Origin of the sequence: Lactiplantibacillus daoliensis (assembly GCF_005405005.1) — a bacterium.
GTDB classification, from domain to species: domain Bacteria; phylum Bacillota; class Bacilli; order Lactobacillales; family Lactobacillaceae; genus Lactiplantibacillus; species Lactiplantibacillus daoliensis.
In genome coordinates this window covers 1-57,671 of sequence record NZ_BJDH01000008.1, presented here as the reverse complement: position 1 = coordinate 57,671, position 57,671 = coordinate 1, and the positions used below count along the sequence as shown (strand labels likewise).

General features: G+C 45.1%; 47 protein-coding genes and 2 other annotated features (1 of these 49 running past the window's edge). Of the genes, 36 read left to right on the top strand and 11 right to left on the bottom strand.

What is annotated here, in order from left to right:
- Together FFM64_RS09920 and FFM64_RS09915 are read right to left on the bottom strand one after the other, a co-directional pair.
- A protein-coding gene (locus tag FFM64_RS09920; RefSeq protein ID WP_137607865.1) for a Cof-type HAD-IIB family hydrolase crosses the window boundary here: on the bottom strand, window positions 1-317 show its 5' end (the start). The gene continues 475 nt to the left of window position 1, outside the view; the window shows 317 of its 792 coding nt (coding positions 1-317); it begins with the start codon at window positions 315-317; its stop codon lies off the left edge, out of view.
- Between the two features lie 73 nt (window positions 318-390).
- Window positions 391-1,263 (bottom strand): helix-turn-helix domain-containing protein, encoded by an 873-nt coding sequence (locus FFM64_RS09915; RefSeq protein WP_137607864.1) that lies wholly within the window; start codon window positions 1,261-1,263, stop codon window positions 391-393.
- Between the two features lie 180 nt (window positions 1,264-1,443).
- Between FFM64_RS09915 and FFM64_RS09910 the strand changes: the two genes are divergently transcribed.
- The 4 genes from FFM64_RS09910 (at window position 1,444) to FFM64_RS09895 (ending at window position 5,950) form a co-directional block, all read left to right on the top strand.
- Complete coding sequence (locus FFM64_RS09910) at window positions 1,444-2,256, top strand: Cof-type HAD-IIB family hydrolase (protein WP_137607863.1); 813 nt, start codon at window positions 1,444-1,446, stop codon at window positions 2,254-2,256.
- A 128-nt stretch (window positions 2,257-2,384) separates the two neighbouring features.
- Window positions 2,385-2,687, top strand: a binding site (T-box leader).
- A gap of 147 nt (window positions 2,688-2,834) precedes the next feature.
- Window positions 2,835-4,211: a branched-chain amino acid transport system II carrier protein gene (gene brnQ / locus FFM64_RS09905; protein ID WP_137607862.1), complete on the top strand. Its 1,377-nt coding sequence runs from the start codon at window positions 2,835-2,837 to the stop codon at window positions 4,209-4,211.
- A 41-nt stretch (window positions 4,212-4,252) separates the two neighbouring features.
- Window positions 4,253-5,416 carry a cation:proton antiporter gene (locus FFM64_RS09900; protein WP_137607861.1) on the top strand — a complete coding sequence of 388 codons (1,164 nt, stop codon included), beginning with the start codon at window positions 4,253-4,255 and terminating at the stop codon, window positions 5,414-5,416.
- A 186-nt stretch (window positions 5,417-5,602) separates the two neighbouring features.
- Entirely contained in the window at window positions 5,603-5,950 is a 348-nt protein-coding gene (locus FFM64_RS09895; RefSeq protein ID WP_137607860.1) for a hypothetical protein, read from the top strand.
- 54 nt (window positions 5,951-6,004) lie between these two features.
- Here FFM64_RS09895 and helD read toward each other — a convergent pair whose 3' ends face one another.
- Complete coding sequence (gene helD, locus FFM64_RS09890; protein ID WP_137607859.1) at window positions 6,005-8,314, bottom strand: RNA polymerase recycling motor HelD; 2,310 nt, start codon at window positions 8,312-8,314, stop codon at window positions 6,005-6,007.
- Between the two features lie 177 nt (window positions 8,315-8,491).
- On the opposite strand from helD, the gene FFM64_RS09885 reads away from it, so the two are divergent.
- From FFM64_RS09885 to trpS, 3 genes are all read left to right on the top strand, one after another.
- Entirely contained in the window at window positions 8,492-9,271 is a 780-nt protein-coding gene (locus FFM64_RS09885; protein ID WP_137607858.1) for a carbon-nitrogen family hydrolase, read from the top strand.
- Between the two features lie 18 nt (window positions 9,272-9,289).
- Entirely contained in the window at window positions 9,290-10,459 is a 1,170-nt protein-coding gene (locus tag FFM64_RS09880) for a pyridoxal phosphate-dependent aminotransferase (protein ID WP_137607857.1), read from the top strand.
- Window positions 10,460-10,490: 31 nt separating this feature from the next.
- Window positions 10,491-10,681, top strand: a binding site (T-box leader).
- A 244-nt stretch (window positions 10,682-10,925) separates the two neighbouring features.
- Window positions 10,926-11,948, top strand: a complete 1,023-nt coding sequence (trpS, locus tag FFM64_RS09875; protein ID WP_137607856.1) for a tryptophan--tRNA ligase — start codon at window positions 10,926-10,928, stop codon at window positions 11,946-11,948.
- Window positions 11,949-12,006: 58 nt separating this feature from the next.
- Here trpS and FFM64_RS09870 read toward each other — a convergent pair whose 3' ends face one another.
- Window positions 12,007-12,348 carry a hypothetical protein gene (locus FFM64_RS09870; protein ID WP_137607855.1) on the bottom strand — a complete coding sequence of 114 codons (342 nt, stop codon included), beginning with the start codon at window positions 12,346-12,348 and terminating at the stop codon, window positions 12,007-12,009.
- Window positions 12,349-12,496: 148 nt separating this feature from the next.
- On the opposite strand from FFM64_RS09870, the gene FFM64_RS09865 reads away from it, so the two are divergent.
- The 20 genes from FFM64_RS09865 to glmU all read left to right on the top strand — a co-directional run bounded on the left by FFM64_RS09865 (window position 12,497) and on the right by glmU (window position 32,220).
- Window positions 12,497-13,492 carry a tRNA dihydrouridine synthase gene (locus FFM64_RS09865; protein WP_137607854.1) on the top strand — a complete coding sequence of 332 codons (996 nt, stop codon included), beginning with the start codon at window positions 12,497-12,499 and terminating at the stop codon, window positions 13,490-13,492.
- 119 nt (window positions 13,493-13,611) lie between these two features.
- Entirely contained in the window at window positions 13,612-14,535 is a 924-nt protein-coding gene (locus FFM64_RS09860; RefSeq protein ID WP_137607853.1) for a Ppx/GppA family phosphatase, read from the top strand.
- 22 nt (window positions 14,536-14,557) lie between these two features.
- A complete protein-coding gene (locus tag FFM64_RS09855; protein ID WP_137607852.1) occupies window positions 14,558-15,832 on the top strand; it encodes a hydroxymethylglutaryl-CoA reductase, degradative in 1,275 nt (424 codons plus the stop codon).
- Window positions 15,825-16,784, top strand: coding sequence for an IpaB/EvcA family protein (locus FFM64_RS09850; protein WP_137607851.1), 960 nt, complete (start codon window positions 15,825-15,827; stop codon window positions 16,782-16,784). The genes FFM64_RS09855 and FFM64_RS09850 overlap by 8 nt, the downstream gene beginning before the upstream one ends.
- Before the next feature lie 24 nt (window positions 16,785-16,808).
- Window positions 16,809-17,504, top strand: a complete 696-nt coding sequence (locus FFM64_RS09845; RefSeq protein ID WP_137607850.1) for an NAD-dependent protein deacylase — start codon at window positions 16,809-16,811, stop codon at window positions 17,502-17,504.
- A gap of 1 nt (window position 17,505) precedes the next feature.
- Complete coding sequence (locus FFM64_RS09840) at window positions 17,506-18,348, top strand: DUF72 domain-containing protein (RefSeq protein ID WP_137607849.1); 843 nt, start codon at window positions 17,506-17,508, stop codon at window positions 18,346-18,348.
- A gap of 516 nt (window positions 18,349-18,864) precedes the next feature.
- Window positions 18,865-20,934 carry a methionine--tRNA ligase gene (gene metG, locus FFM64_RS09830; RefSeq protein ID WP_137607847.1) on the top strand — a complete coding sequence of 690 codons (2,070 nt, stop codon included), beginning with the start codon at window positions 18,865-18,867 and terminating at the stop codon, window positions 20,932-20,934.
- A gap of 220 nt (window positions 20,935-21,154) precedes the next feature.
- Complete coding sequence (locus FFM64_RS09825; protein WP_137607846.1) at window positions 21,155-21,418, top strand: AbrB/MazE/SpoVT family DNA-binding domain-containing protein; 264 nt, start codon at window positions 21,155-21,157, stop codon at window positions 21,416-21,418.
- 50 nt (window positions 21,419-21,468) lie between these two features.
- Window positions 21,469-21,801, top strand: coding sequence for a type II toxin-antitoxin system PemK/MazF family toxin (locus tag FFM64_RS09820; RefSeq protein ID WP_137607845.1), 333 nt, complete (start codon window positions 21,469-21,471; stop codon window positions 21,799-21,801).
- A gap of 654 nt (window positions 21,802-22,455) precedes the next feature.
- Window positions 22,456-23,232 (top strand): TatD family hydrolase, encoded by a 777-nt coding sequence (locus FFM64_RS09815; RefSeq protein WP_137607844.1) that lies wholly within the window; start codon window positions 22,456-22,458, stop codon window positions 23,230-23,232.
- A complete protein-coding gene (gene rnmV / locus FFM64_RS09810; protein ID WP_137607843.1) occupies window positions 23,219-23,782 on the top strand; it encodes a ribonuclease M5 in 564 nt (187 codons plus the stop codon). The genes FFM64_RS09815 and rnmV overlap by 14 nt, the downstream gene beginning before the upstream one ends.
- Window positions 23,782-24,669, top strand: coding sequence for a 16S rRNA (adenine(1518)-N(6)/adenine(1519)-N(6))-dimethyltransferase RsmA (gene rsmA / locus FFM64_RS09805; RefSeq protein ID WP_137607842.1), 888 nt, complete (start codon window positions 23,782-23,784; stop codon window positions 24,667-24,669). The genes rnmV and rsmA overlap by 1 nt, the downstream gene beginning before the upstream one ends.
- 105 nt (window positions 24,670-24,774) lie before the next feature.
- Window positions 24,775-25,026, top strand: coding sequence for a Veg family protein (locus FFM64_RS09800; RefSeq protein WP_137607841.1), 252 nt, complete (start codon window positions 24,775-24,777; stop codon window positions 25,024-25,026).
- Window positions 25,027-25,156: 130 nt separating this feature from the next.
- Window positions 25,157-26,023 (top strand): 4-(cytidine 5'-diphospho)-2-C-methyl-D-erythritol kinase, encoded by an 867-nt coding sequence (gene ispE, locus FFM64_RS09795; protein WP_137607840.1) that lies wholly within the window; start codon window positions 25,157-25,159, stop codon window positions 26,021-26,023.
- 262 nt (window positions 26,024-26,285) lie between these two features.
- Window positions 26,286-27,230, top strand: a complete 945-nt coding sequence (locus FFM64_RS09790) for an alpha/beta hydrolase (protein ID WP_137607839.1) — start codon at window positions 26,286-26,288, stop codon at window positions 27,228-27,230.
- A gap of 19 nt (window positions 27,231-27,249) precedes the next feature.
- Window positions 27,250-28,098 (top strand): glycosyltransferase family 8 protein, encoded by an 849-nt coding sequence (locus FFM64_RS09785; protein WP_137607838.1) that lies wholly within the window; start codon window positions 27,250-27,252, stop codon window positions 28,096-28,098.
- Window positions 28,099-28,225: 127 nt separating this feature from the next.
- Window positions 28,226-28,918, top strand: coding sequence for a metal ABC transporter ATP-binding protein (locus FFM64_RS09780; RefSeq protein ID WP_137607837.1), 693 nt, complete (start codon window positions 28,226-28,228; stop codon window positions 28,916-28,918).
- A complete protein-coding gene (locus tag FFM64_RS09775; protein WP_137607836.1) occupies window positions 28,911-29,708 on the top strand; it encodes a metal ABC transporter permease in 798 nt (265 codons plus the stop codon). The genes FFM64_RS09780 and FFM64_RS09775 overlap by 8 nt, the downstream gene beginning before the upstream one ends.
- Before the next feature lie 223 nt (window positions 29,709-29,931).
- A complete protein-coding gene (gene purR, locus FFM64_RS09770) occupies window positions 29,932-30,768 on the top strand; it encodes a pur operon repressor (RefSeq protein ID WP_137607835.1) in 837 nt (278 codons plus the stop codon).
- A gap of 69 nt (window positions 30,769-30,837) precedes the next feature.
- The gene (gene glmU / locus FFM64_RS09765; RefSeq protein ID WP_137607834.1) at window positions 30,838-32,220 is read left to right on the top strand and encodes a bifunctional UDP-N-acetylglucosamine diphosphorylase/glucosamine-1-phosphate N-acetyltransferase GlmU; all 1,383 of its coding nucleotides are present in this window, start codon (window positions 30,838-30,840) and stop codon (window positions 32,218-32,220) included.
- A 57-nt stretch (window positions 32,221-32,277) separates the two neighbouring features.
- Here the strand turns inward: glmU and FFM64_RS09760 are convergent, their stop codons facing one another.
- A complete protein-coding gene (locus tag FFM64_RS09760; RefSeq protein WP_137607833.1) occupies window positions 32,278-33,231 on the bottom strand; it encodes a LysR family transcriptional regulator in 954 nt (317 codons plus the stop codon).
- A 195-nt stretch (window positions 33,232-33,426) separates the two neighbouring features.
- Here FFM64_RS09760 and FFM64_RS09755 point away from each other — a divergent pair, with 195 nt between their 5' ends.
- Window positions 33,427-34,047 (top strand): NADPH-dependent FMN reductase, encoded by a 621-nt coding sequence (locus tag FFM64_RS09755; protein ID WP_137607832.1) that lies wholly within the window; start codon window positions 33,427-33,429, stop codon window positions 34,045-34,047.
- Complete coding sequence (locus FFM64_RS09750; RefSeq protein ID WP_137607831.1) at window positions 34,047-36,485, top strand: flavocytochrome c; 2,439 nt, start codon at window positions 34,047-34,049, stop codon at window positions 36,483-36,485. The genes FFM64_RS09755 and FFM64_RS09750 overlap by 1 nt, the downstream gene beginning before the upstream one ends.
- Window positions 36,486-37,128: 643 nt before the next feature.
- Here the strand turns inward: FFM64_RS09750 and FFM64_RS09745 are convergent.
- The 3 genes from FFM64_RS09745 to FFM64_RS09735 form a co-directional block, all read right to left on the bottom strand.
- Complete coding sequence (locus FFM64_RS09745) at window positions 37,129-38,943, bottom strand: UvrD-helicase domain-containing protein (protein WP_137607830.1); 1,815 nt, start codon at window positions 38,941-38,943, stop codon at window positions 37,129-37,131.
- A gap of 198 nt (window positions 38,944-39,141) precedes the next feature.
- Complete coding sequence (locus FFM64_RS09740) at window positions 39,142-39,570, bottom strand: nuclear transport factor 2 family protein (protein WP_137607829.1); 429 nt, start codon at window positions 39,568-39,570, stop codon at window positions 39,142-39,144.
- A gap of 89 nt (window positions 39,571-39,659) precedes the next feature.
- Entirely contained in the window at window positions 39,660-40,307 is a 648-nt protein-coding gene (locus FFM64_RS09735; RefSeq protein WP_137607828.1) for a LysM peptidoglycan-binding domain-containing protein, read from the bottom strand.
- 613 nt (window positions 40,308-40,920) lie between these two features.
- Between FFM64_RS09735 and FFM64_RS09730 the strand changes: the two genes are divergently transcribed.
- From FFM64_RS09730 to FFM64_RS09720, 3 genes are all read left to right on the top strand, one after another.
- Window positions 40,921-41,901: a ribose-phosphate diphosphokinase gene (locus FFM64_RS09730; RefSeq protein ID WP_137607827.1), complete on the top strand. Its 981-nt coding sequence runs from the start codon at window positions 40,921-40,923 to the stop codon at window positions 41,899-41,901.
- Window positions 41,902-42,482: 581 nt separating this feature from the next.
- Window positions 42,483-43,505 (top strand): YdcF family protein, encoded by a 1,023-nt coding sequence (locus FFM64_RS09725; protein ID WP_137607826.1) that lies wholly within the window; start codon window positions 42,483-42,485, stop codon window positions 43,503-43,505.
- An 84-nt stretch (window positions 43,506-43,589) separates the two neighbouring features.
- Window positions 43,590-44,552: a hypothetical protein gene (locus tag FFM64_RS09720; RefSeq protein WP_223876946.1), complete on the top strand. Its 963-nt coding sequence runs from the start codon at window positions 43,590-43,592 to the stop codon at window positions 44,550-44,552.
- A 105-nt stretch (window positions 44,553-44,657) separates the two neighbouring features.
- Here the strand turns inward: FFM64_RS09720 and yidA are convergent, their stop codons facing one another.
- The 3 genes from yidA to FFM64_RS09705 are packed head-to-tail and all read right to left on the bottom strand — an operon-like array spanning window position 44,658 to window position 47,666.
- On the bottom strand, window positions 44,658-45,467 hold the full coding sequence (gene yidA / locus FFM64_RS09715) for a sugar-phosphatase (RefSeq protein ID WP_137607825.1): 810 nt from the start codon (window positions 45,465-45,467) through the stop codon (window positions 44,658-44,660).
- A 20-nt stretch (window positions 45,468-45,487) separates the two neighbouring features.
- Window positions 45,488-46,834: an HD domain-containing protein gene (locus FFM64_RS09710; RefSeq protein ID WP_137607824.1), complete on the bottom strand. Its 1,347-nt coding sequence runs from the start codon at window positions 46,832-46,834 to the stop codon at window positions 45,488-45,490.
- Between the two features lie 22 nt (window positions 46,835-46,856).
- Complete coding sequence (locus FFM64_RS09705) at window positions 46,857-47,666, bottom strand: lipoate--protein ligase family protein (RefSeq protein ID WP_223876945.1); 810 nt, start codon at window positions 47,664-47,666, stop codon at window positions 46,857-46,859.
- A gap of 584 nt (window positions 47,667-48,250) precedes the next feature.
- On the opposite strand from FFM64_RS09705, the gene FFM64_RS09700 reads away from it, so the two are divergent.
- The 4 genes from FFM64_RS09700 to FFM64_RS09685 all read left to right on the top strand — a co-directional run.
- Window positions 48,251-48,691, top strand: a complete 441-nt coding sequence (locus FFM64_RS09700; protein ID WP_137607823.1) for a YwiB family protein — start codon at window positions 48,251-48,253, stop codon at window positions 48,689-48,691.
- Between the two features lie 44 nt (window positions 48,692-48,735).
- Window positions 48,736-49,350, top strand: a complete 615-nt coding sequence (rpoE, locus tag FFM64_RS09695) for a DNA-directed RNA polymerase subunit delta (protein WP_137607822.1) — start codon at window positions 48,736-48,738, stop codon at window positions 49,348-49,350.
- Window positions 49,351-49,524: 174 nt separating this feature from the next.
- Window positions 49,525-51,135 carry a CTP synthase gene (locus FFM64_RS09690; RefSeq protein ID WP_137607821.1) on the top strand — a complete coding sequence of 537 codons (1,611 nt, stop codon included), beginning with the start codon at window positions 49,525-49,527 and terminating at the stop codon, window positions 51,133-51,135.
- 759 nt (window positions 51,136-51,894) lie between these two features.
- Window positions 51,895-57,671 (top strand): MBG domain-containing protein (locus FFM64_RS09685; protein ID WP_137607820.1); only part of this gene is annotated, 5,777 nt, incomplete at its 3' end.

Genomic DNA, 57,671 nt, shown 5'->3' with positions numbered 1-57,671 from the left:
CCACAAACTAAAATTTGTAATTCCGGCATAGCCGTAATAACGGCTAAGATTTGGTTAACGACGGCAGGCTTAAAAGTATGCATGGCATAGGTACGTCGCTCATCACGAATTAAAGCGCCATTTTCTGCGACATAGATCGTGTCAGGGTAGGCTTTAAAGAACGATTTTAGTTGGTAATATTGATTGCCACTGGCGACGACCCACTGAATGCCAACCCGTGCCATAGCGGCGTGTAGCGTTTTGAATTTGGCTTCATCATAAGTCATATCATCTCGTAAAAACGAACCATCCATATCGGTTGCGATTAATTTAATCATTATAAGTTGCTCCCTTGTTTTTTTAGTTGATGCCGATAGTTTAGCATGGGATTAATCGTGACAAGGGACATTTTTAGAGGCAACTGGTATCAATTTTGTGATATTTCGCAAAAGTTTGCCGATATTCCGTGGGTGTTAGACCTTTCCAAGCCTTGAAATTGCGATTTAGGGTTTTGCGATTGGTAAAGCCGCAACTAGTCGCAATATAGTCAATCTTACGATCAGTTTCTAGGAGTAAGCGACGCGCGTTTAATAACCGGACTTGGCGTAAATAGCGGTTTACGGATAGCTGCAAATTGGCATTAAACTGTTGATTCAGTGTCGTCAACGAGACGTGGAACCGCTCGGCCAAAGTTGTGCCACTTATCGGTTCGGTATACGCCTGATTGATATAGTCCATCACGGTGTCAGTTAGATTTTGGTTGGGACTAACGTCAGTCGTCGCTAATGGGACAGTGAAGGCTTGACCGAGCGTGGCGACCAGGGCATAAAAGTGACTCAAGATTTCAAGCCGGGCCAAATCGTTGGCACCATTAGCTAAGCTGTCATGAATCGCAATCAGGTGATTGCGAATCGCTGCGTACGCCGTCGGATTTTTCAGCTCAGCCCGTGGCTCAGTTAAGGTTAATTGCCAACTCGCGCTGGAAGGTACTTCTGTTTGTAAAAAGTCATCGTCAATAATGAGCCCGAATTCGGCCCAATTGGCTTGGGCGGGCCCCGTTGCACTGTGGACAACCCGCCGATTAACTGCCCAGACATCGCCGGGGTGAAATTCAGTCGTTTGCCCATCGGTGACAAATTTTAAAGTATCACCGGCTGCGAGGTAGTTCAACTCGATTCCTTGATGCCAATGAGGCGCCACGTCAATCGAAGCTAAAGGATTATGTTCGTAATATTTAAAGGGAAGATGGGGAATTGTTTGTACGGTTTCATGTAAAATTTTCACTGATTATCACCACGATTGTTTAAATTGTGCCATCTAGGTTTCAAAAATCGGCCTTATGATGACGAGCGTTATGCTATATTGAAATTATCAAAAAAAGACGAAATCGGAATTATTAGTTGTCGGTGTTAACCGACATACTTCAATTGTAACCGTATTCGTGGCTGAAAGGAACTCATGAAAATGTCAATCAAATTAATTGCTTTGGATATTGATGATACGTTACTAAATTCAAAGGGTGAATTGCTCGATAGCACGAAAGGCGCTGTTCAAAAGGCACTCGCGCAAGGGATTAAAGTCGTGTTATGTACCGGTCGACCATTGGCCGGTGTTCAGCCTTATTTGGACTCCTTAAAGATTACTGGTGACGAGCAATATGTCATCACTTATAACGGGGCAGTCACGGAATCCGTTAGTGGCAAAGTTGTGGCGAAACACTTAGTGGCTAACGCGATGTATCGCCAACTAACGGCTTTTGGTCAAGCCCATCACGTGCCATTTAATGTCCTAGACGATGAAAGTAATATTTATACCGCTGATCGTGATGTCAACTGGGTCACCGTGATCCAGGCTTGGGAAAATAAAGCGGGGTTATTTGTCCGAGATCCTGAAGAATTGCCGGCTGATTTTGAAATTACCAAAGGGTTATTCGTGGGCAATCCGGAACAGTTGGACACGGTTGAACCATTGGTGGAAACAACGTTTGGTGACCGATTATACGTCGTGCGCGCGAGCGGAAACTTCTTAGAGTTAATGCACCCCGAAGTGAACAAAGGCGCGGCATTACGTGAATTAGCAGGCATCCTAAAGCTTGATACGAGTGAAGTCATGGCGTGTGGTGATGAAAAAAATGATATTACGATGTTTGATTTTGCCGGCACGGCGGTCGCAATGGGAAATGGTAGCGATGAAGCCAAGGCCCATGCGAGTTATGTGACCGGAACTAATGATGCAGGCGGCCTCGCCGACGCGATTGAAAAATTAGCATTGGCTTAAATCAGACCTGTGGAAAAGTAAGCTGGCCCGAAAATGTTATGCACAGTGGATAACTTTTTTGAAAAGTCACGGTTGACAATTTTTAATAATGAGTTTATGATTGCAAATATTAAAAATAAATGAGAAAAACAATCGTGACGATCAGGAGAGTAGGCACTGTGCCAAGTTCAGCGAGTCGACGGATGGTGAAAGTCGATCTTGGGTCAGTGATGAAAGTAACCTGTGAACGGCTAATACGAACAAAAGTCAGTGTTAGCTGGGGGCACCCATTATCGTGCTAGCGTATCACTTGAATAGTGTCTGTGATTGTCACTGATGACAGTCACACGTTTCAATGAAGCCTATGCTATCAACGAGCCGTACGCGATAAGTGGATAACTGTTGTTGAAAAGTTATCACAAGAGGTGGTACCGCGCGTCAGCGTCCTCTGAAAACCAAATTTTGGTTTTCAGAGGACGCTTTTTTCGTTTATTGAAGGAGGTTATTAACATGTGTGTAAAAACTAGTCATGGTGGGTTGTATCGAGTGCTTGATGATTTTTGTTGATCGGCACTTAGGTTTGAAGGAGGAAACAGCCAATGCAAACGCAAAAATTATCACTTAAACATTATTTAATTATCGGTTCGATGTTATTCGGAATGTTCTTTGGCGCTGGTAATTTAATTTTTCCCATTCATTTGGGCCAATTGGCGGGCGCCCACTGGTTGACTGCCGGTCTTGGCTTTTTATTAACTGGGACGTTGTTGCCATTATTAGGAATTATTGCGATTAGTGTGACTCGCAGCAGTGGCATTTATGAGTTGGCGCGCCCAATCGGCAAACGTTATGCAACGTTGTTCATGATTCTGACTTGTGCGACGTTAGGACCGTTATTCGCAACGCCGCGGACGGCGACCACGCCTTTTCAGATTGGGATTGCGGGTCACGTCAGTGCAAGCCAAGCACCATTATATTTAGGCATTTATTCATTAATCTTTTTCGGAATTACTTATTGGGCTTCACGCAAGCCATCTGGCATTATGGACGCGATTGGTAAGCTGTTAAATCCAGCCTTCTTGATTTTGTTAGCCTTAATTTTTGGCTTTGCCTTTATCAAACCGCTTGGTACGGCGCATACGGCCAAAGTAACCGCAGCTTATCAAGGGGGCGCCTTTCTGAATGGCTTTTTGCAAGGCTATAATACGATGGATGCCCTAGCGGCGCTGCTATTTGGGATTGTGGTCGTTAATGCCATTCGGGGATTAGGCCAGCATAATCCAACGGCCATCGCGAAAACTGCGGCTAAATCCAGTTTGCTGAGTATTACCCTCGAAGCCTTGATCTATTTAGGCTTAATTTGGATTGGGGCGACTTCTTTAACCGTCTTTAAGCTATCGGCAGATGGCGGATTGGCTTTTTCACAAATTGCAAAGGCTTTTCTGGGAATTTCCGGTGAAATCATTCTAGCCGTAATGGCGACTTTGACTTGTTTGACGACGGCGGTAGGCTTGTCTTCATCCTTTTCGGAAGCGTTACATGCGAAGTTTCCACGAATTGCGTACCGAACTTGGAACCGACTCGCCTGTGGTGCCTCGTTCTTGATTGCTAACATTGGCCTAGATCAGATTATTGCTTGGTCGACTCCCATGTTAATGTTCCTCTATCCATTAGCAATCACATTGATTATGTTGTCAATTGCGTCACCGTTATTCCGACACGACCCCATCGTTTATCGATGGACCACGGCATTTACGTTGATTCCAGCGGGTCTCGATGCGTTAAATGCGGCTCCAGCCGTTATTTCGCGCCAAACTTGGGTGCAACAACTCTTGGCCTTAGATGATAAGTACTTACCATTTGCTAAATATGGAATGGACTGGATTGCGCCAGCACTCATTGGCTTGGCAATCGGTTTGAGTGTGACAGCGATTCGGTGGGCGATCACTGCTCATACAGTCAAAACGGATCAGGAATAAGGTGTATCATGGAAACTAAGTTTTAATGAAGGATGGCGACTATGAGTTTTTTAGGCACGTTATGTATTTTGTTGTTGGCAACGACTTTGGCTGGTCACTTTTCACATCGGATTGGGATTCCGGCCGTCATTGGTGAAATCTTAGTGGGGGTCATTTTAGGCCCGGCGATCTTTAATCTCGTTCACTTGACGAACCTGGTTCAGACTTTTTCAGACTTGGGAGTCATTGTGCTGATGTTTATTGGTGGACTAGAGAGTAATTTAGCATTATTGAAGAAATATTTACGGCCAGCGATTGTGGTGGCAGTGATTGGGGTCATTTTTCCAGTTTTGATTATGGGTGGTGCCAGTCACTTTTTCCACTTTACTTGGTTTGAGTCATTATTTATTGGCGTGATTTTTTCTGCGACCTCAGTGTCGATTTCGGTGGAAGTACTAAAAGAGTTTAAAGCCTTGGATACGAAGGAAGGCGCTACGATTCTTGGCGCGGCCGTGGCGGATGATATTATTGGCGTAATTCTACTCAGTATTATGATTTCAATGATGGGTGATCAAGGTGGTCATTCTCAGACTGCTTTGTGGTTAGTATTACTTGAACAAGTGGCGTTCTTTGTGGGTGTCTTCTTGTTGACTCGGTGGATTGCACCATTTTTAATGAGTTTAAGCAATCATTTGTTGATGGCCGTTAGTCCGACAATTATGTCAGTGATTATTTGTTTAGCCATGGCTTGGCTGGCAGAAACGGTGGGCTTGAGTGGGGCAATCGGCGCGTTTTTTGCCGGGACGGCAATTGCGCAGACCGACTATCAACATCAAGTCGACGTCAGCATTGAGCCAGTCGGTTACACGATTTTTATTCCAATCTTCTTTGTTAGTGTTGGTCTAAATATGACGTTTGATGGTTTTTGGCAGTCGCTACCATTTGTTGTAGTGATGACAGTTCTCGGCGTATTCACCAAGCTAATTGGTTGTGGCTTAGGCGCTAAATTGAATGGTTTCAGTGGTCACAGCAATTATTTGGTGGGTGCAGGGATGATTTCTCGCGGCGAGATGGCCCTAATTACGGCTCAGATTGGTTTTTCAGCTCATTTATTATCAAGTAACTACTACTCTGATATTATTTTAGTGATTATTCTAGTGACGATGATTGCACCATTCGTTTTGAAGGATGCGATTCATCGGGCACCGGCGGCAGCGGCTTCGTAAGTAGGTGTGTTTAGATGGTGACGTGCGTTACGGGTTATTGGCCGTGATGCTAATTTAGCAACGATCTTAATGTCATTTCCGTAAAGTTTGTTGAGTTTGTGTAAAGTCAACCTAATGGTGCTAAATAGCGCGTACAATTAAGTTAACAAAGTTAGTTGATTCCTCAAATTTAAGGAGTGACTGAAAGTGAACTTGTTGACGATGGTATTAATCCGGGTTGTCATGTTTGGCTTTGCAGCAGTCTTAATTGAACGTAATTTCGGTTTGTCTGAATTAATTCGCGGGTACGTTGGTCAAAGCCCCGCGGCACAGAATGCCTTTCAGGCACGACCGCCAATTCGACAGACTTTAATTGTCATCATGGGAATCGCCAGTATGATTTTGATGGTTGGGGCTTTGGGTGGAATTGTTGATCTAATCATGCGGCCAGAGATTGTGGGGACGAATCCATTCGGGCTCCGATTACTACAAATCGCGCTGGGATTAGGCCTTGCCGGTGAAATTATGCATCAATTTAAAAACAGTTTAAACTAAAAAAAAGATCTGAATGGCCGATTCTGTAGAATCAGTCATTCAGGTCTTTTTCAGTTAAACACGAACTTGATGTTCAATTGTAAATAGCGTGGGATCTAAATGAGCGATGAGAGGCGAAACGTCATCAACACTCAATAAAGTTAGATGGTGCATTGCGCGTGAGGCAATCGTGTAAAGTAGCCCGACTGATTTCTGATCTGGGTAATTTTTGGCCGAAACGTCATAAGCAATGACGGCGTCGAATTCCAGTCCCTTGGCTAAGTAAATTGGCATGACGATTACACCTTGTGGCATGGTGCGATCACTGTCAGCCATCAAGGTTGCAATCGTCTGATGTTTCAGGTATTGATAGACTTGCTTAGCTTCGGCGAGGTCTTTAGTGAGCACTGCGACCGTCTTAGTGTTTTCTAATTGTTGATTGACTTCGGTGAGTAGGCCTTTTAAGGCGTTATCTTCACCGTAACGAATCATGACTTTGGGAAGCTCACCTTCCCGAGTAAAGGCTTGAATCTGGTCGCCATCTGGTAATAATCCTTTGGCAAAGTTAGTGATCTGCAAGGTTGAACGATAACTTTTATTTAAAGTAATCAGATTAGCATGACGGACATTAAAGGCGTCACGTAGGCGTTCCAGTAATTGTTGTGGTAATTCGATATCATTAAATAAAGCTTGTTCACTGTCGCCAAGTAAAGTGAATTTGGCGAGAGGAAAGGCGTGTTTAATATACAGCAACTGGGCTAAGGAATAATCCTGCATCTCATCGACGAAGATGTATTGCATTCGTCGGTTTTGCCCACTGCCTGTTAAAATGTCGCGCAACAATAATAGTGGCGCACAGTCGAGTAAGGCGATTTTGTGGTACTCGATGCCGGTTTGGAACTGTTTCATCCGGGCTCGCCATTGGGCAGGTTCGATGGTGCTTGGTCGCTCAATTTGGCCAAGAAAATCGTTATATTGTTCATAAGTATCTAAAAAGTAGCCATTATAAATCGCATCATAGACTTGTCGCAAACGTTTGGTAACAATTTGTTTTCCAATATAGAAGACTTCATCGTCCAATGACTGAAAATCGCCGCGGCGTTTGTCGCCAAGCCAATCGTGGTAATCTTCGTCATTTAATTGGTCAATAATGTCGTTGACCCAGTCAGCTTGGGCTTCGTGGTCAATGCGGTGTTTAAGACGTTTGATCAGGGTATTCTTGATGCTTAAGAAACGATCAGCTGGTTGCATGGCGGTTGGTAGGGCGTTCGCAATTGCGGTAATTTCAGCACGTGAGAAGAAGACCTCGCCATTGAACACGATATTGGTAAAGCGCAATTGGTTAGCCGGCAAATGATGGCAGTAGGTGTCGACTTGTTGCATAAAGGCGGCACTTTCTTGGAATTGGCGAATGGCTGGGACTTGCGTGGTCGCTTGCCGGTCACTTTCGTAACGCTCAAAGAGGCTTTCAACGGTCAATCCCTGGAAACGGGCACTCAGAAATTCGGCTAAGGTGACTTGCCGCATATTGCGTTCACCTAAACTGGGTAGGACTTCAGAAATATAATGACTGAATAGTCGGTTTGGAGAAAACAGTACCATTTGATCTGCTTCCAGTGAGGCTCTTGAATGGTAAAGCAGAAAGGCGATTCGTTGCAGAATGGCGGACGTTTTGCCGGAACCAGCCACCCCTTGTACCACTAATAAATCGCTATAAGTATCGCGAATAATATCATTTTGTTCTTTTTGAATCGTTGCGACGATATTTTGCATGTAAGCGTCGTTCTGTTCGCCGAGGACACTCTGCAAAATTTCATCCCCAACGGTTTCGTTGGTATCAAACATATTTTTGATTTGACCGTGGTCAATTTGAAATTGACGTTTTTTTTGTAATTCGGTCGTTTGGTCGCCGGCAGGGGTCTGGTAATGAACTTTACCAAGGGTCCCATTATAGTAGACGGACGAAATTGGCGCGCGCCAATCATAAACGAGAAAGTTTTGTTGCTCGTCAACGAATGATGCCGTCCCGATATAAAGCTTTTCGGCAGCCTCGTCTGGGCTATCTTGAATATCAATTCGGCCAAAATACGGCGAATTGCTGAGATCCTGTAAAACACCGACTTGGCGATTGAGGATTGCTTCGGATTCAACGGCTCGTTCGACCATTTGCTTTTGTTGTTGTAATTCCGCGTTGGTTTCGATTCGGTCATCGACTTCAAACGTGTTGACGGAGTTATTATCACCGTAGTTTTTCTGAATCACATCGGTTTCACGGTGGGCCTTGGCAACTAAACGGTCGGTTTCCTTGGCGCGGGCTTTGACCTGCTTAATGACGGCGTCCACACGCTGTTGTTCTTGCTGCTGTTCTTGGTCTGATGTTGTCACTGTGATAACAGCCTCCAGTCTTAATCTCGGTAAATTGCTTGAACAATTCTAGGCGGAAATGCCCAGACTGTCAATCAAATCGCCTGCAGGGTGAAAATTAATTATCACAAGGCTTGCAACTGATTTTAGTTTATTCTAATATTATTTTAATAATTCTAATTGAAAGTTAGTGATGAGATGCGAGTAGCGTTAGCACAATTGGATGTTCAGTTTGGCAATCCTGATGAAAATTACCGACAAGTTGAAACGGCCGTGACCCGAGCAGCTGAGCAGGCTGTTGACGTGATCGTGTTACCAGAAATGTGGAATACCGGCTATGCGTTGACACGATTAGCCGCATTCGCTGATTTTGAAGGGGAACGGACGCAAAAATTATTGAGCCAACACGCGCGTCAATTTCACGTGAATTTGGTGGGTGGTTCCGTCGCGGTTGAACGCGATGGCCATTACTACAATGAAATGCTAGTTATTAATCGCCAAGGTGAATTACTGAGTCGCTATGATAAAGTCCATCGCTTTGGGTTGATGGCAGAAGATCGCTATATTACGGCTGGCGCAAGTGAAAATGTGTTCTCAATTGATGATGTTCCAGCCATGGCTGTGATTTGTTATGATATTCGGTTCCCAGAATGGTTGCGTAAACAGGCGGCACAAGGCCCACAAGTCATTTTTGTGGCTGCGGAATGGCCGACGGTGCGGTTACCACAGTGGCGGCTGTTGTTACAAGCCCGCGCAATTGAAAATCAGGCCTTTGTAGTGGCGGTTAACCGGGTTGGAAGTGATCCTGATAATGATTTCGGTGGGCAATCGTTGGTCGTTGATCCCTTAGGTCAAATTGTTACTGAAGCTGGTGCGCATCCAGAAATTCTAACTGCTAACTTGGATTTAGCCCAGGTTAAACAAGTTCGCGGGAGTATGCCAGTCTTTGCCGACCGTCGTCCCGAGTTGTATTCGTAGAAAGTCGAAGGTGTTTGAATGAAATTTCCAGAATCAAAAGTGATGGGGCAGTTGCCAAAGCAATTTTTCGCGAGTCTAGTTCAAAATGTCAACGCTAAAGTTGCCAGTGGGGCGGATGTCATCAACTTGGGTCAAGGTAATCCAGATCAGCCAACGCCGGACTTCATTGTGCAGGCTTTGGCAGAAGCAGCGAAAGATCCGGCGACGCATAAGTATGCCCAATTTCGTGGACAACCAGCGTTCAAACAAGCCTGTGCTGATTTTTATGAACGTGAATATGGCGTCAAGTTAGACCCAGAAACCGAGATTGCGGTATTGGGTGGCACTAAGATTGGGTTAGTTGAATTACCCTTTGCGTTGATGAACCCGGGTGAAACGATTTTAATGCCGGACCCTGGCTATCCCGATTATTTTTCAGGCGTCGCACTCGCTCAAGTGAAACTAGCAACCTATCCGTTACTAGAAAAGAATGGCTTTTTACCAGATTATGCTAGTTTTGATCCAGCGGTTGCTGCCGCTGCCAAATTAATGTATCTCAATTATCCGAATAATCCAACCGGTGCTGTCGCTAATCCTGAATTTTATGATCAGACGGTTGCGTACGCCAAAACCCATCAAATTGGGGTCGTTAGCGACTTTGCCTACGGGGCCATTGGCTTCGATGGTCAAAAGCCGGTCAGTTTTTTACAAAGTGCCGGTGCGAAGGACGTGGGCGTTGAGTTCTACTCGTTTTCAAAAACGTATAACATGGCTGGTTGGCGGTTAGGATTTGCGGCTGGTAATGCGGATATGATTGAAGCAATCAATTTGATTCAGGATCATTTATTCGTGAGTGTCTTTCCGGCTATTCAGCGTGCCGGAATCGCAGCGCTACAGAGTGATCAAAGTGCAGCACGGGAAATTAGTGATCGCTATGAGTCTCGCCGAAATGCCGTATTAAAGGCAGCTGCTAAGATTAATTGGTCGGCCTACAAGCCGGGTGGGGCATTTTATACCTTGATGAAAGTACCAGCCGGTCAGACGAGTGAACAATTTGCGGCGTTGTTACTGGATAAAGCGAGTGTGGCTGTTGCGCCATGTAATGGGTTTGGCCCACATGGCGAAGGTTATGTTCGAATTGGGTTATTGGTTTCTGAGGAACGGCTGGTGGAAGCAGTCGAGCGAGTTGGTGCACTGAATTTGTTTTGACAGTGGCGCGCGTAACGCTTACACTGAACATAATTAATCGTTGAAGAAAAGAAGAGTAAGGCGTCCAATAACAGAGACCTAGTCATCGCTGAAAGCTAGGAAGGACAATTGAATTGGCTTTTTGGAGATTTGGTGTCAACCGGGAACCCACCCTTATCGGTGTAATGAGTGGCAGAAAAATTTTCTGCAATTTAGGTGGTACCACGGTAATGCGTCCTAATTGACTAGGTTTAGTCAATGGGGCGCTTTTTTGTTAAGAGTGTGAGCCAAGTCGGGTTGCTTCCGAGCATAGCCTAGCCAGTCAATTACTCGGTGGTTGCCGAGTGGTTGACTGGCGTAGCTAAGCGGAGAACGCAGGCTTGGTGAGCACGTTTCGAATGAACATGTTTTGGCAATTAAGTCCAACCCATCAAAAACTAGTCTTAACGATAAATAACGCGTCAATAATGAAAGGATGTTCTAAAAGATGACAAAAAAAGTACTATTAACAGGTGACCGTCCAACCGGTCAATTGCATATCGGCCATTTTGTTGGCTCATTGCGTAACCGGGTCGCTTTGCAAAATACGGGTGATTACGATTCATACATCATGATTGCGGATAACCAGGCGTTGACTGACAACGCTCATGATCCAGAAAAAATTCGGAAGAGTTTATTACAAGTAGCGATGGATTATTTGGCTGTCGGAATTGATCCTGAAAAGTCAACGATTTTAGTTCAATCACAAATTCCAGCTTTAACGGATATGATGAATCAATTCTTGAACTTGGTGACAGTTGCGCGTTTGAATCGGAATCCAACTGTTAAAACGGAAATTAAGCAAAAGGCTTTTGGTGAAAGCGTCCCAGCGGGGTTCTTTGTTTATCCAGTTAGCCAAGCCGCTGATATTACAGCCTTCAAAGCCACTACGGTGCCAGTTGGTGATGATCAAGAACCAATGTTGGAACAAACGCGTGAAATCGTGCGGAGTTTCAATCGGACTTATCAACAAGACGTGTTGGTTGAACCAGAAGGGTACTTCCCACCAAAAGGCTTAGGCCGGATTCCTGGTTTGGATGGCAACGCTAAGATGAGTAAATCGCTTGGTAATGCGATTTACTTGGCAGATGACGCGGACACCGTCCAAAAGAAAGTCATGTCGATGTACACCGACCCTGACCACATTCACGTTGAGGATCCTGGTAAAATTGAAGGCAATACGGTTTTCACTTACTTGGATATCTTCGGCGAAGACACCGACAAGATTGCGGACTTAAAGGCGCAATATCAACATGGCGGTTTGGGTGATGTTAAAATCAAACGTTACTTAATTGAAGTGTTAGATGGTGTCTTGCGGCCAATCCGAGAACGGCGTGCTATTTATGAAGCAGATCCCGCTCAAGTGATGGCAATCTTGAAGGCTGGAACGGCCAAAGCTAACGTGGTAGCAGACCAGACTTGGCGTGAAATGCAAGCTGCGATTGGGATTAACTATTTTGATAAAAAATAATTTGTAAAATAAAATGCTCAGCATCTGATAAAAGAGATGTTGAGCATTTTTATTATGGTTACGGGTATTTAACGGTACTACCAAATTTGAGTGGCACGAAGCCGTAGTGGGTATACTTATCGACAGTTTGCGTGTCAACCGCTTTGAGTTCGGGTGCAATAAAGTCATAGATTGCACGATACTCAACCGGTAATCCAGCAATCCGATTTTTGAGTTTAAGTGATAAATCAGCTTGTAATAAAGCTTTTCGCAAAGCAATCATGACTTGAGTGGTCTCAGCGCCATGTGTTAAGTCCATAGAAAATTGTCCTAATTGCGCCCGAAACGTCTCAAATTGCGGCAGTTGGACTTGAACAAAAGCCGTATCTACTAGTTGGATGAGTTCTTGTCGTTGTGTCATGTTTTAGTCCCCCCATAAATCATGTTTGGTTAGGTCTAAATCGGCTTAGCCTACTTAAAGTATACACCGGATAAGGCCAATCACTGCAGCTTCACCTAAATCATGATAAAATTAATAACATTATTTCTATACAGAGGAGCGTTTCAGCGTGACAGAATCTACTTTTTGGTCGGAGATTGCGGCGAAAGCCCGCGCAGAACACCGACCGTTCTTTACGATGGCACCAATGGAAGCCGTCAGTAATACTGTTTTCCGGCAAGTTGTTGCCAAAGCGGCGGCACCGGATGCTTTCTTTACTGAATTCGTCTATGCCAAGGGGATTACGAATTCGAATACCAAGTTTCCAGTTCATGGTCGACTATACGTTGCACCAGCAGAAGCGCAGCGACCAGTTGTGCAGTTGTGGGGCAATGAGGCCGCTGATTTTGTGACGGCCGCGGCGGCTTTAAAAGAAAAAGGTTTTGAAGCCGTTGATATTAACATGGGTTGTCCAGATGGGACGGTCATCAAAAATCATGGTGGGAGTGACCTTATTCGAAATCCACAGTGGGCCATTGATGTAATCGCGGCGGCTAAAACGGCGGGCCTGGCTGTCAGTGTTAAAACCCGGCTCGGTTATAGTAAATTGGCTGAATTTCGTGATTGGATCCCAACGCTGTTACGTCAAAATGTTGATGTCTTAACGGTGCATTTGCGGACGAAACAAGAAATGAGCAAAGTTGGCGCTCACTTTGAAGTTATCGATGAGTTGATTCAGCTGCGTGATGAAATTGCGCCGGACACTTTGTTACAAATTAATGGCGACATTCCTGATTATCAGGCTGGGTTAGCCTTAGCCAAACAACATCCTGGACTGGATGGCATCATGATTGGTCGCGGGGTCTTTGCGAGTCCGTTTGCTTTTGAAACGACACCGCAATCACATTCATTGGCGGAGTTGTTGGACTTGCTCCGCTATCAACTTGAGCTGTTTGATGATTTTGCGACTCGGTATGATGTGCCACGCTTTCCCTCATTAAAACGGTTCTTCAAAATTTATGCGCGTCCAGAACTCGGGGCGACGGATTTACGGAATGCGATGATGGATGCAAAATCAACTGCTGAGGTCCGTCAAATCTTGAATGAGTCACCTGATACAAATTAAAAAGCTCACGGCAAACTTGTCGCGAGCTTTTTTATCGGTCGCGGCCTTCGTTGCCCAGTCTGGGGGCTTTAATGTTAAAATAAGAACAAATAACCTCAAGAAAAGTGAGCGTGGTGTTTATGAGAAATTTAGCGATTGTCGATCTCGGATCAAATTCGGCCCGGATGGCGGTCAGCCGGTTACATCCGAATGGGACGGCTACCGAAATTAAACGAGTCAAGGAAGATACGCGGTTGTCTGAAAGTATGGGGTCAGAACATGTCCTCCAACCAGCCGCGATTGATCGGACGATTCGAGCGTTGTTAGATTTCAAAAAAATATACACGCGGATGCCCAATACGGATGTGATTGGCATCACTACAGCCGCAGTACGAATGGCCCAGAACCAAAAAGCCTTTTTAGCTCGTGTGAAAAAAGAAGTTGGTTTAGAGCTCAAGGTGTTATCTGGTGACGATGAAGCCTATTACGACTATCTAGGGGTAGCCAATTCGCTAGTCGTCAATGATTGCTTGATCTTGGATACTGGCGGCGCAAGTTGTGAGTTGATTCTAGTTAAAGGTGGTCGGGAACAACAACTGATCAGTGTGCCATTTGGTGCGGTCACGCTCTCTGAACAGTTTGAACTTGATGACCTCGTTCCAGCCGCAAATCTATTTCGGGCACAGATGTTTTTGCGGAATCGTTTGGCAGATATTTGGTGGTTGACTGAAGCAATGCACTTTCCAATCATCTTGCTCGGTGGGGCAAATCGGACACTGGCACGAGTCAATCGGCGACGCCAACAGAAGTTAAAAGTCGAAGATATTCACGGTTACCGCTTGAAAACGGAGACCGTTTATCAGACGTTCTTGGACTTGCTAACCCGTTCTAAGGCTGGTCGGCAGGATATCTCGGGCATGGAATACGATCGGGCTGATATTATCGTAGGTGGCATGCTACCGTTAGTGACCTTGTTACAAATGCTTGATAGCGATCGCGTGATTTTTTCCGAAAGCGGTGTGCGTGAAGGCATTATCTCGGAACATCTAAATTCAGAAAACTGAACAGAAAGGCTGGATTGATTATATGACTGCTGATTTTCGCCATTTTTATCAAAAATCGTGGGCTGAACGGACGGCAATCGTTGCGGCGCAGACACAACTATCACCCGCTGAAACGGCGTTATTCAAAAAATACTACGCCCCTCAGCACAGTGAAATTATTGAAAATTACCTAACGGATTATCCATTACCTATGGGATTGGCAGTCAATTTCGTGATTGATGGGCAACCGGTGGTAATCCCAATGGTTACGGAAGAACCATCGGTCATTGCGGCAGCCAGCAATGGGGCTAAGATTGTCAAACGTGCGGGTGGGTTTAAAACAACCCTGACTAAGCGTGAGATGGTCGGTCAAATTGTTTTAGAACAACTGACGGATACCGCTAAAACAGCCGCAGTAATTATGGCCAATCGCGACGATTTATTAGCAGTTGCTGATGATGCCCACCCGAGTTTGAAAAAACGAGGCGGCGGGGCGCGCCAATTGCGGACACGTGATTTAGGCCAAGGCTATTTGTCGATTGATTTATTTGTTGATGTGCAAGCAGCCATGGGGGCAAATATGCTCAATAGTATGCTCGAAGCTGTTGCGAAATCAATCGGGGTCTTGACTAAAACCAATGCTTTAATGAGCATTCTGTCGAACTATGCGACGGCAAGTCTGGTCAAAGCCACTTGTGAGTTACCTGTAAGCCTATTACAGGCTGGCCGTTATTCCGGCAAGCTAGTCGCGCAGAAAATTGCCTCTGCCAGCACAGTCGCCCAACTTGATCCATATCGGGCAGCAACACACAATAAAGGCATTATGAACGGAATCGATGCGTTGGCGATTGCGACCGGTAATGATTGGCGTGCCCTTGAAAGTGGCAGTCACGCGTATGCGGCGAAGGACGGGCAATACCGTGGGATGAGCACGTGGACGACGGATGGTCAGACCTTAACTGGGACCATTGAGCTACCATTGCCAGTTGGCGTCGTTGGTGGCTCCATTAAAATCAATGAGCTTGCCCAATTAAACCAGCGAATTTTGGGAATTAGTACCGCTCCCGAACTCGCAAAGATTATGGCGGCCTTAGGGCTTGCCCAAAATTTGGCCGCTTTACGGGCGTTAGTAACAACTGGAATTCAACAAGGTCACATGCATTTGCAATTGAAATCTTTAGCTTTGGCTGCTGGGGCGACAGCGGTAGAATTACCAACGATTTTGCAGCAGTTAGAGCAGGCGCCGCAGCAAGATCTTGCGACGACGCAACACTTAATCACTAAACTACGACAATCAAAGGAAGAAAATGATGACTGAACCTAAATTAAATCAAACTTTAACGGACTTACTTAGCACGACTAATTCACTTTATCCAGGCAACGTGACCGTGATGTTTGGTCAAGACCAAGCGGGCTATGTCCGTCATGACCAAGCGCATCAACTCATGCACGCCGGTGATATTGAAATTCAGGTCGCTGATATAACGGCGCCAAACTATACTGCATCACATGAGATGTTGCACCTATTGTTGTTGCTACAGGGCTTTCCGCAGGTGACATTCAATTTGACAACGCGAAATGCGCAATTGGATGAACAGTTGATGGCAATTGCGATGGAACTGTACGACGCGGTGGCACATGTTCTGGTTGTGAAAAAACAACGTGAACATGACCTGATTGATGACAATATTGAAGAACTGTATTTTAAAGGCATTTACGCAACGATTGATCCCGAAAATCCGGTGAAAACTGACGCCATGATGACGTTACGGTTATTGACGTTGACCGATTTACTAGTCTTCTTTGGTGGTGAGTTGAGCGCTGAACGGCTAGCAAAAGTGACTGCTGATTTTCCAAAAGCTTGGGCCGCGGCACAGAAGCTGTATACGGTGATTGCGACCAAGCCGGTTGATACGCCATTTGCTATGCGTCGCGCTGTTGTTAAGTTGTTCAAAGCGTTTGATGAACAAATGGAATTGTGGGATTTACCGTTATTGCATGGTAGTGAATTTGTGACGATGCAATCGGTCTTTAGTGAACACCAATTACGGTTAGAAGTTCGCCAATTATTCGATGTTTATCATTCTGATATGTTGGATAAAAACAAGAATACCCGTGCTTATATTGGGTTAAACAAGGGTGACCGGCAAAATGCCTTTGTCATTCCAGCGCCAGCACAAAAGAAGAGCGACGAGTTTTTCAAGGAATTATATGGCAAAACGGTCAAGGAATTATTCACGGACTTAGACTTACCTTTTACATTGCGGTAAGTCGACTCAAGGGAGGCCTTGAAAATGACGACTGCACAAGAAATGGTACAAACAGCTCAGCACATTGTCTTTATGACTGGCGCGGGTGTTTCAACCCCCTCGGGAATTCCCGATTATCGTTCTAAAGGTGGCTTATATACTGGTCATCAACATGCGGAGTATTATTTGAGTCATGCTTATTTAGAAAGTGATCCGAAAGGCTTTTATCATTATTTAAAAGAAAATTTGTATTATCCCAATGCTAAACCGAATGTGATCCATCAAAAAATGGCCGCATTGACGCAACAAGGACGTGCCGGGATAATTACACAAAATATTGATAATTTATATCAGGTCGCAGGGGCGAAAAATTTGGTTGAATTCCACGGAAATCTCTATCAGATTTATTGCACCGAATGTGGTCAAGAGGTGTCGTTTCAAGACTATTTGCGCTCGCCATATCACAGCACGGACCAAGGCTATTTACGGCCCAAAGTGGTGCTTTATGATGAAGGTATTGCGCAGAAAAATGTTGACCGGTCGCTGGCGTTGCTACGTCAGGCTGATTTGGTCGTCATTTGTGGCACGTCATTTCGGGTCTATCCCTTTGCCGGACTGATTGATTATCGTCGTTCAGCGGCAAAAGTGCTCGCAATTAATGAAGAACCGTTACAACTGCCATTTGAGTTTGAGATGGTCCAGCAAAATGCGGTGGACTTTTTTGAAGGGGTGACAGTTTGAGATGATTACAATTGGCTTAACAACTTGGACCGAACATCCTAGTTTGTTGGGAGGTACAGATAAACTCACGTTGACTGAATATTCTGGTGTGTTGCCGGTCGTGGAAGTCGATACACCATTTTACGGTATTCCGAAACCAAGTACGGTTGCCAAATGGCAAAAAGCCGTCCCAGCAAAATTTCAATTTATTTTGAAGGCCAATCAAACGATGACCTTGCATGACACTTTGGAAGAGGGCATCTCGATGGATGCTTTGAAAACGGCTTATCGCGAATACCGTGCGATGCTCAAACCGCTAACTCAGCACCATCAATTGAAGGCTATTTTGTTTCAGTTCCCACCATTTTTTGAACGGTCGACCCGTAACTTCCATTATTTACAGCGAATGGTGCAGTGGCTACCGGGCTTACCAATTGCGGTTGAGTTTCGTAATCAAAGTTGGTATGAACCAGGCGTGAAGGATTCAATCTTTAATTTTTTAAAGGATCTGGGAATCGTGCACGTCACGGTAGACGAACCACACGCCATGAACGATGGGGTTTCTTTTGAACCAGTGGTAACGAATCCAAAATTAGCCATCATGCGCTTGCATGGTCGCAACCAGGCTGGTTGGTCGACGAAAGGGAAAGATTGGCGCAGTCAACGAACCTTGTATCGATACAGTGACGCCGAGTTAGCAGAGTTTAAGACAACTGTCGAACACTTGCAGACGCAAGCGGCCGAAGTCTGTGTAATTTTTAATAATAATTCTGGCGGTGATGCGGCCGATAATGCCTTGGCGTTAAAGGCGTTACTCGGCGTTTCCTTTGGTGATCTCGGGCCACAGCAATTGGATTTGTTCTAACCGTTTCCTAAGCAACGGTGGAAGTATGATACAATAAAAAAGAATTTAACTAAAAATGTTAATACTAATGTTTTGTGCGAGTTGAATGTTTGTAGCCACTCTGGTTGGCCCAGAATTGGCTGGAACGTGGTGGCCACGTTTGTGAGCCAAAAAGAGGTCTCACAAGCCGGGCTTTATCTAAGCCGCGGAGTAACCGCGACTAAGATAAATGACACCACTGAGCCAATTCTGAACCGCCCGACGTTAAATAACTGATCACTTATGAGAATAGATATTCATGAATTTGAACAGTTTAGCCGAGAGGTTGGGGTCTAAAATGCTCAGCCATGAAATTTGTCTTAGTACGGGTGGATTTTCCCGAACTTAGACAAAGGTCAGTTTTGAAGACCGCTTTTTGGCTTCAAAATGGCCCATGGCGTTCCAGCATTTTAGACCCCGACCGGTAGGCGGACAAATTTAACTAGCATGACACGTTATAATAGCGATTTAATAACATGTTTGAAGGGAATTAAAGTCATGGCAGACACAAAACCAACTTATTATATTACAACGCCGATTTATTACCCCTCCGGTAAATTACACATCGGTAACTCATATACCACGATTGCTTGTGATACTTTAGCGCGCTACAAACGGGCCATGGGTTATGATGTCTTTTTCTTAACCGGGACGGATGAACACGGCTTAAAGATAGAAGAAAAAGCAGAAAAATTAAATACTGATCCTAAGAGTTATGTCGATGGCATGGCCAAAGATATCAAGGAACTTTGGAAATTGTTGGAAATTTCCAATGACAAGTTCATTCGGACGACCGATGATTATCATGAACACGCTGTGCAAGTGATTTTTGACCGGTTATTGAAGCAAGGCGACATTTACCTTGGCGACTACGAAGGCTGGTATTCCGTTGATGATGAAGAATACTTCACCGAAACGCAATTAGCCGAAGTTTATCGGGACAAAGACGGTAAAATGATCGGTGGGAAAGCACCAAGTGGTCATGAAGTTGAACTCGTTAAGGAACAATCTTACTTCTTTAAGATGAGCAAATATGCGGACTGGTTGTTAGATTATTACCAGACGCATCCAAACTTCATTCAACCAGCAAACCGGATGAATGAAATGGTCAATAATTTTATCAAGCCTGGTCTGGAAGACTTAGCGGTTACACGGACGAGTTTCACTTGGGGTGTACCAGTTAAGACCGATCCTAAGCATGTTGTTTACGTTTGGCTCGACGCCTTGATGAACTATATTACGGCTTTGGGTTATGCGACTGACGATAATGATCAATTGTTCAAGAAGTTTTGGCCTGCCAATGTGCAAATGGTTGGGAAAGAAATCGTGCGTTTCCATACGATTTACTGGCCAATCTTCTTACATGCCTTGGGCTTAGAACTGCCTGAAACAGTGTTCGGTCACGGTTGGTTACTCATGAGTGATGATAAAATGTCGAAATCCAAGGGGAATGTGATTTATCCCGAAACGATCGTCGAACACTATGGCCTCGATGCCTTACGTTATTACTTAATCAAGGCAATGCCTTATGGTAACGATGGTTCCTTTACACCGGAAGATTTTGTGGCTAAAGTGAACTATGATTTAGCGAACGATTTGGGGAACTTGTTGAACCGAACTGTTGCGATGATCAATAAATATGAAGCTGGCAAGTTGCCTGAATTCAAAGCTGGTGTCACCGAGTTTGACGCAGACTTAGAACAAACGGCAGCTGAAACGATTGCCAATTACAATGACTTAATGGACAAGTTGCACCTTTCTGATGCTTTGAGCGAAATCTGGAAGCTGGTCAGTCGGACGAACAAGTACATTGATGAAACGGCCCCATGGCAGTTAGCTAAGAGTGACGATGCTGCGGATACTGAAAAGTTAGCCAGCGTCATGGCACATTTAGCTGCTAGCCTCCGCGTTATTGGGAGCTTGATCAGCCCAGTGATGACACATGCACCAAAGGAAATCTTTACGCAATTAGGCTTAGATCCTGAAAGCTTATCATTGACTGATTTAAAGCTGAGCGATTTACCAGCTGGCAATCAAGTCGTGGCTAAAGGCACCCCAATTTTTCCACGTTTAGACATGGAAAAAGAAGTTGATTTCTTGAAGAGCCAGATGACACAATCAGATAAGAAAAAGGGCCGAGCCGCCATGGCCGCTGCCGCCAAGGCTGAAGTCGCCAAGCATGAAGCTGCGATTGAAGGCGATTGGAATCCGGCTGAAACTGAGCTAAATTTGACGAAACCAGAAATGGTTTTTGAAGATTTTGAAAAGGTTGAACTCAAGGTGGCAGAAGTTGTGACCGTTCAGAAGATGAAGGGGAGCAGCAAGTTGCTTCAGTTCCGGTTGGATGCTGGTGATGAAGATCATCGCCAAATTCTGTCCGGTATTGCGAAGTGGTATCCAGAACCGGAAGTTTTAATCGGTAAAAAAGTTGTCATTGTTGGTAACTTGAAACCACGTAAGATGATGGGACAATTAAGCCAAGGCATGTTGCTGTCAGCGGAGCATGGTGATGAAGTTCAATTGATCACTGTCCCTGACAATATTCCAAATGGTTCATTAATTTCATAAGCAATTCAACAAAGTCGTTGTCCAGTTGGATGACGACTTTTTGTCTGGCCAGTTGGGCTCAAAAGTTCCCTCACTTGTTTTACGTACTTGATGAGTAGCATGCAAAGTGAATGACATTGAAGCTGGCTTGATATCTAAAATGTATTCAGGGGTGTATACTTACGCTATAATGATTAGTTGGCGAGAAATTACAGACTAGGTTTTAGATGAGGTGAAAAAGATGGTATCCACAAAAATTGTTAAATTAGGAAACTCTCAGGGAGTTAGACTACAAAAATCTCTCTTAAAGGAGGTTGGTCTGGTTGATCCAATCAACTCACCAGTGCAGGTATCTGTTGAGGATGGAAAAATTATTATCGTGCCAGGGCAACCTAAATCAAAATTAATGCAACGATTTGATGACTTTGATTTGGATGCTTATTGGCAGCAGAATGCTCCTGAAGAATATGACTGGGGCGCATCTGTCGGTAAGGAAAAATTTTAAGCTTTTAGCAGGACTGAGCGTACCGAAATATCAAATAAGGAGTGCGTCAAATGCGATTAGTATCGATACCACAAGGGGCCATTATTAAGTTGAATTTTAGTCCGTCAATGGGGCATGAACAGGTTGGATTCCGGCCAGCAGTCGTCATCTCAAATCCTGATTTTTATCGAGTTTCTCGGTTGACGCGAGTTTTACCTATTTCTAATCGTGAGCAAACTTTCCCGCTCCATATCCCACTAGATGGTCGTACCAAAACCACTGGTAGTATTCTAACTGAGCACATTCGGACGGTTGATTTGAACGCACGTGAATTTACCTATATTGAAAAATGTCCACAGGATAAAGTTGACCTAGCACTAGAACTATTAGCGGAATCGCTTTAGTTGTGCAAGTAGTTATTAGATCTTAAGGTTGAAAGTTAAAAATTGCCGGTCTGCACCACTACGTCAATAAACAGGCGGTGAAGACTAGTCGATTACTGCCGCTTCCGGCTGATACGGACGAGGGACCAGTTCAAGCCTCAGAAACGTCTTGTAGCTTTGCCAAGACCGCAAATCTCTCGAACTGTCCGTGTAAGGCCGGCAAAAGGAACGCCGGTCAAACGCCACCTGCACGTCCGATGTTATCAGCAACAACCTCCAAGCTAATCAGTGGTTCTTTTTATAAATCTGTTAGTTACACTTAGCGGAGTCAGTCGAAATCGGTGTGCAGTGTCAGCAAGATTAGTCGGCGTTTTCAGCTGACTAATCTTGCGGGGCACTTCAAAGACGTGGTTTTTCGGCTTTGAAGTGAGGCGCCAGACCGTACTTTGGCTGGCTCCGTCCCCCCACAGCACACTGATTTTGATTGACGGAGCGCTGAGTTTTGCAAGTCTACTTTAAGATGTGCCGGTTACTGATACTGGGACATTTGTGATGTTTTTGAGTCTTTCTTTAGATTAGATCTTAAACCGATGAGCTTTTGGTCCAGCTTGCGCAACATGTTAAAATCAACTATGATTACAAATTGAATGTCAAAATTGAAAAGGGGTTACGGTCGTGCGAATTTTTGATTCCCATACCCATTTAAATGATGAAGCGTTTATTAATGACGTGCCAAAGTATTTAGCGCAGGCCAAGGCTTTGGACGTGGTGCGGATGGCAATTGTTGGTTCCAATACGCAATTGAACGCCGATGCCATCAAGCTGGCTGAAACTTATCCAGAATTGGTCGCGATTGTTGGCTGGCACCCAGAAGATTCTAAAAATTATGATGCGGCAGCAGAAAAACTACTGATTGCCCAACTCCAAAAGCCGAAAGTTGTTGCGCTAGGTGAGATTGGCTTAGATTACCATTGGGATACCTCGCCACGGGAGACCCAGCGCAAGATTTTTGCCCGTCAAGTGGCGATTGCTAAAGACATGCAGCTACCAATTTCTGTGCATAATCGAGATGCCTTTGAAGACACGTACAAGATTTTAAAGGCTGCCGATATTCGTGATACCGGTGGGGTCATGCACAGTTTTAATGGTGATCCTGAATGGCTGAAACGGTTCTTAGACCTAGGTATGCATATTTCATACAGCGGCGTAGCGTCGTTTAAGCATGCTGATGACGTTCATGAATCGGTCAAACAAACGCCAGCCGAGAGCTTGCTGGTTGAAACGGATGCGCCTTATCTCACGCCGGAACCATATCGTGGTAAGCAAAATGAACCTGGGTTTACCCGTTATGTCGTTGAAGCGGTCGCAAGATTGCGTGAGACAACACCCGACGAGATTGCGGCACAAACTACTCAAAATGCAGAGGACTTATTTAAGATTGAAGAAGATTAAAGAAGTAATTGTCGTCGAAGGTAAGGATGACACCAAACGGTTAGCCTTAGCTGTGAATGCTGATACGATTGAGACCAATGGCTCGGCTGTCTCAGACGAAACGGTGGCTCAAATTAAAGCCTTACAAGCTTCACGCGGTGTCATCGTGTTTACCGATCCGGACTTTTCCGGTGAACGGATTCGCCGAATTATTTCAGCGGCGGTACCTGGCGTCAAACATGCCTTTCTACCTCGAAAAGCCGGCGTGCCGACTAAAGCGGGTGGTAGTTTGGGGGTTGAACACGCTAGCCCAGAAGCAATTCGGACGGCGTTAGCCCATTTATACACTGAAAATTTGAGTGAACCACAGACCTTAATTAGTCAATCCGACTTAATTAAGGCTGGTCTATTAGCCGGTCCCGCCGCCCGTCAACGCCGTGAGCAACTCGGTGAGTTATTGAAAATCGGCTATGTTAATGGTAAGCAGTTACCGAAACGGCTCCAACTATTCCAAGTCCAGCCTGATGATTTTTGGCAGGCGGTCGACCAAATCAACCTTGAGGAGAACTAATGAGTAAAGAAATCGATATTGCAAATCCCGCCCGTACCCAGGCGATTATGAATGCCTATGGCTTAAGAGTGAAGAAGAGCCTTGGTCAGAACTTTTTGACGGATCCCAATGTCTTACACAACATCGTTTTTACGGCGGATATTAGCCAGAATGACAACGTGATTGAAATTGGCCCTGGGATTGGGGCACTAACTGAATATTTGGCTCGGGCTGCACATCAAGTTTTAGCCTTTGAAATTGATGATCGTCTATTACCAATCTTGGATGAAACGTTGGCGGATTATGACAACGTTGAAATCATCAATCAAGATATTCTGAAAACGGACTTGCCAGCGATGATTGCAGCCCACTTAGACGCGGATCATCCGTTAAAACTAGTGGCCAATTTGCCTTATTACATTACCACGCCGATCTTAATGGGCGTTTTGTCGGGGCCGATTAAGTTTGAAAACATTGTGGTTATGATGCAAAAAGAAGTGGCCGACCGATTAGCCGCTGAACCTGGGACCAAAGCTTATGGTGCGTTGACGATTGCTGTTCAATATCGGATGGCAGCTGAATTAGCAATGATCGTTCCCCGAACGGTCTTTGTCCCATCGCCAAATGTGGATTCGGCCATTGTTAAGTTGACAGCTTTACCACCACGGACCCATGTGCCATTTGCTGAGGCGGCCTTCTTTAAAGTCGTTAAAGCTGGTTTTGCGCATCGCCGAAAAAATTTATGGAATAATTTACAGAGTTTATTTGGTAAAGAACCGGAAACAAAAAATGCGATTCAGATGGGCTTGGATGCGGCTGGAATTGATCCACGAATTCGTGCTGAACGGCTGTCTGTCGATGAATTCATCACGTTAACAGATGCGTTACACGACTCAAAATTACTCTAATATCAGCGGACTTATAAAATTGTTGCACATTGGAAAACCTTGTGATATAATATTGACTTTTCTGTGAAAAGCTAGTATAGTTGTTTCACATGAGGAGGTTTCTGAATGCCAATTTCACTAGCTGCAATTAAAGATAAGCTTGACGCTCGCATCGGACAACGGATGAAAGTTGTTGCCCAAGCGGGCCGTAAAAAGACCACTGAACGTCATGGTATCTTAAAAGAAACGTACCGTTCTGTATTTGTCGTTGATTTAGACCAACAAGAAAACGCTTTTGAACGGGTCTCATACAGTTACACAGACGTGTTAACGAAAAACGTTCAAATCGCCTTTGAAGATGAAACAACCGAAGCTTAATTCGCCTTGTGCGAACTCTCGATATTAAGACCCCCAGCAAGGTCTTTTTATTTTGCCCTTTAATTAGTATAATTATAGTCAAAGTTAAAACGACCCAAGTTATTGCGGGGATATAAAGAGGGTGAGACGCGTGCAGATCGTGGAAAAAGCGCCAGCTAAAATTAATTTAGGGCTTGATACCTTGTTTGAACATCAAAACGGGGATAAAGAATGGAATATGGTTATGACTTCAGTCGATTTGGCCGACTACGTTCAGATAGAAACGTTGCGGACAAATCGAATCGAAGTCGCGACCGATAGTGGCTTTTTGCCAAATGACCGGCGCAATTTGGCTTTTCAGGCAGTCAGTTTGTTGAAACGCCAATACCATATTCAAAGCGGTGTCCGAATTAAGATTAAAAAATCAATTCCAGTCGCAGCCGGACTAGGTGGCGGTTCCTCCGATGCTGCCGCAGTCTTGCGCGGTTTGAATCGCCTTTGGGAGCTGAATTTGGATTTAGCCACTTTAGCGAAGCTCGGACTGAAAATTGATTCCGATGTGCCTTACTGTGTATACAGCCAAACGGCACACGTGACGGGTAAAGGGGAGTTAGTTCGGCCACTCCCCAAGTTACCACCAATGTGGATTATATTGGCCAAACCGAAGATTAGTGTTTCAACGCCGAATATTTTGCGTCAAGTAGATTATCGGCAGTTAACGGCCCATCCAAATATTGATGGGCTATTGACCGGTATTCAGGACCAAGAACCAAACGAGATTTTTCCAAATATGGGAAATGTGTTGGAAACCATCACTGCTAAACGTTATCCAGAAATCACGCAGATTAAGCAGCAATTATTGACCTTTGGCGCAGATGCGGCACAGATGAGTGGGACTGGTCCGACGGTGTTTGGCGTCTGTCGGAAGCAATCCCGCGCACAACGTGTTTATAATTCACTAAAAGGTTTTTGTAAGGAAGTCTATTTAGTGCGACCGGTGAATTTGATTGACCGGTAATCAGATTATTGCTGGCATTGTTATTCCTGAATGACGAAAATCAGGTTAATATTAACGCTTCCGGTTGTTACTGATAGCATGCGAACGAGGGACCGGTTCAACCTTTAGACACTAACTCAGAACTAAAATTAAGTCAGCTTGGAGCGAAAATCCAAGCTTTTTTTGTGTCTGTTTGTTTTTTGAGTTTCGTCTAAATTAATGGTAAATCATGCACAAGTAAGCGGATTTATGGTTAAATAAAGACAGAAATGAGGTGGTTACGATGAAAGCAACAACTAAACTGGGCCTGACGTTAGCAGGAGCCGTGGGGACCACAACCGCTGCTGGTTCGTTACTCGGCGGCGCAATTGCCTATAAAGTGGCCATGCATGTTAGTGATGCGCAAAAAAAGCAGGGGCAAGCGTTATCGCGGTCAGAAAATACGGAAATTGAAAACTTTTGGTATGAAAAACAACCTAAGGAACAGTGGTTTATGCAGACGTTTGATGGGCTGAACCTAGTTGCAACTTACATTCCTAACCCTCATACGGTGGGGCGTTTAGCAATTTTGGCACATGGCTTGGGCCATTCGCGCGAGCAAATGATTCCATATGCCCGTATCTTTATGAGTTTGGGCTACGATGTATTGTTACCGGATGCCCGAGCTTTTGGCGACAGTGAAGGCCATACGATTGGGTATGGCTGGCTAGATCGGTTAGATTACGAACGTTGGGTTGTCACGGCCATCAATGAGTTGGGGGCTGACCTGGAAATTGTGTTGATGGGGATTTCAATGGGGGCGGCGACGGTCATGGCAAATAGTGGTGAACCGCTTCCAAGTAATGTCAAAGCAATTATTGAAGATAGTGGTTATGCTGATTTATACGCGGAGGCTAAATTTCGACTGACACATAAGTTTCATTTGCCAGCCTACCCGATTATGCCCATGGCGAATCAAATTGCGCGCAACAGTGCCGGCTATGCGTTTACCGATGGTCACATTTTGAAACAGGTTGCGACTAGCGGCTTACCGATTTTATTGATTCATGGTTCACGGGATCAAACCGTACCAGTAAGCAATGCTCACCTGCTGTATGATCAATTGCCGCAACAAAAAGGACTCTACATTGATCCGGAAGCAGAACATGTTCAGGCGATTCGGACCCATCCAGACCGGTATCAGGCCGTAGTGAGTGAATTTTTGACCGAACAAGTGGGTTTAAAATAAGTTAACTGAGGTGTTAAAGATGGCTGATGAAATTAATGTGTTAGTGACGTTAAATGCAGGTTATTTACCACCGTTAAAGGTGATGCTATGGTCGCTGCATGCTAATAATCCCAAAGAGACATTCAGCATTTGGTTAGTACATGCCAGCATGACGGCGGCGCAAGTCGCAGAAGTTCAACAATTAACGGATCAGTTTGGCTGGCACTTGCATAATGAACACGTTACGGCGGAATTCGTGGCGCAGACACCACTGATTGAACGGTACCCACAAGAAATGTATTTCCGGTTATTGTGCGGTCAGATTTTGCCGGCAACTGTGAAACGGGTGATCTATTTAGATCCAGATATTTTAGTCATTAACGCAATTCGGCCACTATGGGAGTTAGACTTGCAGGGGAAGATGCTGGCTGCCGCAGCCCATCGTGGTATGACTAAGCTTGTGGATAACGTCAATCAGTTACGATTAGGGACAACAACGAGTTATTTTAATTCCGGTGTCTTGGTGATTGATGTTGACCAAGCCCGTGAAAAGATTAAGTTAGCCGACATCACCGAAGCAATCGAGAAATACAGCTCAACATTGATTTTACCGGATCAAGATATTTTAAACTTTTTGTATGGTCCTGATATTTTGGAGATTCCTGAAGAAGTTTGGAATTACGATACGCGCAAGTACTTGGTCTATCAGACGCGAACCCTGACAGAACATGATATTCATTGGGTAATGGCGCAAACGGTGATTTTGCATTACTGTGGGACGCCGAAGCCTTGGGACGTTAAGAGTGATGGTAAGTTTACTGGGCTATTTTTGAATTATCAACAACAATTAAAACGCTGGGAGACAACCCTTGCCTCCGTGGCGGAATAAAAGTGAGAACGTGTCTCGATTTTGGAGATGCGTTTTTTTGCGCCTATTGACAAATTGCCTATTTCCGGTAAACTAAAACAGTAATCATTACTATTTACTTTTATTTGAGAGAGATGGAGGCAAACATATGACGGAACCTTTACTTGCCGTCCAGCATCTGGGAATTGCCTTTCCCAATAATCAAGTCTTTAAGGACTTGAATTTTAAGATTGAGCAAGGGGATTTTTTGACAGTCATCGGTGAAAACGGCGTCGGCAAAACGACTTTGATTCGCGCGTTATTAGGCTTAGTCAAGCCATCGACCGGTCAAATTAAGTACTATCCAAATCGTAAAGCAATAAAAATCGGCTATGTGCCACAATTTCGAAATTTGGACCAAGAGTATCCTTTGACTGTCGAGGACTTTGTGGGCTTAAATATTCGGGGCTGGTTGCCTTGGCTTACTAAGGCCGAGCATCGCCAGGTTCAAACCGCGATGGCAGTCACGAACGTTAAAAAAATCAAGCAACGACCACTGGGAATGGCTTCTGGTGGGGAAAAACAACGGGCCTATTTAGCACAAGCGATTGTGCAAGAACCACAATTGTTGATTCTAGATGAATCGACGGCCAGTTTAGATAATGAAATGAAATATGAGTTGTTAGACTTGGTTCAGAATTTGAATCAAACGAGCAATATTACGGTCTTCTTTGTGACCCACGATTTACCTTTGGCCAAAAAATATGCGACCCATTACCTGGCATTACGTCCGGGACAGCAACAGTTTGGGAATATGGCTGATATGTCGGTTGAGCAGTTGAAGGAGGCCACCAATGTTTAGTTTAGCCTTTATGCAAAATGCGTATTTAGCGGGGACCTTCATTGCGATTATCTGTGGGACGATTGGGGTCTTCGTGATTGCCCGAAATTTATCTTTCTTGACCCACACATTGTCTGAAATTGGGTTTGCCGGAGCCGCCTTTGGAATTTTTATGGGCTGGACGGCGTTAACTGGAATGTTGATTTTCACCGTGGTCAGTTCGGTGATTGTCGGTCAGATGAGTGTCAAGCAATCCCGGCGCGAGGCTTCAATTTCGGCCATTTCAGCGTTGTTCATTGGGTTGGGAATTTTATTCTTATCCTTGTCAAATCAAACGTCGAGCTATGCGACCAGCATCTTATTTGGGAGTGTGATTGGGATTGCCCATGCAGATGTGATTCGCGTGGCGGTGCTCTCTGGCATCGTGATTCTAGTCATGTTAGGGCTATATCGGCCATTAAAGTTTGACTCGTTTGACGCGATTGGTGCCAGAGTCAGTGGTTTATGGACGACTGGTATTTCGGTGATTTTCTTGGTTTTAGTGGCGATGAGTGTCAGTGTTGCGGCGCAAATCGTCGGGTCGCTACTGATTTTTATTTTGTTGACACTACCGGCTGCCGCTGCCCGCTATTTTGTGCACACCGTTAGCAAAATGATTGGCTTATCGATTGGTTTTGCTTTGATTGGGGTCTGGTTGGGCTTGTATTTGAGTTATGTTACCAATTTGCCAGTCAGTTTTTTCATTGCTTCCATCGAATGTCTCTTCTATTTAGCCGCACTTGGGTTTCAACGGTTACGGGTCGGAAGCTAAATTTTCATTATGCTGATATATTAAGCACTAATCAAAATCGATTAGTGCTTTTATTGTTCTCAAATTCCGTTGTAAATGACTGATAATTTCATCATTTAAACAATATTATTAAGAAATTCCGATTGTTTCGTAAAAATATGCTAAAAGACTACCTAATTTCCGAACGTTTGTGTTATCATTTTGCATAGACTTTAAAAATGAAGATTTAGGTTGAGGTGGAAACATGAAAGTACGTAGAAGCGAACGTTTAATTGATATGACGCGCTATTTATTAGAAAGGCCACATACATTAGTTTCACTAACATTTTTTGCAAAGCGCTATGAATCGGCAAAGTCTTCAATCAGTGAAGATTTGACGATTTTGAAGCGGACCTTTCAAATGCGGGGAACTGGGATTTTGGAAACGATTCCAGGTGCAGCCGGTGGGGCCCGTTTTATCCCATATATCTTAAAAGAAGAAGCCCAAGAATTTATCGATGAAATGACGGATAAAGTCGCTGATAAGAGCCGGGTCTTGCCTGGTGGGTATATTTACCTTTCCGATATTTTAGGACAACCGGAAATTTTACGTCAAGTGGGTCGGGTGATTGCGACGCAATACTTGAACCAAAAGATTGACGCGGTGATGACGGTTGCGACTAAAGGAATTCCAATTGCACAAAGCGTTGCTGCCTATTTGAATGTGCCCTTTGTAATCGTCCGGAATGATTCAAAGATCACCGAAGGCTCAACGGTTAGTGTGAACTATGTCTCTGGTTCTTCCGAACGAATTAAAAAGATGGAGCTGTCTAAGCGGAGTTTGACTGAAGGCGCCAATGTCTTGATCGTGGATGATTTCATGAAGGGCGGCGGTACCATTAACGGGATGAAGACCTTGATTGAAGAATTCGATGCCAACTTGATTGGGATTACGGTCTTTGCGGAAGCGGCGTTTAGCGGTAACCGCCTGATTGACGATTATACCTCTCTCTTACGGGTCACGAATGTCAATGATAGCGAAAAAGCAATCAAGGTTGTTCCCGGTAACTATTTAGAAACGGTATTTGGCGCGGAAGTTTAAGTCGCCATGTTAACTATACCAATTTTTTGGTATGATTAACTCATCTGAAGACTAAGGAGAAATTTTGTAATGACAACCAAAAATGCAATCATCATGGCCGCTGGTAAAGGGACCCGGATGAAATCCAAGTTAGTCAAAGTTTTGCACCAAGTTTGCGGCAAGTCGATGGTCGACCACGTGTTGACTCAAGTCGAAGCCACGGATATGGACAATATTGTGACGGTCGTTGGTCACGGCGCCAAAGATGTCGAAGCCGCGTTAGGCGACCGGACGAAATATGCGGTCCAAACAGAACAATTAGGGACGGGGCATGCGATTTTACAAGCCGAACCACTTTTGAAAGATGAAGATGGGATGACTTTGATTGTCAGTGGCGACACGCCATTGTTCCGTGCTGAAACCTTCCAAGAATTATTTGAATATCATCACGCTAAAAAGGCCGCTGGGACGGTTTTAACGTCCGAAGCACCCAATCCTCAAGGCTATGGCCGCGTGGTTCGTAACCATTTAGGGATTGTTGAAAAAATTGTCGAACAAAAAGATGCCACTAAAGAAGAACAAGATATCCATGAAATCAACACGGGTGTTTACTGCTTCGACAACAAGAAGTTGTTCGCAGCCTTACATCAAGTGACGAATGATAACGCCCAAGGTGAATATTATCTGACGGATGTCATTCAGATTATGAAGGACCAAGGCGATATTGTTGCCGCTTATCGGATGTCTGATTTTGACGAGTCAATGGGTGTTAACACGCGCGTAGCTTTGGCACAAGCGACTAAGGTCATGCAAAAGCGGATCAATGAAGCCCATATGGCCGATGGCGTTTCAATTATTGATCCCGAAGCGACTTACATTGATGCCGGTGTTAAAATTGGTGCGGATACGATCATTGAACCTGGCGTATTAATTAAAGGGAACACGACGATCGGTGAGGATTGCTTCATTGGTGCGCATTCTGAAATTCGGGATATGACGATTGAAGATCGGGTCACGGTCACTTCGTCAGTCTTAGAAGACTCAATCATGCATGCGGATAGTAATATCGGCCCTTACAGTCATTTACGGCCACAAGCTGAAATTGGCGAACACGTGCACTTGGGTAACTTTGTTGAAGTCAAGAAGGCGCAAATTGGTGCCCGTACGAAGGTCGGTCATCTAACCTATGTGGGTGACGCAACCTTAGGCAAAGACATCAATGTTGGTTGTGGGGTCGTTTTCGTCAACTATGACGGCGTGAACAAGCACCATACCAACGTTGGCGATTCTGCCTTTGTTGGAAGCAACTCCAATATTATTGCACCAGTTGAAGTGTCGGATCATTCCTTCATTGCCGCTGGATCAACGATTACGGATGATATTAAGTTCCATGAAATGGGTATCGCCAGAGCTCGGCAAACCAACAAACCGGACTTTTGGAAACGGGTTCCACATGAACCAGAAAATATGTAATTGAATTTATTAAAATACCAATCAGATTCCTTAGCGGATTTGATTGGTATTTTTTTGCTATTCAGGTGACAAGGAGGCCAGGTCCGCCAAACTAGCTTCAAGATTGGTGAGAAAAATCGTCACGAGGTCTTGTTCGTTTTGGCTCAGGCTCTGGGTGCTTGCAAATGCAATGAAGTAATTTAAGGATAAAAGACTTGCTGGCAATGGATAGAGATTATAAGCCTCGCCATCCGGTTGACTGTAGACACTGTCCGGCAAGAATGTGATCCCAAGTCCCTTTTCGGCTAGCTTGGCAATTGTGAAAGTATTGGTACTCTCTACGGCAATTTCTGGTGTGACATGGTATTTTTGTAACAAATAATCCACTTGGCGACGAATTGAAGACCCACGTGGCGAGAGAACTAACTTTTCATGTAGTAAGGCTTCGATATCGATAGTGCCGGGATTGATGAAGTCCTGATGGGGCTGATAAAACTTTGAAGTTTTAGGAATCACCGCATAATAACCGTCTTTGCCGCGTTCGTGAGTCGTCAAACCAGGTGCCACCGTTTCAGGATTTTGGCCAATCAGAAAATCTAATTCACCGTGTAAGAGGCGCTGCTCATTTCGTTCCGAGATGTCTTCTGTTAGATTGACCTTAACCTCTGGGTGGACTTGCGCATAGGCGGGCAGGAATAAGGGCAATAAATAATAGCCCAAGCTAGATAAGATCCCGATACGAATCGTCTGATGCGCTGGGGCGGTAAATTGATGTAATTGTTGACGAAACTGATCTTTTTGGTTTTCTAAAGTCGTCAAGTACTGATAATAGAGTCGACCAGCTGGCGTGAGCTTTAATGGGGACGCTTCGCGATCAATAATTGTAACCCCAAGTTCTGCCTCGACACTTTTAATAGTCTGTGTGAGATAAGGTTGTGAGATGTATAGATCTTTGGCTGCCCGTGTAAAGTTTCCATGTTTCAGTAGGACGTCGATAAATTGTAACAAATTCGTTGAGTCTGTCTTGGGCATCAGTAGGCCTCCAATCATGATAGTTATTTTGTTATGAGACCATAGTTAAATAAATATTTCACAAACTTTCGAAAATCCCCTAGAATAAAGTTCATTAGGAGTGTTAGTGCTATTATGGCACAAGTTTAAGCCAATATAACGATTTAACAATAATGATTTTAGTAAATAATCACGATTTTGAGAGGATGTTCACTGATGAAATTAGTCGGAATTGTTGGGACGAACGCGACTAGCTCGACCAATCGACAACTATTGCAATATATGAAACGGCACTTTGCCAGTCAAGCTACCATTGAAATTGCTGAAATTAAAGATTTGCCGGCCTTTAATGAGCCGGAAGATCGGACGGCTCCCGCTGTGGTTCAGGCGTTATCTGATCAGATTGCGGCCGCTGATGGGGTCATTTTTGCCACGCCAGAGTATGATCACTCCATCCCAGCGGTGTTGAAAAGCGCAATTGAATGGCTGTCATACACGACGCGCCCATTAATTAGCAAACCGGTCATGATCGTGGGGGCATCCAATGGCTCCCTTGGAACTTCACGGGCTCAAGCACATTTGCGACAGATTTTGGAGGCACCGGAATTAAAAGCACTCGTCATGCCGAACGTAGAATACTTGTTAGGTCATTCTTTACAAGCATTTGACGAGGATGGGAACTTAAAAGACGCCACTAAAGCGGCCGAACTGGATGATGATTTCACGGCCTTTACGGCTTTTGTGGACTTAACAGCTAAAATCACGCCAGCGAATAAATTTGTCGAGAAGAACCAACAATTTTCTTGGAGTCAAGTTGCGAATGGGAGGGATCTCTAATGAAATTTATCGGAATTGTGGGAACAAATGCGAAAAAATCATATAATCGTGACTTGTTGACCTTCATGCAAAAGCATTTTGCGGACAAGGCCGATATTGAAATCTTGGAATTAGCGGCGGTGCCACTATTTGACGAATCTGATGATCAGTCAGAAAGTCCCGTCATTCAAGAATTTGTACAAAAAATTGAAGCTGCGGATGGTGTCATTATTGCGACGCCAGAACATAATCATTCTATTCCGTCAGCCCTCAAGAGCATTATCGAATGGTTATCATTTAAACTACATCCGCTCGACGGCAAACCCGTGATGATTGTCGGGGCATCGTACAGTGTTCAAGGTTCATCACGAGCACAATTGCATTTACGCCAAGTCCTAGATGCACCAGGGGTCAACGCGAGCGTGATGCCTGGTTCTGAATTTTTATTAGGGCGTGCTCAAACAGCTTTTGATGAGCAAGGCAACTTGAAGTCGGCCGGCACAATTGACTTTTTAGATAGTTGTTTTGCTAAGTTCATGAAGTTCACGACGATTGTGTCAGCCATGGCGGCACCAGCAGAAGTGAAATATCAACCTGGGACTTATGACGTTGTCGCCACTGGTCATAACGGTGACTTACCAATGTCAGTCACACTTTCGGATGATCGAATTGAAGCCATCAACATTGACACTTCTTCGGAAACGAAGGGGATCGCTGATGTGGCATTTAAGCGAATTCCTCAAGAAATTATTGACGGTCAGACGTTGGCGGTCGATGCAATTTCTGGTGCTTCAATGACGAGTAATGGTGTCATCAACGGGGTCGCGCAAGCGGTCAAACAAGCCGGTGCGAATCCCGATGAGTTGAAGAAACGGCGCCAAAACGCTGCGAAGCCACAAGCCAGTGTCACGGATATTACCACGGATATTGTGGTTGTCGGTGCGGGTGGTGCCGGGTTAACCGCCGCCGCTAAGGTTTTACAAGCCGGGCGAAACGTCCTGGTATTGGAAAAATTCCCCGCAGTTGGTGGGAATACCGTCCGGGCAGGTGGTCCCATGAATGCGGCTGATCCTGATTGGCAACACCAATTTGACGCAATTCCTGGTGAAAAACACACCTTAAAAGAGATTACTGAAATTGATGAAGCGACGATTGATGCGGACTATTTGCCAGATTTCCGAGCTTTGAAGACGCAGATCAAGGCTTATCTCACTGAAAATGAAGATCAACGCGGCTACTTATTCGATTCGACCTTATTACACCGGATTCAAACTTATTTGGGTGGTAAGCGGACGGATTTGAATGGACATAAGATTTATGGACAATATGACTTGGTCAAAGTTTTAACTGACCATGCGCTAGAATCCGTCAAGTGGCTTGAAAAAATTGGTGTCAATTTTGATAAATCACAAGTCACGATGCCGGTTGGGGCCATTTGGCGACGGGGTCACAAACCAATGGGTGACCTTGGCTTCGCGTATATTAAGGCCTTACAACCATTTGTGACGAAACACGGTGGTCGCATTATGACCGAAACAGCGGTTAAGTCGTTAACGACTACGGATGGCAAAGTTGATGGGTTAATTGCCGAAGGACCGAAACACGAAAAGGTTGTCGTTCACGCCAAAGCGGTTATCCTAGCCTCTGGTGGGTTTGCAGCCAACACGAAGATGTTACAAGAGTACAACACGTACTGGACCGCGATTGATGATGATATTCAAACGACTAACTCACCAGCGATGACTGGTGACGGCATTCGTCTGGGAACGAGTGTTGGTGCTGACTTAGTTGGGATGGGCTTCTCACAGATGATGCCGGTATCTGATCCAGATACGGGTGAACTGTTCAGTGGTCTCCAAGTCCCACCACAGAACTATGTGATGGTGAATCAAGCTGGAAAACGGTTTGTGAATGAATATGGGAGTCGTGATGAGTTGACGCAAGCCGCGATTGATAATGGGAGTCTGTTCTATTTGATTGCGGATGACGCGATTAAGGCGACCGCCTACAATACGTCACAAGCTAAAATTGATCAACAAGTTGCTGCGGGGACGTTATTCCGTGCAGATACGCTAGCCGACTTGGCTAAACAATTGGACATGGATCCAGCTGTTTTGACGAAGACGGTCAATGACTATAATTCATATGTGGATGCGGGTGAAGACCCAGAGTTCCACAAAAATGCGTTTGACTTGAAGGTGGCAGTCGCACCGTTTTATGCAACGCCACGGAAGCCGGCGACTCATCATACGATGGGTGGTTTGAAAATTGATACGGGTGCGCATGTACTCAATACTGATGGCACCCCAATTGATGGCCTGTATGCGGCTGGTGAAGTCGCCGGCGGGATTCACGCTGGGAACCGTTTAGGCGGGAACTCTTTGGCCGACATCTTTACCTTTGGTCGCATTGCGGCGGCTAATGCCTTGGAAGATGAGTTAACGGTAGCTGAGTTCTAATCAGTTTATTTTGATAATAGTTAAAAGCGCTGAACCGATTTGCAATTTGCAAACTGGTTCAGCGTTTTTTTGATTGTTTGAGCAAAAATTGAAAGGGTCAAAAATGTCGCGGTACCAGTAACGACTCACCTAAATTTAGCGCTCCGTCAGTCAAAATTGGTGTGCTGTGGGGGACGGCGCCAGCCACAGTACGGTCTAGCACCTCAATTCAAAGCCGATAAATCACGTCTTTGAATTGCCCCGTAAGACTAGTCAGCTAAGAACGCCGACTAATCTTACCGACACTGCACACCGATTTTGACTGCTCCGCTAAGTGTAACTAACAGATCTATAAGAAAGAATCACTGATTAGCTGGAGGTCGTTGCTGATAGTATCGGACGTGCAGGTGGCGTTTGACCGGCGCTTTTTTGCCGGCCTTACACCACGGACGGGTCGGGAGATTTGCGGTTTGGGCAAGGCTTCCGGGCGAGGTTCAAGACGTTCCTGAGGCTTGAACCGATCCCCTCGTCCGCATGTTATCAGCAACAACCGGAAGCGGCAGTGAGCGACTAGTTTTCATTATCTGGTTGTTGACGCAGTCGTGCAAAATGGCAATTTTTAACTGCCAACCTTTAGTTGATTAATAATTATCTGCAAGGTTGGCTAGAGTGACTCAACCAAAGTTAATGCTTTGGTGCCACGTGATGCCGCGACGTAACGGCGGTTTTGACCGAATCGACTGTCTTGGTAGAACGCACTTTCCCAGCCTGTCACGATTACTTGATCAAACTCTAATCCCTTCGCTACGGAGAGCGACAAAAGATTAATCCCAGTCTGAACGGTTTGTCGATCAGTAGCGGTGAGTAAGTGCGCGTTTGAAAAATGTTTAGCTAACTGAATTGCTTCGGCATCTGTTGGCGTAATGATTGCCAAGCTTTGACCAGCAGGTAGATTGGTAGCTGTTTGAAAGCTTGCCCAATCAATTGCTGGAACATGATTAGGCGTTATCCCTTGTGGCTGAACAGCTTGAATCGCGGTCGTCCAATCACCAGCAAATTGTGAAAAATAACTGGTAATCGCACCGGTTGCCCGGTAACTAGTCGTTAATTTTAAGTTGATGGTCTGATGCTGATCAAAGAAGGCGCTAAGTTGCGGTGCAGACCCCATTAAACGTTGCCGGTGATCACCGACGAGCGTGAGCTGTGATTTTTTAAAGACCGCGGCGAGTAATAACCAAACATCGGCATCGTAATCTTGAGCTTCATCAACGAATAGCGCGGCCGTAGTTGTCTGCGTGTAGGCAGTGATCTGTACGAGTAAATACAGTTGGTCATAAGGCGTTAAAGTGGCTAGTGACCAACTTTTTGCTAATGCCGACCAGTCTAGCCACTGGCTGGCATCACTTGGCGTTTGATCGGTCGCTTGTAGCCAGCGCCAGGCGTGTTGCATGCGTTTGATAAAAGAATCAGTGGGTTTTGTTTGGTTATATGCTTGGGGTGTTAAACCCTTTGGGACAGCTGGATGTGGTGCTTGAATTAAATCTGCCAAAACACTGAGGTGGTTGTCCGCCAGCGAGGAGATTGCTAAACCGAAACGGCGTCCTAAGGCTTGGATCAAATTCAGATAAGTGGTGCTCAGTGGTTCGGCTTCGCCTAATGCTGGCAACACACCACGGATATAGCGACTAAAGGCCACATTAGGCGTGATAATTAGCATATCTGCCGGGGTCCAATCATGACGATGCTGGTAAAGTTGATAGGCCACTCGTTGCAACAAGACGGACGTTTTGCCACTACCGGCGACACCATCCACGAGTACGACGGCATGGCCTTGTTCACGAATGATGGCATTTTGTTCGGTTTGAATCGTGGCGGTGATTTCCTGCAAGCCACCACTGCGATTAGCGGCTAAAACGGCAAGTAGTAACGGGTCGCCAATGGCCATCTGTGAGTCAACTGCTTGGATTAACCGGTCGTGGTCAATGACAAATTGTTGCCGTTGGTTCACTGTCACCGGAATTTTGCGCCCATTAGCTTGATAGCTGGTGGCACCAATCCGATTGGCATAATAAACATCCGCGACGGGTGCCCGCCAATCATAAACTAAGTCGTTACCAGCGGCATCCAAATAGCCGACTTTACCAAGATAAAAGTCCTCGGCCTCGTCACTGTCATAGGCCAGATTGACTTTGGCAAAATAGGCTTGTGGTAAGAGTAGCTTTGCATGTGCTAACCGGGTTGCGGCAGTTTGGGCACGCGCATTGAGGGTATCAATTTGACGATTGTTGGCTTCAATACTGGCAAAAGTATCCAGCGTTTCAGTATAAGTGCCTAAGTCTAAATGTCCATCAGAGCTCAAATCGCGTTTGACGTCGCGTGCTGTTTGCCCGAGTTCGGCTAATTGCTGAGTGAGTATCGGGATGTCCTGACTTAATTGTTGGTAGAGTTGCTGCAAGTGTTGCACTGCTGATTGATGCATCTAACCACCTCCGAGCCTCTAGTTTACACGCTTGTTAGCAAATGACTAGTCTGTTTTTAGCTTGGTGAACATGGTATAATAACTATGAGGAAAGGGTAATCAACCACTTCCAAACTTAAATGATGACTTAAAAAGCACACTGCCAAAATCGGCAATGTGCTTTATTTTTGGGGAAAGTTTGAATTCCTGAACAATCGCTTAAACGATTGTTTTGTGTGGCTCAAAGGTCATGTCCATTGGGCGAATGAACGACCAAGTCGAGTGGATCACTTTCCAAGCATCGTTTTCTCGTTGGTAAACTTCAATACAGTTGTAACGCATCTCATTTAAAGACGTGTCGGCAAAGAGTTGGTAGGTCAAAACGGCCATGTCTTCACTGGCTTGGACACGAGGGGCTTTAAAGTTATAGCTATCTGCGAATAGTTTTCCTTCAACATTGGCTAAAACGAATTGTTTGATCTGAGCATAGTCGTCGATCCGTTGGGCCTTAAAGCTGTCGAAATAAGAAAAATTATCCTTTGACCAAATATCCAAGTAACCAGAAGTATCTCCTTTGAACCACTTATCCAAGGCGCCTTTTTCTAAGCTAATAATTTTTTTAGTTAATGCCTCATTTTCTGTTTTCATTGGTAGTCTCCTTTGCTTGTCTACAACGTGATGGTTTTACTATAAAGGATACCGTAACGTTACAGTCAAGTGTGGAGAACTATGTTTGACTAAAGTGCCCAAGCGCCCATCCCTTGCTCACGGTAGAGTGCGACAGCAGCGTTCACCTGTGCATTAACGGAGCCGCTACTGATATGAATATTTTGAAATAAGCCATAGGCACCGCTACTGCTGTTTTTAATCTGCGGTTGCCAGCCGGATTCACGGGTAATAATGTGGTTCCAAGTGCCCGCGGAGACCCCAGTTCGAGTGGCCATCTGAGTTAAAACATAACTTTGCAAGTTGTTACCGGTGTAACTAACACTCGTTGACGACTCTGGGGCGGCCGCTACCGCTGAACGTGTTGGTGTATTGGATGCCGTTGGCGTTGTTGCTGGTGTGACCGCAACCGTTGACTCTTGAGTAGGCTGCTTAGCTTGATTCGTTGAAGTGCTTGCCGCAGGGGCATCAGTCCCGGCTGTCGAGCCGTCGACGCCAGGAATTGTTAAGACTTGACCAGGAAAAATCAGATTGTTTTGAATTTGGTTGGCAGTTTCAATTTCAGCAATGGTCGAACCGTATTTTTGTGAAATGGCCCAGACACAGTCACCGGCTTTGACGGTATAAGTCGTATCGGCGTTCGCAGTCACGGCGCCAGCCACTAGTAAACCAACCGCCGCTGTGGAAGCTGTTAAGATGGTACTAATGAATTTTTTCAAAAGACTCACTCCTATCATGCATGTCAAAACGAGTTACATTAACGACACCGAGTGTAGTGGCAGACTATTACAGGAAAGTGACAGGTTGTTTAAGAAAATCCGGTAAAATATTGCGGTTGTGATGATTTTGAAATAGCTGTCATACTGCGAGACTCAGATTAAATCGAAATTGTTTACGGTCAACCGCAGCCAGCATGAATAGCAGTAGGCTGCCATAAAATTATTGATATATTACAGACAGTGTCAAAGCAGGCGACGTAGGTGATCGGTGCCAGGCATGATTGTTAACATTGATTAGCCCCGATTAGTGCACTCAACCCACTGTTAATGAGAACGGCGTGTTTGTCAGCTGATTTTACGGACTGCGGTGAGTGGTGTCCTGGCATGGTTCAAGGTTTATTTAAGTTAGCGCTATCACGATAAAGCCCGTCAGACCGATATTTCTTAGAAATCGACCTCACGAAACTTTAATATTAAAGTAATATGGCTGCCGAAAACCCTAAATACCCGCCTCTAGCCTAATCTGACGCAATTTATACCCGTCGAGGGGGCTTGCTTTTCACCCTCAAAATGCATATTATTTATATGTAATAAATTTCGAATGGAGGAAATTATGTCAGAACAGTATTTTGATCCAAAGTTAAAGATTTTTGCTTTGAATTCAAATAAACCATTGGCAGAAAAGATTGCTGAGGCCGTTGGTGTTAAATTAGGTAAGACATCAGTTGATCGCTTTAGCGATGGCGAAATTCGCATTAACATTGAGGAAAGTATTCGTGGTGACCAAGTGTACATCATTCAATCAACTTCCGCTCCAGTTAATGATAACCTAATGGAATTGTTGATTATGATTGATGCGTTACGGCGAGCTAGTGCTAAGACGATCAACGTGGTCATCCCTTATTATGGGTATGCCCGGCAAGACCGGAAAGCTCGTTCACGGGAACCAATTACCGCTAAGTTAGTTGCTAACATGCTTGAAACAGCCGGTGCAACACGGATTTTGGCGCTTGATTTGCATGCCGCTCAAATTCAAGGTTTCTTCGACATCCCATTGGATCATTTAATGGGCGCGCCACTGTTAGCTGACTACTTCATCACACATCATTTGGCTGAAAATGCCGTGGTTGTTTCACCAGATCATGGTGGGGTCACACGGGCACGTAAATTAGCTGAATTCTTGAAAGCACCAATTGCCATCATCGACAAGCGTCGACCACGGGCTAATGTTGCGGAAGTCATGAATATTATCGGGGACGTGAAGGGCAAACGGGCCATCATGATCGATGATATGATTGATACTGCCGGGACGATTACTTTGGGCGCACAAGCCTTGATGGATGCTGGTGCAACGGATGTTTATGCAAGTTGTACGCATCCAGTTTTATCTGGTCCAGCCATTGAACGAATTGAAAAGTCACCAATCAAGCAATTGATCGTGACAGATTCTATCGAATTACCAGCTGAAAAGCAGATCGATAAAATCGTGCAAGTTTCTGTTGGTCAATTGATGGGTCAAGCCATTAAGTTTATCCATGAAAATAAACCAGTTAGTCCATTATTCAAGAATCGTTTCCATAACGAAGAAAACTAGACTAGCCTTAATAAGGACGTCGTGTTGGTGTTTTTGCCAATGCGACGTTTTTTTAATTAAATAGCTAAAGATTGAAAGTATTAAAAATATGACAACTTTAGTGATACCAGTAACCTTTACGTCTAAAGGAGACTTACCCAAATTCAGCGCTCTGTCAGTCAAGATCATTGTGCTGTGGGGGACGGCGATTTTGACTGACGGAGCTAAGCATAAATAACTGATTTATCCCCTCAAAACCACTGATTAGCTGGAGGTTGTTGCTGATAGCATCGGACGTGCAGGTGGCGTTTGACCGGCGTTCTTTGCCGGCCTTACACCACGGACGGTCTGGTAGATTTGCGGTTTTGGCAAAGCTCCCAGGCGAGGGTCAAGACGTTTCTCAGGCTTGAACCGGTCCCTCGTCCGCATGTTATCAGTAACAACCGGAAGTGGCAGTAATCGACTGGTTTTCATTGCTTGATTATTGATGTACTGGCGTGGACTAAGAATTTTCAGCTTCCAATCTTTAGTTAAACAGTCCTTCTGAAACTCGACTGAGTTTTAGGTACAATAGACTTAAGATAAAAAAGAAGGTGGGACACGTGGATTGGTTTTATTGGGGTAGCTTGGCACTGGCGATTGCACTCACATTGCAACTGACGGATCGGCGCCGTTGGTTAACCGGACATTTCTTGCTACTAGCAGCAATCGGCTTAGCGTTGGCGGTTTATCGTAGTTTTAGTGAGGACGCGAGCCCACTGTGGCAATTTGTGATCGTCGGACTAAAAGTTGTGGTCTATGGCTTGGCGCCACTAGTGGTGTTGATCGTTGCCATTAGTTTTGTGCGCTATAGCTATCGGCTGATTCGCAAGGAAGGCTGGCATTTACATTACAGCCTATTAGCGATTGTTGGTGTACTAATGGCCGGCATGCTGGTTTTATCACTCATCAACGGGTTATATTGGCAAAATAAACGGTTATGGCAACTGTTAGGTTTAGCGATTATCTTGACCGGCTATTTTGCCTTTAGCTTTTTAGCTTATTTAGTTGCCGGAGTGACGACGCGTCTTGGACGGCATCGACCGGTAACAGCTATTATTGTTTTAGGTGCTGGGTTAATGCCAGATGGCCGTCCAACGCGGACACTTAGCTATCGATTAAAAACGGCTGCCAAATTATATCGTAAACAGCGAGCGAAGGATCACCATGATTTGACGATTGTCGTTTCTGGTGGTCAGGGTTCAGACGAAGTAATGGCTGAAAGCACAGCGATGCGTCAATATTTAGTTGCACTCGGGATTCCACGAGATGTGATTCAAGAAGAGAATCAGTCGACTTCAACAGTTGAAAATTTGACGTTTTCGCACGCTTTGATTGTGAAACAACAGCCGTTTTATCACGCAGCCATGGTAACGAGTGATTATCACGTTTTACGTGCCAATATTTTGGCGCGACGCTTAGGGCTTGCTGTATATGGCGTGGGTGCGCCGACACCGTGGTATTACGTGCCTTTTGCGATGTTTCGAGAATATTTAGCGTTGATCTTAATGACTCGATGGCCGAATTTGGCGGTGGTATTTATTTTAACGCTGGCTTATCTTGCACAGTTAGTTAACATAATTTAAATAAACTGATGGGCTTCGGCAAAAAAAGTCGCTTAATGATTGTTAATGGTATAATGGATGCAGTTTTAAAAGGAGGGATTTGCCGTGAAGCAAGCACAACGTTCACCTTTAGGGCTGATAATAGTCATGCTATTAGGTTTGATTACCTTATCAGGTTGTGCGAAATTCACTGGCGGGTCAGTTGATAGCAGTTCTGTTTCGACGACCACCAGTAGTACTGCGGCGGTTTTGACTAAAGCCGATCAACAAATTTCGCATTCAAAAATTACGGCTGCACAGGGCACTTTAGCGGCGGTTAAACACCCAGATACTGACGTTAAAAGTTTAGCAACGGGGTTAGATTATTATCAAAAAGCCGCGGATGCCTTGGACAAAAATCAATTAAGTTTAGCAAAAGTTGCTTTTAATACGCTTGAAAATTATCACGGGACAACGGATGCTAGTTTTATTCAGGCCCGGGAAACTTTACACCATCAATATAGTGCCGTTAAGCTGGCGAATAGCTACTACAATACGGCTCGCGATGATCTGAGCGTCCATGAACTGACGGAAGCAAAGACAGCCATTGATAAATTGGATCAACTTGAGCCGATTCATCCAGTAATTAAGAAATTACAGAAGAAGACCTTGGCGATGAAGCAAGCCATCATGAATTATGAGGCTTCACAGTCGACCAGTTCTGGGAGTGAAAGTTCAACGGTCGTTAGCTCGACGAGTAGTAGTGACACGTCATCAAACGCAACCAGTTCTTCAACCAGTGAGAGCAGTTCAAGCGGTACGGCTACGAGTTCGGCGGACAGTGCCACGAGTAGCAGTGAACTCACGACTCAGGATGTTTTGAAGGACTTCCAGGCTGCTGCCGGGGTCACCTTTGCCAAGACGGATCAATTTAACATTATTAAACAGGCTAAGACTTATTATGAGATTGATGTTTTACATGATAATGGCCAGGCGGAGACCGATGCAACCCCAACGGATGTTTATCGTTACTACCCCGCCAGTGGTCAGGTGACGAAACAAAATTCGGTCACTGGTGACTTTAACTAGTTAACTCAGACGCAATCACTTTTAGTGGTCGCGTCTTTTTCATACCAAAATACAGTAAAGGCCTCTCTCAAGCAATTTTGAGAGGGGCCTTTTGGAAAAGTGACTTTAAACGAGTGCCCAAGTTCGGATGGCATGAGCCACGCCATCTTCAACATTGGTCTTAGTTTCGTATTTGGCGGCGGCTTTAACTGCATCGATGGCATTCCCCATCGCAACACCGTTCGTCGCGTATTCGATCATGCTTAAATCATTACCTTGATCGCCAATGGCCATCACTTCGTCGGCACTGAGTCCCAACTTTTCAGCAAGCGTCTTTAAGGTCTGGCCCTTGCTGGCTTGTTTGTTCATCAGTTCTAAGAAGTAAGGTTCAGATTGGACGATGTAATAACGGTCGTGGAATTCGGCTGGGATTTTTTCGATGGCTGGGCCGAGCACGTCCGGTGTATCAATGAACATACATTTGACAATCGGTAAATCGGCGCGCATGTCGTTAGTGGTGCGATAGCGAATCGGCATCCGAACTAAGTAGCTTTCACCGACCGTGTAAGGACTGAGATCAGCGTTAGCCGTGTAAATATGGTCTTCACTTTCGACGTGGCAATGAACGCCCAATTTACGACTCAAGGCTTCAATGTCGATGTAATCGTTATGAGTGAGCGTTAAGCTGGTGATGATCTGCCCTTCAACGGTTTGGGCCATTGCACCATTAAAGGTAATGACGTATTCATCGTCACCTTTAAATCCCAACTGTTTGATAAACGGGGTCACACCGCTGAGTGGTCGACCGGTACATAAAACAACTTTGATACCCTGCGCTTGCGCGGCGTGAACCGCGTCGATGGTGGCCGGGTTAAGTTCGCTGTGTTCATTAAGTAGGGTGCCATCCATATCAATGGCAATAAGCTTGACTGACATTAAAATTCCTCCAAATAAAATTAGCTAATTAAACGATCATTTTGAATGTGTTGTTGAAAGGCTTGATAGATTGGGTCAAAGAGATCAACTTCAGCGCTTCCACTGAGCATTTCCTTAGGGAAGAAGAAGCGTTGATCACCGGAAACTTTGCCGGTGATGGCTCGAACTAAATCGCTGACCGTTGATAGTTCCACTAGGGAGCCATCTTCTTGCATTAATTCGATTTGAGTCCGGGGTTTCTTCATTTTTGGATCATAAGCGTCGTATGGTAAATCGTAGCTATCATTAATATCGGTATAGTAATGACTATTAAATCCCGCTCGTTCAATCAACTTTTGTAGTTCAGGGACGAGTGCTTGGGTCTGGTCATCAATTCGTGCTGATTTTAATGGCCGCCGATCTAAGAAACGAGTTGATAAATCAGCCAGAATTTTATCCTGACTATCACGCCAATGATTAAAATACGTATTTAGAACGCCATCGTCCAGGCGTAAATAATCTTGTAACGTAAAGTCGTTGTTGAAAAATGGTAACAACATGTGGGGCGTGGCTTCGGCATCAACGTCGTGATTCTGATAAAGATCGTTGGCTCGTTCTAATAGGTGGTCCAAGATGACTTCCATTGAACGGGAAACGGGATGGAAATAAACTTGCATGTACATTTGAAAACGACTCACGATGTAGTCTTCGACTGCGTGCATGCCTTCCATGGCAAAGGTGATACCGCCCGCATAAGGTCGCATGACCCGTAAAATTCGCGTCAAGTCAAAATTGCCGTAGTTGGTGCCAGTAAAGTAGGAGTCTCGGAGCAGGTAGTCCATGCGATCAGCGTCGATTTGGCTGGAAATCATCTGGACGACTTGCGGATTCGGATAAGTTTTCTGAATGACAGCTGCTACTTGGCTTGGGAACTCTGGTGAAACGCGTCGTAAGACTTGATTGACTTCTGTTTCCGGTGACGTCAAGATTTGCACAGTCAGCGCTTCATGGTCGGTATGAAAAATGTGTTCAAAAGTATGTGAATAGGGACCGTGACCAATATCATGCAGTAGGGCCGCACATAAGGCGACGATCCGTTCATGATCGTCCCAGCCACCATCACCGGGTGTTTTAGTGGGATAGTTGCGTTCAAAGTTGTCACAGATTCGCCGCGTCACTTCATAGACACCTAAACAATGACCAAAGCGAGAATGCTCGGCACCGTGGAAGGTCAGCGAGGTCGTGCCTAACTGCTTGATGCGACGTAACCGCTGAAATTCAGAGGTATTGATTAAGTCTAAAATAATTTGATGTTGAATATAAACATAGTCATGGACTGGGTCACGAAAGACCTTCTCCATGGGTAAAAGTTGATTACGGTATGACAAATAAATTCCTCCGTTCAATCAGTTATTGAGTCAAGCGTGTTTGACGGCGCTGCATTTGATGATAGGCGTGCGCTAAGTGCGCTTGAAATTCAGGTTCTTCGATTAATTTGGGTAATTGTCGTTGGTCAACCGCGCCGTGTTGCGCTAAAACGGTGTTGAATTGGTCAATGGCATCGTCAACGGTGATCACTTTACCGAGTTTTTCAGCAACGGTCGTCATGACGGTTGGGTCAACTTGTGGGAAGCGGTCATCAGTTTTTCCAGCTAGACTGACGTCGTAGAATTGACGGATGAGTTGGCTGCGCTGATCCTGATTGCCGTTGATACTAATGTATAGCATGATGACCAAGGCCGATTCAGTTCGGCGTTGCGACATGCCGGCGATCTTTTGACCACCAATACTTAGATCATAATCACCTGGACAATAGGATTGGCTGATTTCGCCCGTTTCGATTGTTAAACTCGGCCAAGCGGCTCGGACGTAATCGGTCATTAGTTGGTAAGCTTCGGTAATGGAGTAGTCGCTGCGGCGGGCAGGTAAAAAGAGTGAAACATTTAAAACGCCTAGGTCAGCGACGACAGCCAAGCCACCGGAGTTCCGTAAAAGCGTCTGGTACCCAGCTTGCTTGAGCGTGGTTAGACCACGCCCAAGTTGTGGTAAACGTTGGTCGAGTAGGCCTAAAATGACCGTTTGTGGCAATTGCCAGTAGTGGACGATTGGTTGTTTGAGCTCACTAGTTAGCCATAATAAAGCATTCATATAGGCAAAACTGTCGAGCATTTCTTCTGGTTGATAATGTTGCGTTAAGGTAGCAATGGTTGCTTGCGTCAAATTTTGATCACCTCATAATATCGGTTTCAAACATTAATTATACCCGAAATCGCTTATCCTCACAGCTTAATTGCCGGTTTAGGTTGATTTTTAGGCATTTTAAGTGAGATGGCTTATAATTAATAACGAGATAACACAGGTTAAAGATGGGACTTGTTTTTATTGCCGCTTACCGGTCAGCGTATTTTAGGGCTGGAACGTGGTGGGCCGTTTTCGAGCCAAATTGCGGTCTCGAAAGCCAGCCTTTGACTAAGTCGCCGGGAAACCACCGTCAACTAAGTCAAATCTCACCACTGAGCCCTAAAAGACGCTGACCTCACGGCTATAGTAGGGTAGATTCCTGATGACGATACTCAGTTTGCGTTTCGGCGACTGTTTAGCCGAGAGGGTGGTTCGGATGATGCTCAGTGGTGAAATTTTTCTTAGCCGAGAGATTTTTTCGGCTTAGAAAAAGGCCGGCTTGTGAGACCGCACTTTGGCTCACAAACGTGCCCACCACGTTCCAGCATCATCCGAACCGCGCGACAGGCGGCAATGTTATGACTGACCTGTGTAACGATGGACTAATTAGGAGGACCAAAGATATGGATGATTTAACAACGGGCGTGCCAGTTGCCATTCATTTGGAAACGCAAGCAACCCAAGATGGCGACACCGCTAATTATGCGTTGGACGTTGATGGCCAACTCGTACAAATGGGCGATGCCTTTTATTTGCGATATAAAGAAGTCAGTGATGAGGAAGCGGAACCAATACCGGTCACCATTAAGCTAGCTTCGAATGGTGACGTCGTTTTGACACGTAGCGCCCAGAATCGTTTGCGCCTGCATTTCTCGAACGGTAAACGCGTCCAGGCACGTTACCAAACCCCAATGGGGATTTTACCAGTTGAGACCGTTACGCCACTGCTACAAGTGCGATTACGCGAACGACCATTCTCCGGTGCGGTCAACATTGATTACGAATTATATGCGGGTGAACAACTAATTGGTCAATACAAGTTACGATTGCAATTCACGGCTTAATTTGGTAAGATGTACTGTAAAATGTGGAAAGGACGTGCACCAGTTTGGAACTAAAACAATTTGATGGACAGAAAAAGTCCGAATTATCTTTAATCGAGGTTGCGCATGCAATCTTAGCGCAACACGGTGATGCCATGGGCTTTGCCGACATTACCAACGCTGTACAGACTTATTTAGGTAAAAGCGACGAAGAAATTCGGGAGCGTTTATCACAATTTTATACCGATTTAAATATCGATGGTAGTTTCATTTCGCTCGGTGACAATATGTGGGGCCTGCGTGCATGGTACCCATTCGAATCCATTGACGAAGCTGTTATTCATACCGACGATGACGAGGATGAAGATCGGCCTAAGCGTAAAAAGCGTAAGAAAGTTAATGCTTTCTTAGCTGACGCCGGCGATGACGATGATGTCATTGATTACGATGATGATGATCCTGAAGACGACGATAACTATGAAGATGACGACGACAGTGCCGCTGACGATGATGACGATTCAGAAAGCAGTAGCAAGTATGATGAATTATCAGGTGTTGACGACTCAGATGATGACGCCGCCGATGAAACTTTACCAGATGGCATCGAAGGTCAATTATCCGAATTAAATGATGACGATGATGACGACTACGATGATGACGACGAAGACGATAACAAGTAGGTTGCGTTTGTGATTTAACTTGACGAATGTTGAATCAACTTGTATTATCTTTATTGGGCTCTCTGGTAGTAATGCCAGAGACAAACGAACGAAATCAAGCTCCCTATTCACTGAATAGGGAGCTTTCTTTATTTATAAGCATCCCCACGAAATAAATCTTTAAGGAGTTATCACATGACCAAATATATTTTTGTAACTGGTGGCGTTGTGTCGTCGATTGGTAAAGGAATTGTCGCAGCATCATTAGGGAGATTACTGAAAAACCGTGGCTTGAAAGTCACTATTCAGAAGTTTGATCCATATATCAACGTTGATCCTGGTACGATGAGTCCTTACCAACATGGTGAAGTTTTTGTCACCGATGATGGGACCGAAACAGACTTGGACCTTGGACATTACGAACGGTTCATCGACATTAATTTGAATAAATATTCAAATGTTACAACCGGTAAGATTTATTCAGAAGTTCTGCAAAAGGAACGTCGGGGTGACTATTTAGGAGCAACTGTTCAAGTTATTCCGCATATTACAAATGCGATTAAGGAAAAAATCATGCGAGCCGGGACAACTACGGACTCTGACATTGTGATTACTGAAATCGGTGGGACCGTTGGGGATATTGAATCCTTACCATTCATCGAAGCGTTACGTCAGATGAAGAGTGATCTTGGTTCTGACAACGTCTTTTACATTCACACGACCTTAATTCCTTATTTGAAGGCCGCTGGTGAAATGAAGACGAAGCCAACCCAACATTCGGTTAAAGAATTGCGGAGTTATGGGATTCAACCAAACATGTTAGTTGTTCGGACTGAAAAACCAATTACCCGGGAAATGCGGAATAAGATTGCGTCATTCTGTGACGTTGAACCGGAAGCTGTTATTGAATCCTTAGATGTTAAGACGATTTATTCAATTCCATTAAATGTTAAAAAGCAAAATATGGATTCAATCGTCTTAAACCACTTTGGGATCAAGGCGCCAGAAGCTGATATGAGCGACTGGGAAGAGCTTGAACATCATGTTCAACATCTATCACGGACAATCAAGATTGCCTTGGTTGGGAAGTATGTGGCGTTACAAGACGCCTATATCTCTGTGACCGAGGCTTTGAAACATGCCGGTTATACGGATGATGCCGAAATCGAATTGAACAAGATTTCCGCTGAAGATGTCACCGCTGATAACGTGCAAGAACTTTTGGGCGATGCTGATGGGATCTTAGTTCCTGGTGGCTTCGGTGACCGTGGGATTGAAGGCAAGATCATGGCGATCAAGTATGCACGTGAAAATGACGTGCCATTCTTAGGAATTTGTTTAGGGATGCAGATGGCCAGTGTTGAATTTGCCCGGGACGTCTTGAACTTGAAGGATGCCAACTCAGCTGAAATTGATCCTAATACGCCAGATAACATCATTGATTTGATGGCCGATCAAGAAGACGTTGAAGACATGGGTGGCACGCAACGTTTGGGTGCTTATCCTTGCAAGTTGAAGCCAGGAACTGTTGCGGCTGCGGCCTATGGCAATGAAGAAGTTGTGATGGAACGTCATCGTCACCGTTATGAATTTAACAATAAATACCGTGAAGCCATGAAGGCCAAAGGGTTAGTGTTCTCTGGGACTTCGCCAGACAATCGCTTAGTTGAAATTATTGAATTACCAACAAAACGTTTCTTTGTTGGTTGCCAATATCATCCAGAGTTCTTGTCACGCCCAAACCGTCCGGAAGGGTTATTCAAAGCCTTCATCGACGCTGCCAATGTGACTGGCAAAGCAAAATAAGATCGTTTACTCTTTTGAAGCACTCAAGTGTAATTTACTTGGGTGCTTTTTTGCTTTGGTGGAAAGGTATGATCGCGTGAAATTAAAAATGGGTTCTAAGAATCGATTGACGGTTTTCAGAGCCTGTTTTTGTGAGTTGGAGTGATCATTTGTACAGCCGATTCAGTTGGTATCTAGCAGAGGAGTGGAAAATGTCTTGGTAAAAAAATGAAAAATCTATATGTTATAAGTCCATAATCAATTTTACACGAAAGATTAATATTAATTATTTAGACAGAATTTTCTGGCCAAGTGCCTTTCAAGGCCGTCATTTTCGACTAAATAATAGTCAAAGTTAGGTCCAAATATCGATGGCGTATGCAGATTATTGATGCCTTTGGTGCCCCTTGAATAATTAACGACTTGAATGTTACCCCAGTCACTCTTATAATGTGTTTATTAATTGACTTATATAAATAGGTCTGTCAGATAAATATTGAGTTGATGAAACTTTTTATTCTAGCAGATCTTTTGAAAGTGGGTTAAAGGTCAAAAGTAAACATTGCGAGGATACGGGGAGATCCGTTGAAAGCACAACTGATTTTTGAGGGTGTTGTACCAGTTGAGTGCAATATCGATAGGCAGACTAATCATTGAAAATTAATTGTCCTAACTGGCCTTTGTTGAACCAGATGGCATGACAATTGAATTGAACACAAAACGACGGTGCATGGTTCTGAGCACAGAGGTTCATCGTCGTTGAAAAAGGAGAGGGAAAGTTTGAGACAAAAAGTAGCAAATCAAAATATCAAGAAAAATTTCATTTTATACAAGGGACATACGGGTTGGAAAGTTAAGACCCGTATTTTTGGGACGCTATTAGTCGGTCTTTCTGCAATGACTATCGCAGAAAGTACTGGGGCAATTAATGCTCATGCGGACACGGGGACAGGAACACCATCTGCGGATACTGCTTCTCAGTCCTCCACACCGAAAATGGCAGGGACGACGACACTTAAAACTGGTACTAACGACGCAACAACGTCAGCGTCAGCAAGTGAAGACCAAGAGCAAGCCGGTCAAGAGCAAGTAAAGCAAGATACAGTAACGCAGACTTACGTGGCTAAGCAATCAGATACGCCAGCGCCTGTCAGTGCTGAACCAGAGAGTCTTTCTGTTAACGATCCGACGACAACTACAACTAATGATGCTACGACTGATGGGCAGTATCAAACGTTAACGCCAGATCAACCAGTTCAGGTTGGCAAGACGGATGGCTCCGGCGTGACGTTGTCTGGTAGCCAGGTTCAGGACCACTTTACGAATACGGTCCAAAACTTTAACAAAAATGGTGATGCTGGTTACCTTCCAAAAAATAAGACAACACAGCCGGCTGATGAGAATGGTGTTTGGCAGTTGACCGTTAATGGTGGGCATGATTACACGTCTGACACTATGACCGATTATACAATGCATAATATTGATGGTCCCCAAACTGCCCATGTTTCTTTTGAAAACGACATTGATTTTGGCCATGATTTTACCCTGACTGGCGCCTTGGGCATTGGGACCAAAACTTCAGGCGGGGCCGATGGTGTCGGTATCGTTTTTGCACCTGGTGATCCGGAATATGCCACGACAGGTTTGACTGGTGGTAATTTAGGAGTAGGTGGTTTGAAGAATGCCTTTGCCTTTGTTTACGATGATCACTATAACGGTGGTGATGATACAAGTGGCGTTGTTGATCCTGGTAACAGTGCCTACTTTGGCTGGCGGTCGACGGATGCCAACGGTGTTATTCAAAAGGTTACTGACGCAACGGCTTGGAAAGCTGCTAGTGCATTTGATTTAAGCAACCGGGGGACCGATCCACTTGTAGATTTCACGATGTCCTATAACTATTTGACGAAAATGTTAAGCGTGACTATCCAGAACCAAACCTTTACCCGATCACTTGCTGACATTGACACCTCAAAAGGCTATTCAATTTCAATTGCTGCTTCTACTGGGCAAGATACTAATAATTACTCTGCCAAAATTGACAGTTTTACGTACACACCAAAGACAGCATCAGTGAATGTCAAAGTGGCTACTGCGGCTGGAGATGTAAGTACGACTACGCCAGTCACTGCCAACATTGGGGATACAATTTATGTCTTCTCCACGAAAGCAGCGGCGGAACGAGCAGTCGCCGCAGATCCAACACTAGATCCTAGCTTGGTGACGGTAATCCCTGCAAGTACGACTAACAATGTCTATCTGGTCGATGGTGACAATACCGCTGCCAGCAATGGGACTGTTCACTATGCCGCCGGTGACTCAAGTATTGCTGATGCGGCGTACTACAGTTACAAAGTGACCGGGGATGCTAGTCAAACATTTAACGTTCCTGTTAGCCAAGCCTTTACAGCCGAAGTCACACCTGTTGATTCCGTGACGGGGGACGCAATTCCTGGCATGGATCCCATTCAAGTGACCACGGTTGCCGGTAAATCAGTCGTTATTCAAGTACCTGGTTATACCCCAGTGACCGTTGTTCTGGATGCTCCCGCAGCCGGCGAAACGGTTGCCCAGGATAAAGTGAAGATTAACACGGGTACGACACCATCAACAGAAACTGATGTTGCCAATCCAATTGAACATTATTACACGGCCGCCGGTGAGACAATTGATGGAACAAAAGTTACTGCTAATGCAACGGTAGGGACGAATCAATCTGTTACGGATGCCCTCAACGCAACGCCGATCGGTGAAGATGGCAAAGTTATCACTGACGGTAGCACGCCAGCCTACACTTGGTCGACGGTTCCTAATGCCAGTGCCACGGATTCTACAGATTCCACGACTCCTCAGGATAGTAAAAGTATTTTGGTTCCAACGAAGGCCACGCTTGATGAGTGGCTACAGAAGGCTACCGACAACCAAGCCCAAGCAGACACTTCTAAAAAGCAAGCGCAAGACATCTATGATAAATTTGTCGGCTTAACAGGTATTACACAGGAGCAAAAGGATGCGGCCAAGAAGCTGCTGGATTCTGTTAATGATATGTATGACCAAATTTCAACGAATAATGCCGCGGCTAAGGCTGACTTACAGGCCGCCGAGGATTCCACGGATCCAGAGACAATCTTTAAAGAGGGTCAAGCCGGGTATGGTGCTTTAGCCGACGTGGACAATACCATGACGACGTTCCAAAAAGAACTGGACAACCTGACTTCGACTAACAGTGCCGCGGTGGCAAGCTTAGCGACCTTTGTTTCCTGGTCAAGGGATTACGGCCAAGATATAGGCTTCCCTGTACCGGCCTTTGGTGATGGCTTCGGGGCAACACCGACCGCTGCACAAAAGGCGGGTTTTGACAACCCAGATTACTACTACTATGTTAATGCAGCAGATTCAGATACCCATGTCACGCCTAAAGATGCCGGAACCTACTATTTCAAGTTGACTGATGCTGGTCGTACTTACCTTAAGAGCTTGACCACTAATACTAACGCTGGTCTCTACACGTCAGCGGCACTGACGATTAATCCAGTCGATGCCAAGCCAACTATTACTAACACCAGTCTGCAATATGGTGGTGTTGACGGCAAGTTGGCCGGCGTAACATATGACTTGGGGACGGTCGCTGGTGACGACGATCCCCGGCTTAACCTGACGCAAGATGACTTTGAAATCGATGACGTTGATGGCAACCAAGTTGCCGTCAAGGATTTGCAAGCCGGTGGCACCTACACGATTCGTTATAGCGATGCTGCTCAGACTGCCTTGAAGACTGATGGAAATTACAACTTCACCGATTTTGGTACGGCCACATTGACCGTGACACCACGGGGAGTTACGCTTGTCGCCGCGGATGCTGGGAAGACTTATGGTGACAGTACCGATCCAGCCCTGAGCTTGAAGGGTGATCCTGATCAGGCTTTGGTTAACGGTGATACGGTTTCTAGTCTGGGTGTCAATTTGACACGGGCCACTGGCAAAGATGCTGGTACCTATGCAATTAAAGGTACCGCCACTGGAAACAAGAATTATAAAGTGACGATTACGGATGGAACCTTTACCATTGATCCAAAGGCGATCACTGTACAAGCCAATAACGTCAGTGTCGACTATGATGGCAAGGCTCACCAAGTTGATCAATCAGGTTTCACGATTGCTGATGGTGACCAGTTGGCTACTGGCGATACTGCGGCCAATCTGGCTGTGACACTGACGCCAACTGCCGAAACCGACGCTGATACGTATACCATTTCTGGTTCCTCAACGGCAAAGAACTATAAGGTTACTGTCCTGGATGGCACTTTGACCATCAACCAGAAAGCCGCTACTGTTACCGCCGATGCCGCTACCGTGGGCTATGGTGATGCCTTACCAACATTTACGGTAACCGACAGCGATACTGGTTTGAAGACCACACTGGACAATACCGATTTTGAAATTTTTGATAACAATGCAAAGCCGGTTGTTACTGGTCCGTTACAAGCCGGTGGCGACTACACGATTCAACTGACTCAGAAGGCGCAGGACAACCTGAAGACTGATAATCCTAACTACAAGCTTAGCTTTGATGCGAACAAGTTGACCGTTGCACAACGGGAAATTACGGTTCACATTGAAGATGGTGGCAAGGATTATGGCGTTACGAACGATCCAGCCTTGAAGTTTACCATTCCAGCAACCACTGCCACTGGTAAAGCTAATGGTACATTGGTTGACTCAGATACGCAGGATAACTTAGGCGTGACGTTAACTCGGGAAACTGGGGACAACGCTGGCACGTACAAGATTACTGGGACTGCCGCCAATGATGGCAATTACAACGTTTCCATTGAAAATGATGGGACCTTTACGATTGCTCAAGCCGCTGGGACGGCCACGGTTGCCGCTACCAGTGTGGTTTATGGTGACAACTTGTCATCTATCGAGGTAACGGTTAACGGAACCACCAGTGAACTCGACGCAAATAACTTTGAAATTGTGGACGCAGAAGGCGCTGTTGTAACTGCTGGTCAATTACAAGCTGGCGACAGTTACACATTACAATTGACCGATACTGCTAAAGATACTTTGAAAAAGGCTAACCCTAACTACACGCTTAACTTTGTTGCGGGTGGATTGACAGTCACGCAACGGCCAATTACGGTGCAAATTGATAACATCAGCAATGTATATGGCCAGTCGGATCCTGATTTAACGTTCAGCATTCCAGCTACTACGAAGGATGGACAAGCCAATGGGACATTGGTTGGTCAGGATACGCAGGATAAGTTAGGTGTTACTTTAACGCGTGAACCAGGAACTGATGCTAAGGCCTATGTCATCAGCGGTACTGCTGCCGATAACACCAATTACGCTGTGACCATTGAAGATGGAACTTTCACAATTACGCCGGCACATGGTGGTGTCACGATTGAAAATGCAAAAGCTACTTATGGTGACACATCTTCGCTTCAATTATCAGCAGTGCTTGGAATGCCAACCAAGAGTGAAATTAGTCAAAATGATTTTGAAATTGTGAACGCGAAGGGAGACGTGTTTACCCTGGATCAGCTTCCTGCCGGTAACTACACGATTCAGTTAAACCAAGCTGCAAAAACGCGGTTGGCGCAGGAAAACAGCAACTATGATTTTACCAACCCAGATCATACTAGCTCATTTGGTACTGGCACATTGACTGTGGACCCGCGGCCCGTCAAGATTCAAATTTCTAACCGAGAAACCTATGCAGGCGTGGCTAATCCGGAAAACGTTGCAGCGTTGACAAGTGATAGTGGCACGCTTAAGAATGGCGATACGTTAGATGATTTGAAATTAACTTATGAGGAACCAACTAATCCTGTCGTCGGAACTTACACAATTGATGCTGAGAGCGCCAATGTTAATTATGCCGTGAAGGTTCTCCCTGGTCAGTTGACGGTTTTGGGTCAGGATACTGATTCTCATGGCACTACGACGACTACTGAAAAGGATTCGAACGGTAACGTGGTCAAGATTGATAAGCAGTGGCCTGATAATAGCCATACGATTTACACCTATGATCCAGCTACTGGGGACCGGACAGTGACGGAACAAAAGGATGGTCAGACGCTTGATCAGCAGACACTCGGTACTGATCCTGTTACGCTAGCTGATGGTGATAATACGAGTACGACCGTTGTACTTGATCCTACGACTAAGCAACCAATCTTTGAACACGACACGACGGAGACAAATGCTAACGGCGATACTACCACGACGAAAGACGCTGAAGGCAATGTTGTCAAAGTAGTTAAGAAATGGCCTGATGATAGTCAAACGACCTACACGTATGATCCAATCGGTGGAACACAAACGGTAACGGAGCAAAAAGACGGTCAAACGGTTGATAATAAGACCATTACCGCTAAGGCTCCAGAAGCAACGTTGTCAAGTGGTGATGGTGTTAAAACCATCGTTGACGCTCCGGAACCGGGCGCAGAACCAACGTTTAAGCATGATACGACGAAGACTGATGGTGACACTACTACGACGACAGATGCCAACGGCAATGTTATTAAGGTAGTTAAGCAGTGGCC

Coding starts and splice junctions, on each gene's coding strand:
- glmU (WP_137607834.1), top strand. CDS start 30,838: ATGACAACCAAAAATGCAATCATCATGGCCGCTGGTAAAGGGACCCGG.
- FFM64_RS09760 (WP_137607833.1), bottom strand. CDS start 33,231: ATGCCCAAGACAGACTCAACGAATTTGTTACAATTTATCGACGTCCTA.
- FFM64_RS09870 (WP_137607855.1), bottom strand. CDS start 12,348: ATGACACAACGACAAGAACTCATCCAACTAGTAGATACGGCTTTTGTT.
- FFM64_RS09755 (WP_137607832.1), top strand. CDS start 33,427: ATGAAATTAGTCGGAATTGTTGGGACGAACGCGACTAGCTCGACCAAT.
- FFM64_RS09690 (WP_137607821.1), top strand. CDS start 49,525: ATGACCAAATATATTTTTGTAACTGGTGGCGTTGTGTCGTCGATTGGT.
- FFM64_RS09845 (WP_137607850.1), top strand. CDS start 16,809: ATGACGACTGCACAAGAAATGGTACAAACAGCTCAGCACATTGTCTTT.
- FFM64_RS09820 (WP_137607845.1), top strand. CDS start 21,469: ATGCGATTAGTATCGATACCACAAGGGGCCATTATTAAGTTGAATTTT.
- FFM64_RS09840 (WP_137607849.1), top strand. CDS start 17,506: ATGATTACAATTGGCTTAACAACTTGGACCGAACATCCTAGTTTGTTG.
- FFM64_RS09780 (WP_137607837.1), top strand. CDS start 28,226: ATGACGGAACCTTTACTTGCCGTCCAGCATCTGGGAATTGCCTTTCCC.
- purR (WP_137607835.1), top strand. CDS start 29,932: ATGAAAGTACGTAGAAGCGAACGTTTAATTGATATGACGCGCTATTTA.
- FFM64_RS09855 (WP_137607852.1), top strand. CDS start 14,558: ATGACTGCTGATTTTCGCCATTTTTATCAAAAATCGTGGGCTGAACGG.
- rsmA (WP_137607842.1), top strand. CDS start 23,782: ATGAGTAAAGAAATCGATATTGCAAATCCCGCCCGTACCCAGGCGATT.
- FFM64_RS09910 (WP_137607863.1), top strand. CDS start 1,444: ATGTCAATCAAATTAATTGCTTTGGATATTGATGATACGTTACTAAAT.
- FFM64_RS09750 (WP_137607831.1), top strand. CDS start 34,047: ATGAAATTTATCGGAATTGTGGGAACAAATGCGAAAAAATCATATAAT.
- FFM64_RS09700 (WP_137607823.1), top strand. CDS start 48,251: ATGGATGATTTAACAACGGGCGTGCCAGTTGCCATTCATTTGGAAACG.
- FFM64_RS09880 (WP_137607857.1), top strand. CDS start 9,290: ATGAAATTTCCAGAATCAAAAGTGATGGGGCAGTTGCCAAAGCAATTT.
- FFM64_RS09860 (WP_137607853.1), top strand. CDS start 13,612: ATGAGAAATTTAGCGATTGTCGATCTCGGATCAAATTCGGCCCGGATG.
- FFM64_RS09740 (WP_137607829.1), bottom strand. CDS start 39,570: ATGAAAACAGAAAATGAGGCATTAACTAAAAAAATTATTAGCTTAGAA.
- FFM64_RS09800 (WP_137607841.1), top strand. CDS start 24,775: ATGCCAATTTCACTAGCTGCAATTAAAGATAAGCTTGACGCTCGCATC.
- metG (WP_137607847.1), top strand. CDS start 18,865: ATGGCAGACACAAAACCAACTTATTATATTACAACGCCGATTTATTAC.
- FFM64_RS09900 (WP_137607861.1), top strand. CDS start 4,253: ATGAGTTTTTTAGGCACGTTATGTATTTTGTTGTTGGCAACGACTTTG.
- FFM64_RS09730 (WP_137607827.1), top strand. CDS start 40,921: ATGTCAGAACAGTATTTTGATCCAAAGTTAAAGATTTTTGCTTTGAAT.
- FFM64_RS09785 (WP_137607838.1), top strand. CDS start 27,250: ATGGCTGATGAAATTAATGTGTTAGTGACGTTAAATGCAGGTTATTTA.
- FFM64_RS09745 (WP_137607830.1), bottom strand. CDS start 38,943: ATGCATCAATCAGCAGTGCAACACTTGCAGCAACTCTACCAACAATTA.
- FFM64_RS09850 (WP_137607851.1), top strand. CDS start 15,825: ATGACTGAACCTAAATTAAATCAAACTTTAACGGACTTACTTAGCACG.
- yidA (WP_137607825.1), bottom strand. CDS start 45,467: ATGTCAGTCAAGCTTATTGCCATTGATATGGATGGCACCCTACTTAAT.
- FFM64_RS09775 (WP_137607836.1), top strand. CDS start 28,911: ATGTTTAGTTTAGCCTTTATGCAAAATGCGTATTTAGCGGGGACCTTC.
- FFM64_RS09885 (WP_137607858.1), top strand. CDS start 8,492: ATGCGAGTAGCGTTAGCACAATTGGATGTTCAGTTTGGCAATCCTGAT.
- FFM64_RS09825 (WP_137607846.1), top strand. CDS start 21,155: ATGGTATCCACAAAAATTGTTAAATTAGGAAACTCTCAGGGAGTTAGA.
- FFM64_RS09790 (WP_137607839.1), top strand. CDS start 26,286: ATGAAAGCAACAACTAAACTGGGCCTGACGTTAGCAGGAGCCGTGGGG.
- trpS (WP_137607856.1), top strand. CDS start 10,926: ATGACAAAAAAAGTACTATTAACAGGTGACCGTCCAACCGGTCAATTG.
- brnQ (WP_137607862.1), top strand. CDS start 2,835: ATGCAAACGCAAAAATTATCACTTAAACATTATTTAATTATCGGTTCG.